50 protein-coding genes (2 of these 50 only partly in view) are annotated in these 57,671 nt (G+C 71.8%); 24 read left to right on the forward strand and 26 right to left on the reverse strand.

Going from position 1 to position 57,671, the window contains the following annotated elements; all coding sequences use genetic code 11:
* The 7 genes from ACIQWR_RS33710 to ACIQWR_RS33740 all read right to left on the reverse strand — a co-directional run.
* On the reverse strand, positions 1-155 hold the 5' end (the start) of the coding sequence (locus ACIQWR_RS33710; RefSeq protein ID WP_404017543.1) for an NTP transferase domain-containing protein. The gene continues 730 nt to the left of window position 1, outside the view; the window shows 155 of its 885 coding nt (coding positions 1-155); the start codon lies at positions 153-155; its stop codon lies off the left edge, out of view.
* Between the two features lie 180 nt (positions 156-335).
* Positions 336-875, reverse strand: a complete 540-nt coding sequence (locus ACIQWR_RS33715) for a bacterial proteasome activator family protein (RefSeq protein WP_385783085.1) — start codon at positions 873-875, stop codon at positions 336-338.
* A gap of 83 nt (positions 876-958) precedes the next feature.
* Positions 959-3,805 carry an FtsX-like permease family protein gene (locus tag ACIQWR_RS33720; RefSeq protein ID WP_404017546.1) on the reverse strand — a complete coding sequence of 949 codons (2,847 nt, stop codon included), beginning with the start codon at positions 3,803-3,805 and terminating at the stop codon, positions 959-961.
* Positions 3,802-4,596, reverse strand: coding sequence for an ABC transporter ATP-binding protein (locus tag ACIQWR_RS33725; protein WP_404017548.1), 795 nt, complete (start codon positions 4,594-4,596; stop codon positions 3,802-3,804). The genes ACIQWR_RS33720 and ACIQWR_RS33725 overlap by 4 nt, the downstream gene beginning before the upstream one ends.
* Positions 4,589-5,272 carry a PadR family transcriptional regulator gene (locus ACIQWR_RS33730; protein WP_404017550.1) on the reverse strand — a complete coding sequence of 228 codons (684 nt, stop codon included), beginning with the start codon at positions 5,270-5,272 and terminating at the stop codon, positions 4,589-4,591. The genes ACIQWR_RS33725 and ACIQWR_RS33730 overlap by 8 nt, the downstream gene beginning before the upstream one ends.
* Positions 5,273-5,360: 88 nt before the next feature.
* Complete coding sequence (locus ACIQWR_RS33735; protein WP_404017553.1) at positions 5,361-5,912, reverse strand: hypothetical protein; 552 nt, start codon at positions 5,910-5,912, stop codon at positions 5,361-5,363.
* Positions 5,913-6,034: 122 nt separating this feature from the next.
* On the reverse strand, positions 6,035-7,693 hold the full coding sequence (locus ACIQWR_RS33740) for a protein kinase (protein ID WP_404017555.1): 1,659 nt from the start codon (positions 7,691-7,693) through the stop codon (positions 6,035-6,037).
* A gap of 226 nt (positions 7,694-7,919) precedes the next feature.
* On the opposite strand from ACIQWR_RS33740, the gene ACIQWR_RS33745 reads away from it, so the two are divergent.
* Complete coding sequence (locus tag ACIQWR_RS33745; RefSeq protein ID WP_404017558.1) at positions 7,920-9,464, forward strand: protein kinase; 1,545 nt, start codon at positions 7,920-7,922, stop codon at positions 9,462-9,464.
* Positions 9,465-9,585: 121 nt separating this feature from the next.
* On the opposite strand, the gene ACIQWR_RS33750 is transcribed toward ACIQWR_RS33745, so the two are convergent.
* Both ACIQWR_RS33750 and ACIQWR_RS33755 read right to left on the reverse strand, forming a co-directional pair.
* Positions 9,586-10,002: a pyridoxamine 5'-phosphate oxidase family protein gene (locus ACIQWR_RS33750; RefSeq protein ID WP_404017561.1), complete on the reverse strand. Its 417-nt coding sequence runs from the start codon at positions 10,000-10,002 to the stop codon at positions 9,586-9,588.
* 184 nt (positions 10,003-10,186) lie between these two features.
* Positions 10,187-10,846 carry a response regulator gene (locus ACIQWR_RS33755; RefSeq protein WP_404017564.1) on the reverse strand — a complete coding sequence of 220 codons (660 nt, stop codon included), beginning with the start codon at positions 10,844-10,846 and terminating at the stop codon, positions 10,187-10,189.
* Positions 10,847-11,169: 323 nt separating this feature from the next.
* Between ACIQWR_RS33755 and pdhA the strand changes: the two genes are divergently transcribed.
* The 14 genes from pdhA to ACIQWR_RS33825 all read left to right on the forward strand — a co-directional run bounded on the left by pdhA (position 11,170) and on the right by ACIQWR_RS33825 (position 28,658).
* Positions 11,170-12,378, forward strand: coding sequence for a pyruvate dehydrogenase (acetyl-transferring) E1 component subunit alpha (pdhA, locus tag ACIQWR_RS33760; RefSeq protein WP_399265442.1), 1,209 nt, complete (start codon positions 11,170-11,172; stop codon positions 12,376-12,378).
* A 2-nt stretch (positions 12,379-12,380) separates the two neighbouring features.
* Positions 12,381-13,361 (forward strand): alpha-ketoacid dehydrogenase subunit beta, encoded by a 981-nt coding sequence (locus tag ACIQWR_RS33765; RefSeq protein WP_404017567.1) that lies wholly within the window; start codon positions 12,381-12,383, stop codon positions 13,359-13,361.
* A 31-nt stretch (positions 13,362-13,392) separates the two neighbouring features.
* Positions 13,393-14,820, forward strand: coding sequence for a dihydrolipoamide acetyltransferase family protein (locus tag ACIQWR_RS33770; RefSeq protein WP_404017773.1), 1,428 nt, complete (start codon positions 13,393-13,395; stop codon positions 14,818-14,820).
* 175 nt (positions 14,821-14,995) lie between these two features.
* On the forward strand, positions 14,996-15,313 hold the full coding sequence (locus tag ACIQWR_RS33775) for an SseB family protein (protein ID WP_404017570.1): 318 nt from the start codon (positions 14,996-14,998) through the stop codon (positions 15,311-15,313).
* Complete coding sequence (locus ACIQWR_RS33780) at positions 15,310-15,876, forward strand: hypothetical protein (RefSeq protein WP_404017573.1); 567 nt, start codon at positions 15,310-15,312, stop codon at positions 15,874-15,876. The genes ACIQWR_RS33775 and ACIQWR_RS33780 overlap by 4 nt, the downstream gene beginning before the upstream one ends.
* A complete protein-coding gene (locus tag ACIQWR_RS33785) occupies positions 15,877-20,712 on the forward strand; it encodes a putative T7SS-secreted protein (RefSeq protein ID WP_404017575.1) in 4,836 nt (1,611 codons plus the stop codon).
* Complete coding sequence (locus tag ACIQWR_RS33790) at positions 20,712-21,119, forward strand: hypothetical protein (RefSeq protein ID WP_404017578.1); 408 nt, start codon at positions 20,712-20,714, stop codon at positions 21,117-21,119. The genes ACIQWR_RS33785 and ACIQWR_RS33790 overlap by 1 nt, the downstream gene beginning before the upstream one ends.
* Positions 21,120-21,173: 54 nt before the next feature.
* Complete coding sequence (locus ACIQWR_RS33795) at positions 21,174-22,127, forward strand: GNAT family N-acetyltransferase (protein ID WP_404017581.1); 954 nt, start codon at positions 21,174-21,176, stop codon at positions 22,125-22,127.
* A gap of 98 nt (positions 22,128-22,225) precedes the next feature.
* Positions 22,226-22,990, forward strand: coding sequence for a hypothetical protein (locus ACIQWR_RS33800; protein ID WP_404017584.1), 765 nt, complete (start codon positions 22,226-22,228; stop codon positions 22,988-22,990).
* A gap of 218 nt (positions 22,991-23,208) precedes the next feature.
* Positions 23,209-24,042, forward strand: a complete 834-nt coding sequence (locus ACIQWR_RS33805) for a hypothetical protein (protein WP_404017587.1) — start codon at positions 23,209-23,211, stop codon at positions 24,040-24,042.
* Between the two features lie 193 nt (positions 24,043-24,235).
* Positions 24,236-26,188: a C1 family peptidase gene (locus ACIQWR_RS33810; RefSeq protein ID WP_404017590.1), complete on the forward strand. Its 1,953-nt coding sequence runs from the start codon at positions 24,236-24,238 to the stop codon at positions 26,186-26,188.
* 28 nt (positions 26,189-26,216) lie between these two features.
* Positions 26,217-26,576, forward strand: coding sequence for a protease inhibitor I42 family protein (locus ACIQWR_RS33815; RefSeq protein WP_404017593.1), 360 nt, complete (start codon positions 26,217-26,219; stop codon positions 26,574-26,576).
* 64 nt (positions 26,577-26,640) lie between these two features.
* A complete protein-coding gene (locus ACIQWR_RS33820; protein WP_404017596.1) occupies positions 26,641-27,291 on the forward strand; it encodes a GntR family transcriptional regulator in 651 nt (216 codons plus the stop codon).
* Positions 27,288-28,658: a nitrate/nitrite transporter gene (locus ACIQWR_RS33825; protein WP_404017599.1), complete on the forward strand. Its 1,371-nt coding sequence runs from the start codon at positions 27,288-27,290 to the stop codon at positions 28,656-28,658. Before ACIQWR_RS33820 ends, ACIQWR_RS33825 begins: the two co-directional genes overlap by 4 nt.
* A 261-nt stretch (positions 28,659-28,919) precedes the next feature.
* On the opposite strand, the gene ACIQWR_RS33830 is transcribed toward ACIQWR_RS33825, so the two are convergent.
* Positions 28,920-29,747: a maleylpyruvate isomerase family mycothiol-dependent enzyme gene (locus ACIQWR_RS33830; RefSeq protein WP_404017600.1), complete on the reverse strand. Its 828-nt coding sequence runs from the start codon at positions 29,745-29,747 to the stop codon at positions 28,920-28,922.
* Positions 29,748-29,906: 159 nt separating this feature from the next.
* On the opposite strand from ACIQWR_RS33830, the gene ACIQWR_RS33835 reads away from it, so the two are divergent.
* Complete coding sequence (locus ACIQWR_RS33835; protein ID WP_404017603.1) at positions 29,907-30,719, forward strand: carbon-nitrogen family hydrolase; 813 nt, start codon at positions 29,907-29,909, stop codon at positions 30,717-30,719.
* A gap of 90 nt (positions 30,720-30,809) precedes the next feature.
* Here ACIQWR_RS33835 and ACIQWR_RS33840 read toward each other — a convergent pair whose 3' ends face one another.
* Positions 30,810-31,373, reverse strand: a complete 564-nt coding sequence (locus tag ACIQWR_RS33840; protein WP_404017606.1) for an LURP-one-related/scramblase family protein — start codon at positions 31,371-31,373, stop codon at positions 30,810-30,812.
* A 32-nt stretch (positions 31,374-31,405) separates the two neighbouring features.
* On the opposite strand from ACIQWR_RS33840, the gene ACIQWR_RS33845 reads away from it, so the two are divergent.
* Positions 31,406-32,245 (forward strand): hypothetical protein, encoded by an 840-nt coding sequence (locus ACIQWR_RS33845; protein WP_404017609.1) that lies wholly within the window; start codon positions 31,406-31,408, stop codon positions 32,243-32,245.
* Between the two features lie 15 nt (positions 32,246-32,260).
* Positions 32,261-34,099, forward strand: coding sequence for an NHL domain-containing thioredoxin family protein (locus ACIQWR_RS33850; RefSeq protein ID WP_404017611.1), 1,839 nt, complete (start codon positions 32,261-32,263; stop codon positions 34,097-34,099).
* A 336-nt stretch (positions 34,100-34,435) separates the two neighbouring features.
* Here ACIQWR_RS33850 and ACIQWR_RS33855 read toward each other — a convergent pair whose 3' ends face one another.
* The 10 genes from ACIQWR_RS33855 to ACIQWR_RS33900 all read right to left on the reverse strand — a co-directional run bounded on the left by ACIQWR_RS33855 (position 34,436) and on the right by ACIQWR_RS33900 (position 44,828).
* A complete protein-coding gene (locus ACIQWR_RS33855; RefSeq protein WP_404017614.1) occupies positions 34,436-35,728 on the reverse strand; it encodes a M18 family aminopeptidase in 1,293 nt (430 codons plus the stop codon).
* A 112-nt stretch (positions 35,729-35,840) separates the two neighbouring features.
* Positions 35,841-36,569 carry a hypothetical protein gene (locus tag ACIQWR_RS33860; protein ID WP_404017616.1) on the reverse strand — a complete coding sequence of 243 codons (729 nt, stop codon included), beginning with the start codon at positions 36,567-36,569 and terminating at the stop codon, positions 35,841-35,843.
* A gap of 134 nt (positions 36,570-36,703) precedes the next feature.
* Positions 36,704-38,530, reverse strand: coding sequence for an acyl-CoA dehydrogenase (locus ACIQWR_RS33865; protein ID WP_404017618.1), 1,827 nt, complete (start codon positions 38,528-38,530; stop codon positions 36,704-36,706).
* Between the two features lie 145 nt (positions 38,531-38,675).
* Positions 38,676-39,218, reverse strand: a complete 543-nt coding sequence (locus ACIQWR_RS33870; RefSeq protein ID WP_404017621.1) for a hypothetical protein — start codon at positions 39,216-39,218, stop codon at positions 38,676-38,678.
* Positions 39,215-41,278 (reverse strand): hypothetical protein, encoded by a 2,064-nt coding sequence (locus tag ACIQWR_RS33875; RefSeq protein WP_404017622.1) that lies wholly within the window; start codon positions 41,276-41,278, stop codon positions 39,215-39,217. The genes ACIQWR_RS33870 and ACIQWR_RS33875 overlap by 4 nt, the downstream gene beginning before the upstream one ends.
* Positions 41,278-41,721, reverse strand: coding sequence for a hypothetical protein (locus ACIQWR_RS33880; protein ID WP_404017625.1), 444 nt, complete (start codon positions 41,719-41,721; stop codon positions 41,278-41,280). The genes ACIQWR_RS33875 and ACIQWR_RS33880 overlap by 1 nt, the downstream gene beginning before the upstream one ends.
* Positions 41,722-41,816: 95 nt before the next feature.
* A complete protein-coding gene (locus ACIQWR_RS33885; protein ID WP_404017628.1) occupies positions 41,817-42,260 on the reverse strand; it encodes a hypothetical protein in 444 nt (147 codons plus the stop codon).
* A 61-nt stretch (positions 42,261-42,321) separates the two neighbouring features.
* Entirely contained in the window at positions 42,322-44,091 is a 1,770-nt protein-coding gene (locus tag ACIQWR_RS33890; protein WP_404017631.1) for an alpha/beta hydrolase, read from the reverse strand.
* 6 nt (positions 44,092-44,097) lie between these two features.
* Positions 44,098-44,517, reverse strand: a complete 420-nt coding sequence (locus ACIQWR_RS33895; RefSeq protein WP_404017634.1) for a hypothetical protein — start codon at positions 44,515-44,517, stop codon at positions 44,098-44,100.
* A 77-nt stretch (positions 44,518-44,594) separates the two neighbouring features.
* On the reverse strand, positions 44,595-44,828 hold the full coding sequence (locus ACIQWR_RS33900; RefSeq protein ID WP_404017637.1) for a hypothetical protein: 234 nt from the start codon (positions 44,826-44,828) through the stop codon (positions 44,595-44,597).
* A gap of 112 nt (positions 44,829-44,940) precedes the next feature.
* On the opposite strand from ACIQWR_RS33900, the gene ACIQWR_RS33905 reads away from it, so the two are divergent.
* The 5 genes from ACIQWR_RS33905 to ACIQWR_RS33925 all read left to right on the forward strand — a co-directional run bounded on the left by ACIQWR_RS33905 (position 44,941) and on the right by ACIQWR_RS33925 (position 49,223).
* Entirely contained in the window at positions 44,941-45,849 is a 909-nt protein-coding gene (locus ACIQWR_RS33905; protein ID WP_404017640.1) for a Scr1 family TA system antitoxin-like transcriptional regulator, read from the forward strand.
* Positions 45,850-45,906: 57 nt separating this feature from the next.
* Positions 45,907-46,368 carry an SseB family protein gene (locus ACIQWR_RS33910; RefSeq protein WP_404017642.1) on the forward strand — a complete coding sequence of 154 codons (462 nt, stop codon included), beginning with the start codon at positions 45,907-45,909 and terminating at the stop codon, positions 46,366-46,368.
* Between the two features lie 21 nt (positions 46,369-46,389).
* Positions 46,390-47,358 (forward strand): ArsR/SmtB family transcription factor, encoded by a 969-nt coding sequence (locus ACIQWR_RS33915; protein WP_404017645.1) that lies wholly within the window; start codon positions 46,390-46,392, stop codon positions 47,356-47,358.
* A 152-nt stretch (positions 47,359-47,510) separates the two neighbouring features.
* The gene (locus ACIQWR_RS33920) at positions 47,511-48,095 is read left to right on the forward strand and encodes a hypothetical protein (RefSeq protein ID WP_404017647.1); all 585 of its coding nucleotides are present in this window, start codon (positions 47,511-47,513) and stop codon (positions 48,093-48,095) included.
* A gap of 132 nt (positions 48,096-48,227) precedes the next feature.
* The gene (locus tag ACIQWR_RS33925; protein WP_404017649.1) at positions 48,228-49,223 is read left to right on the forward strand and encodes a pirin family protein; all 996 of its coding nucleotides are present in this window, start codon (positions 48,228-48,230) and stop codon (positions 49,221-49,223) included.
* 18 nt (positions 49,224-49,241) lie between these two features.
* On the opposite strand, the gene ACIQWR_RS33930 is transcribed toward ACIQWR_RS33925, so the two are convergent.
* Together ACIQWR_RS33930 and ACIQWR_RS33935 are read right to left on the reverse strand one after the other, a co-directional pair.
* Positions 49,242-50,324, reverse strand: coding sequence for an AI-2E family transporter (locus ACIQWR_RS33930; RefSeq protein ID WP_404017651.1), 1,083 nt, complete (start codon positions 50,322-50,324; stop codon positions 49,242-49,244).
* A 5-nt stretch (positions 50,325-50,329) separates the two neighbouring features.
* Positions 50,330-52,501: a SpoIIE family protein phosphatase gene (locus ACIQWR_RS33935; RefSeq protein WP_404017653.1), complete on the reverse strand. Its 2,172-nt coding sequence runs from the start codon at positions 52,499-52,501 to the stop codon at positions 50,330-50,332.
* Positions 52,502-52,626: 125 nt separating this feature from the next.
* Here ACIQWR_RS33935 and aspS point away from each other — a divergent pair, with 125 nt between their 5' ends.
* Positions 52,627-54,438 (forward strand): aspartate--tRNA ligase, encoded by a 1,812-nt coding sequence (gene aspS, locus ACIQWR_RS33940; protein WP_404017656.1) that lies wholly within the window; start codon positions 52,627-52,629, stop codon positions 54,436-54,438.
* A gap of 88 nt (positions 54,439-54,526) precedes the next feature.
* Here the strand turns inward: aspS and ACIQWR_RS33945 are convergent, their stop codons facing one another.
* From ACIQWR_RS33945 to ACIQWR_RS33955, 3 genes are all read right to left on the reverse strand, one after another.
* On the reverse strand, positions 54,527-56,077 hold the full coding sequence (locus ACIQWR_RS33945) for a VWA domain-containing protein (protein ID WP_404017659.1): 1,551 nt from the start codon (positions 56,075-56,077) through the stop codon (positions 54,527-54,529).
* 240 nt (positions 56,078-56,317) lie between these two features.
* Positions 56,318-57,601, reverse strand: coding sequence for an ATP-binding protein (locus ACIQWR_RS33950; RefSeq protein ID WP_404017661.1), 1,284 nt, complete (start codon positions 57,599-57,601; stop codon positions 56,318-56,320).
* On the reverse strand, positions 57,598-57,671 hold the end of the coding sequence (locus tag ACIQWR_RS33955) for a hypothetical protein (RefSeq protein WP_404017663.1). It continues 637 nt past the right edge of the window; 74 of the gene's 711 nt are visible here — the last part of the coding sequence; its start codon lies beyond the right edge, outside the window; the stop codon is at positions 57,598-57,600. Before ACIQWR_RS33955 ends, ACIQWR_RS33950 begins: the two co-directional genes overlap by 4 nt.

Consider the following 57,671-nt stretch of genomic DNA (forward strand, 5'->3'; position numbering starts at 1 on the left):
CGGCGGGCGCCGACGACCACGGTGTCCGCGGCGTCGGCGCAGGCGTCGAGCACCCGGTCGAGCAGGGCCCGCCCACCGACGCTCAAGGCGGGTTTGTCGGCGCCACCGAGCCGTCGCGCGGCGCCGCCGGCCAACACGATCGCGTTGTACGTCATGTCCCGAGTATGCGGGGCCCGTGTTTCATCTGGTTGACCCCGCTTAACCAGCATTTATCCAGAACCTCCCCGCGGGGCGGAGGTGGCGCTGAGGACGGGAGCAAACGGCGGCGCCCCGCCGCCCGTTGAAGGGTGGCGGGGCGCCGGGGTGCGGGGCTCCCGGCGGTGCGGGAGCCGGTGCTACAGGTACGGGCCGGAGCGGACGGCCCCGTGGCCGCCGTCCTCGTCGTCCTCGTGTCCGGAGCCGGGCGGCAGCGCGCGGCGCATCTGTTCCAGCTGCGCACGGGCCGCCATCTGCTGGGCGAACAGGGCGGTCTGGATGCCGTGGAAGAGGCCTTCCAGCCAGCCGACCAACTGGGCCTGCGCGATCCGCAGTTCCGCCTCGGAGGGGATGGCCTCCTCGGTGAACGGCAAGGAGAGCCGCTCCAGTTCCTCGACCAGCTCGGGGGCCAGGCCGTCTTCCAGCTCCTTGACCGAAGCCGCGTGGATGTCCTTGAGGCGGACGCGGCTGGCCTCGTCGAGAGGAGCGGCGCGGACCTCTTCCAGGAGCTGCTTGATCATGCTGCCGATCCGCATGACCTTGGCGGGTTGTTCGACCATCTCCGTCACCGGCACCTCGCGAGACTCGTCATCGGCGCCGCCGACCGCCATCCCGTCCTGTCCCAGGATCAGGACGTGCGGGGGGCTGTCCTGCGACCGTTCACCACTCGGCATCTCCATGCCGACCATTCTCTCGCACACCTTCGTACTCACACGGTGTGCCCCCGGACAGGCGTGATCCAACCTGTCCGGGGGCTCCGGGATCAGCCCGTGGCCCGGCGGGCCAGTGCGCCGCTGGACCGGGTGACCAGTGCGGCGAGCAGGGCGGCCCCGATCGGGACCACGACCAGCAGCTCGGCGAAGGTCTGCCACGGCAGCACGATGGGCACCCACGGCGCTGCGCCACCGGCGGGCTCGTGGCCGTTCGCCACGACGGACTCGTACAGGCGCGTCAGGTCGCGCCGCTCGACGAGCCGGAGCCCGGCCGCGGGCAGGATGCCCGACGCGCAGCCCAGGATCACGCCCATCAGGGCGACCACCCCGCACTGGAAGCCGCTGAGCGTGCGCCGTACCCGCGGGGGTGCGCCGACCGCGGCGAGCGTCTTCAGGTCGGCCTCGGAGTCCGCCTGGGCGAGGCCGGTGGCGATGCCCGCCGCACCGATGGTGATCAGACCAGCGAACAGGGTCAGGGCCATCAGGGTGATGTCGGAGGGAGCCTGGTAGCCGGCTTCGACGGATACCGCGGCGTCCGTGCCCATCCGGTCGAGGTCCCCGTCGAGCTTCTGCTTCTGGGTGGAGGTGAGGGAGCCGTCGAGGGTGAAGTAGGAGCCGAGGGGGGCGGTGGTGATCCCGGCGGCCTTCACGGCGGTCGGCGGCAGGATCAGCTGGATCCCGTACGCGTTGGCGGAGTCCGGTGCCTGGTGGACGGGGAACACCTTGTTCTCGCCCGGCAGTTCCTTGTGGGTCGAGCGTGCGGTGTCGGCCTTCTCCTTGTCGGTGATCAGCCGGATGGTGACCTTGTCGTTCTTGACGTTGCGCTTGTCGAAGGAGACGGCCTTGCCCGAGGTCAGGGCCGCCACCGTGCCGGGGTCGGTGACCGCCAGCGTGGTCAGCAGCTTCTGGTCGGCGACGACGGTCTGGTCCGAGGTGAAGTACTCGCCCCGCGCGCAGCGCCAGTCCTTGCGCAGCTTCTTCTGCTCTTCGAGGCCGAAGGAGGCGGGGCCGTTCTCCGCTTCGTCGAGGGGGCAGCGCTGTTCCTTGGGCACGATGAGCTCGGCGGTGCCGCAGCCCTTGGCGCTCTCGCCGTAGCGCTCGCAGCTGGGATTGCCGACGACGAGCCGGTCCACATCGGCCCGTACGGCCACCGGGTACCGCTGGGACAGGGCGTCGCGCACGGCGGGCACGTCGCGGTAGCCGCCCGCCTCGTTCATGATGATGGTGCCGGAGCCGCTGGGCAGCTTGGCCGTGTACTCGTGCGCGGCCTGGACGTCCTTGCTGTGCTGGTACGTCGCCACGGCGACCGTGCCGGCCACGGCGGCCAGGACGGCGGCCACGGCGGGGGCCGTGCGCCCGCGGTTGCGCACCGCGTCGCGCAGGGCGAGCCGCGGGGAGAGCGGCAGCCAGCGTCCGACCCGGCCGAACAGGCCGACCAGCATCGGGGTCATGGCGACGAGGCCCAGCTCGGCGATGGCGCTGCCGCCCGCGACGACGATGAAGCCCATGCCGGACACCGTGCCGTAGAGCGCGATGGCCGCGCCCCCGGCGAGGGCGAGCAGGCCCAGGAGCGGCAGGATCCGGTTGGACCTGCGGACCCCGCGCCGGCCGGTGAGCGAGGCGAGGACGGTCTGCCGGGACGCGGTGATGGCCGGGACGATCGCGGCCAACAGGCCGGTCAGCACGGCCAGCAGGGCGATCCCGACGAGTTCCAGCGGTACCACGTTGAAGCCGGCGAAGCGGGCGCCGAGCCTCTCCTCCAGGTACGGCCGCAGGGCGAGGGTGAGCACCACCCCGAGGCCCGTGCCGATGACGGCGGCGATGGCGCCGAGCACGAGGCCGCCCGAGAGCACGATCGACCGGATGTGCCGCCGGTCGCCGCCGTTGGCGCCGACCAGGCCGAGCTGGCGCCGCGAGCGACGTGCGCCGACCGCGAAGGCGGGACCCGCCAGCAGGCAGATCTCCAGCATGGCGAGACCGACGACGGTCGCCGCGATGGCCATGGCGGTGGCCCGGCCGGTCCGGCCGGTGAAGGTGTTGCGCTCCTCCTGCTGGTACAGCGGCACCGCGGAGTCGGCCGGCGGCTTCAGGATCACGGCGCGGGAGAGGACGAGCGCGCCCTTGGCGTTGATCTCCTTGACCATGTTCCACGTGAAACCTTCGCCGCCGACCTTCACGAGGTAGGTGTCGACGGCCCGGACGGAGCTGAGCCCGGCCTCGGTCAGTGCGCGGTCGAGCGGCGCGAGCAGGCTCCCGGGCGGGGCGAGCAGCTCCGTGCTCCCGAGGCTGTTGGGCAGTTCGTACGAGCCGACGATCATGTACGAGGTCTGCGTGCCCCGGGGAGTGACCGTGGAGCCGACGGAGTACCCGGACTCGGCCAGGAAGGCGTCGGTGGCGACGATCTCGCCGTTCTGCTGGGGCAGCCGCCCGCCGGTGAGCGTGAACATGCCCTTGACCAGCGGGCTCGCGGCGTCGACTTCGCGCATCTGGGTGCTCAGCAGCCCGTGCGTGGTGCGCACCTTCGCGTGGCCCAGGGTGTTCTTGACGCTCTCCACGCCGGCCGGGAGGGCTGCCTTGAGGGCTTCCGACCGATCGTCGTTCTTGGGCGGCACGTAGTTCTTATAGCCGCCGACGGGCGAGTAGCTCTCCGCGTCGGGGCTTTGGTAGAGGGGCGCGCCGAGGCCGGCGCTCAGCTCGGCGTCGGCGCTGCCGATCCTGCGGTCCAGGTTCTGGGCGGTGGTGAGTTCGGCGCTGCGCAGGGTGAGGTCGGCGGCGCTCACCCCGATGATGGGCAGCGCCAGCATGGCGAGGACCAGGACGCTGCGGCCCCGGGCGCGCCAGGCGTCGCGGCGGGCGATCCGCAGGGCCGCGATCCAGGAGTGGTACCAGGCCTTCACTGGGCGGTCCCCAGCCCCGACAGCAGGGAGTCGGCCCCCGTGCTCAGGGTCTCGTCGACGACGCTGCCGTCGCGCAGGAAGACCACCCGGTCCGCCCAGGCCGCGAAGCGCGGCTCGTGGGTGACCAGGATGCCGGCGGCGCCCGCGTCGCAGCGGGAGCGCAGCAGCCCGAGCACGGACTCGCCGGTCTCCGAGTCCAGGGCGCCGGTCGGCTCGTCGGCCAGGACCAGGCGGCGGTCGCCGACCAGGGCGCGGGCGATGGCCACGCGCTGCTGCTGGCCGCCGGACATCTCGTCGGGGAAGCGGTCGGCGAGCCGGCCCAGCCCCATCTCCTCCAGGGCGGCCAGGGCGGAGACCCGGGCCTTGCGGGCGGAGGTGCCGTCCAGCTCGCGGGGCAGGGCCACGTTCTCGGCGGCGGTGAGCGCCGGTATGAGGTTGTAGTCCTGGAAGACGTAGCCGATGCTGCGCCGGCGCAGGGCGGCCAGCTGCTTGCGGTTCGCGGTGGTGATGTCGGTGCCTTCGACGATGACCCGGCCGCTGCTGGGGGTGTCGAGCCCGCCCGCGAGGGTCAGCAGGGTGGACTTGCCGGAGCCGGAGGGGCCCATGACGGCGACGAGCTCACCGGGGTAGACGCTGAGGTTGATGCCCCGCAGGGCTTGCACCTCGGTGGCGCCGCTGCCGTGGGTACGGACGAGCTGGTCCAGCTGGAGGACGGGCTGTTGGGCGTCCCGGGCCGGCCGGCCGTGGTGCGGGTGCTGGTGCGGCTGCGCGTACTGGTGCTGGTCAGGCATGCGGAAGTCCCCCTCGGGACGGCTGGGCGGTGGCGGAAGCGGTGCTGCCGGCGGCTCGTGCCGGGGCGGGTCCCGGATCGGTCCCCCGGTCGGCCGTCGATGGTGCGGGCGCCGGGGCTCCCCGTTCGGCCAGGACGGAGAGCCGCACCAGCCGGGATTCGGAGTGGTCGAGCCACCGGGCCTCGGCCTCGGTCTGGAAGATCAGCTGTTCGACGACCAGCAGCCAGGCCACGTCGTCGCGTTCCTGGGACTTCCCGCTCTCGATGGCGGCGAGCGCCTGGGCCTTGAGTCGGGTGTAGTCCTGCATCGCTCGGATCGTGGCGTGGCGTTGGGACTGGATGACGGCGCGGATGTCCACGCCGGGGGCGCCCACGGCCATGGCGAGCTTGATCGACAGCTCGTCGCGGGGCGGGTTGGTGCGGTCGACGGGGCGCTCGTACCAGGAACACAGTTCCTGGTGTCCGGCGTCGGTGATGGCGTACAGGGTGTGGCCCGCGGCGTCCTCGCCGCCGGGGGCGACCAGGCCGTCACGTTCCAGCCGGGCGAGGGTCGTGTAGACCTGCCCGACGTTGAGGGGCCAGGTGGAACCGGTACGGGATTCGAACTCGGTGCGCAGCTGTGAGCCGTACCGAGGTCCCCGTTCCAGGAGGGCGAGGAGGCCATGGCGGATAGACATACTCAGTATGTATACCGAGTATGCAGACCAGGGCAACCGCCAAAAGGCCTACTCCGTGAGGGGGACCCGGTCCTTTCGGGCCCTCGCGTCAGAGCTGGCGCAGCCGCACTCCCATGTAGCCCAGACCCAGTCCCATCAGGGCGAATCCCGTACCCAGCGGCAGTATGTGCGCGGCCAGATCGGCGGCCCGTCCGCCCGGCCCGCCGCCCATCGCCTGGGCCTGCGGCCCGGGCGGCGGGCTCGGCTCGGCGCGCGGCGGGGCGACCTGCTCGGCGGGGCGCGGCCGCACCGGCAGGAGCGGCCGGGAGGCCAGGACGGTCTCCGGGTTCGCGGGCTCGGCGGCCGGTCGGCCGGGGTGCTCGCGTCCGGCGCCCGCCACGCTGCCCGCCAGTTCGTCGTCCTCGGGGCCGTCGTAGCCGGGCAGGACGTAGCGGACGGGGACGGGGACGGCGTACCCGGGCGGGGGAGCGGCGCGCACGGGCAGCGGGACGACGCGCACGGTGGGCGCGGGCGGTGCGGCCAGGGCCGCGGAGGCGGGCGCGAGGCAGGTGAGGGCCAGTACGGCGAAGGCCGTGAGGGCCAGGGGCGATGCGGCCGGACCCGACGCGGTCCCGGCGGGCCGGCGGAAGTACTGCGTCACGGGGAGCCCCTCCCGTCCCGAGCGACCGAGGTGTCACGCTCAGATTTACACGGTGGGGCAAAAGCGGCATCCCGGGCGCCCCATCAGGGGTGCCCGGGATGCCGTCGTGTCCTGCGGTGGGACTACTGCGGGTCTCCGGTGGAGACGACGAGGGTGAACTCGGCGCCGGCCTTCGGCACGTCGGACATGGCCGCGGGCAGCTGCTCCAGCACCGTGTCCTGGCCGTAGACGGCCTCGTCGCGCGTCTGGATGGTGAACTTCCAGCCCGCGGCCTGGATGCACTCCTTCACCGACCGGACGTCCTTGTACCGGAAGTCCGGGGCGTCGACCTTGGTCGCGTCCTTGTAGGACTTCGTGGCTTCCTTGCACTTCGCCACGTCGATGGTGCGGGTGGTGTCCGGACCCTTGTGGCCGGTCTTCGCCGAGGGCGACGAGCTCGCGGAGGAGGCCGCCTTCGGCTCGTCACCGCTCTTGTCGCCGCCGCTCAACGAGATCGCCGTGATCAGGCCGCCGATCGCGAGCAGGGCCACCACGATCGATCCGACGATCACCGGGGTGTTCCGGCCGCCGCCGGCGCCCCCGCCGCCCGTGGCCGCGCTGGTGGCCGCGGGCGAGATGGTGAAGGGCGGCGGGGTCTGCGGCGCGTGCGGGGCGTACTGCGCGTGCTGCTGGGGCGGCGGCGTGTGCTGCTGCTGGGGTGGGTACGCGTAGGCGGGCGGCGGCGTCTGCTGGTGCTGCGGCGCCGGGGTGGCGGGCCCGTACGGCGACGACTGGTACGGCTGCTGCAGAGCGTGCGGCGGCGGGGACTGGAACCCGGAGTCCACCGGCGGGAAGACCGCCGAGGACACCCCGGCGCCGCTGCTCACGGGAGCGCCCGTGACGATCACGGGAGCCCCGGTCTGCCCCGCCGACAGCACGCGCAGGACCTCGCCGCGCATGGCATCGGCCGTGGGGAAGCGCTCGTTCGGGTTCTTCTTCAGCGCGCGGGCGACCAGTGCGTCCATCGCGGGCGTCACGGAGCGGTTGATGGAGGACGGCGCGACCGGCTCCTCCTGCACGTGCGCGTACGCGATCGCCAGCGGCGAGTCCGCCTCGAAGGGCAGGCGGCCCGTCAGCAGCTGGAAGAGCATGATGCCGACCGAGTAGAGGTCGGAGCGCGCGTCGACGGCCCGGCCGAGCGCCTGCTCGGGGGAGAGGTACTGCGGGGTGCCCACGACCATGCCGGTCTGGGTCATGGAGGTGACGCCCGACTGCATGGCGCGCGCGATGCCGAAGTCCATGACCTTGACCACGCCGCGCTTGGTCATCATCACGTTGCCCGGCTTGATGTCCCGGTGGACCAGGCCCATCTCGTGGCTGGTCTCCAGGGCCGCCAGCACGTCGCCGGTGACCTTCAGCGCCTTGTCGGCCGGCATCGCCCCGTACTGCGTGATGTCCGACTGGAGCGCGCTGCCGAGGGGCTGGCCCTCCACGTACTCCATGACGATGTACGGCATGAGCATGCCGCCGAGATCACCCTCGCCGGTATCGAACACCGAGACGATGTTGGTGTGCGACAGTTTCGCTACAGCCTGGGCCTCGCGGCGGAAGCGCTCGCGGAAGGACTGCTCCCGACCGAGCTCGCTGTGCAGCGTCTTGATCGCGACCTGCCGGTCGAGCGCGGAGTCGTACGCGAGGTACACGGACGCCATGCCGCCCTCGCCGAGCAAGTCCCGCAGCTGGTACCGGCCGCCGGCCAAGGACCCGCCCGCGTACCGGCCCTCAGTGCCGTCCTGGCTCATGACTGTCGCTTCCCCTCAAGCAGTGTGCGCACGCGTCCGACGGAGCGCATATCGCGCCCAGTCTGCCGGAGGGCAAGCCCACGTCAAGCCAGCTGCCCGATCCGTGACCACACGGGGACAGGCCGTCGAGCCGGTCGGCGAGTCGCGCCGAGGCTGTAGCGTTCATCGGAGCACTCCGAACAAGACCCACCGCTTGTGCGGCCCAGAGAGACGACGGCGAGGACTGATGGCACCCGAACCCGAGGGAAACGGCGCCGGGATGGCTGATGGTCCTGAGCACTGGGGCGCCGGCGGGATCGTGGGTGACGGCCGGTACCGGCTGACCCACCGCCTGGGCCGCGGCGGCATGGCGGAGGTGTTCGCCGCCGAGGACGTGCGCCTGGGGCGGACCGTCGCCGTGAAGCTGCTGCGCGCGGACCTCGCCGAGGACCCGGTCTCCAAAGCCCGCTTCACCCGCGAGGCACAGTCGGTCGCGGGCCTGAACCACCACGCCGTCGTGGCCGTCTACGACTCGGGCGAGGACCGGGTCGGCCCCAACGTCGTCCCGTACATCGTGATGGAGCTGGTCGAGGGACGCACCATCCGCGACCTGCTGATCAGCGCCGAAGCCCCGGGCCCCGACCAGGCGCTGATCATCGTGTCCGGCGTGCTGGAGGCCCTGGCCTACTCGCACCAGCACGGCATCGTGCACCGCGACATCAAGCCCGCCAACGTCATCATCACCAACACCGGCGCGGTGAAGGTGATGGACTTCGGCATCGCGCGCGCCCTGCACGGCGCGCAGTCGACGATGACCCAGACCGGCATGGTCATGGGCACCCCGCAGTACCTCTCCCCCGAGCAGGCGCTCGGCAAGGCCGTCGACCACCGCTCCGACCTGTACGCCACCGGCTGCCTGCTGTACGAACTGCTCGCGCTGCGACCCCCGTTCACGGGCGAGACGCCGCTGTCGGTGGTCTACCAGCACGTGCAGGACGCACCGGTGCCGCCCTCGCAGCTGCCCGAGGGCCACGCGATCCCGCAGGAGCTCGACGGACTGGTCATGCGGTCGCTGGCCAAGGACCCGGACGACCGGTTCCAGAGCGCCGAGGAGATGCGCGGTCTGGTCGGGTACGCCCTCCAGATGCTCCAGGACCAGGGCGCGAACACGGGCACCTGGAACACCGGTCCGGTCTCCATGATGCTGCCGCACGGGCGCGGCGGGGCCGCGACCACGGCCATGCCGATGGGGAACACCGGCGGCCGCCAGCAGTACCCCTCCAACGCCACGACCTCGCAGTTCCAGCAGCCGATGGTGCCGCCGCTGAACCCGGACGACGGCTCGGCCTTCCCCGGCGGCGGCGGTGGCTACCACGACGGCGGCCAGGGCCACGGGAACGGCCAGGGCGGCTCCGGCGGTGGCCGCTGGAAGATGGTCCTCTTCGCGGCGCTCGCGGTGATCGCGATCGCGGCCGGGGTGGTCTTCGCCCTGGACAAGACCGGCAGCAAGGGCAACCCCAGCACCGAGCAGAGCAGCTCGCAGACCACGCCCAGCAGTGAGCAGAGCTCGCAGAGCAGCCCCGAGACCTCGCCGTCGGACACGCCCGAGTCCCAGCGCCCGCGCGAGAGCTACTCCTCTACCCCGAGCCGGTCGCGGACGCCGAGCTACAGCCCGTCGCCGACGCCGTCCACCTCGGAGTCGTCGATCGAGCCCTCGCACACGCCGTCGTCCCCGGCGCCGTCGAAGTCGCAGTCGAGCAAGCCGTCGAGCCCCTCCCCGGACGCCCCCTAGTGGGGTAGGGGCAGGAGCACGTGGACGGGCCCGGCGGAATTCCTTCCGCCGGGCCCGCCGTCGTTCGTACTGCTCGGAGTTCGTACTGCCCGGAGTTGGTGTCGCTCGGAGTTCGTGCTGCTCAGAGGGCGTGCTGGTACTGCCGGTCGTGATTACCGGCCAGCGCGTGGACCGTCACGAACTGCGGCTCGATTCGCATGTAGACGGGGTCGAAGACCGCGCCGTCGATGAAATGCGGACCTGGACCGAAGAGTTCCAGTTCTGCCGTGGTCGGCTCGACGATCTCTGCCGTTCCGGTGAACTGCACCGACCACAACCGGGGGTCCCCGGTATTGAAGTTGTCGGCGCCGTAGGCGACCACGCTGCCGTTGCAGGCCTGGTGATAACCGAAGCCCGCGTGCATTCTCAGCACCACCTTGCCGTCGACCACGATGTGGCGGGCCAGGGCGAGGAAGGGCAGCGCGCGCATGCTGGTGGCGACCCGGCCGTACGGCACCTGGCGCAGCAGTTCGATGGCGTGGAGTTCCTCAGGGGACATGCCGTCCACTGTCCGGTACCGACACCCTGCCGGGAAAGAGGAGCCCGCCCCGATGATCGGGGACGTTGGTCCCGAATTAAACAGCGTGCCCCGTGGAATCACACGGCGAGCGTGCGGCCACGGGGCGTCGCGGTGCCGGGGTCGGCGGTGCCGGGGTCGGCGGGGGCGGCTCGGGGGAGCTGCCCTAGCGCTTCTCGGCCTGGAGGCGGGCCACGTAGGCGGCGGCCTGGGAACGGCGCTCCATGCCCAGCTTGGACAGCAGGCTGGAGACGTAGTTCTTGATCGTCTTCTCGGCCAGGTGCAGGCGCTCACCGATCACGCGGTTCGTCAGGCCCTCGCCGATCAGGTCGAGGATCTTGCGCTCCTGATCGGTCAGGTTCGAGAGGCGGTCGTCACCCTTCCCGTTCTTGCCGTCGCGCAGCCGCTCCAGCACCCGCGCCGTGGCGACGGGGTCCAGCAGCGACTTGCCGGCCGCCACGTCACGGACGGCGTGCAGCAGCTCGTTGCCGCGGATGGCCTTGAGGACGTACCCGGAGGCGCCCGCCATGATCGCGTCGAAGAGCGCTTCGTCGTCGGCGAACGAGGTCAACATCAAACACTTGATGTCCTCGTTCTGGGAGCGCACCTCGCGGCAGACCTCGACGCCGCTGCCGTCCGGCAGGCGGACGTCGAGCACGGCGACGTCGGGGCGGGTGGCCGGGATGCGGACCAGGGCGTCAGCGGCCGTACCGGCCTCGCCGACGATCTCGATGTCCTCTTCGACCGACAACAGCTCATAGACACCTCGGCGTACCACTTCGTGGTCGTCCAGGAGGAATACCTTGATTTTTCCGTCTTCGCGCACAGAATCAGTTTCACACACTCACCCCTTCCCTGCCGCAAGAGGCCGGGATAACGTGCCGTTGTTCCGGCCCCCTGCAAGGCTGTGACCAGTGGTTGTTCCCGGATCCTCGGATTTACTTGGAAATCCAAGCAAAATCGCAGGTCAAACGGGGTTTCGCAGATATGCGACGCACTGGGTAACGTGCATTGTGCAGGGCACTCGCCGGGGCACCTGTCACGCCGGAATCCCTACCGCGTCGCACCCACCCCGTGCGCGCGCACGGATTTTGGCGAGCCGCACTGGTCCCCGGAGAACCCGGGTGCCGGACCGACGGAGGAGCACACGTGACCGTGGAGAGCACTGCCGCGCGCAAGCCGCGACGCAGCAGCGGCACCAAGCGAGCGGCCGGCGCCGCGAGCGCCGGCAAGAAGGCCGCCGCTGCCGCCGCCACCGAAAGTGCCGAGCCCCAGCTCGTACAGCTGCTGACGCCCGAGGGGACCCGGGTTTCGGCCGCGGACCATCCTGAGAACGCGGAATTCCTGGCCTTCGTCGAGGACATCACGGGAGACGACCTGCGCGGTCTCTACCGCGACATGGTCCTGACCCGCCGTTTCGACGGCGAGGCCACCGCGCTCCAGCGCCAGGGCGAGCTGGGCCTGTGGGCCTCGCTGCTGGGCCAGGAAGCCGCTCAGATCGGCAGCGCCCGCGCGCTGAACGACGAGGACTACGTCTTTCCCACTTACCGCGAGCACGGCGTCGCCTGGTGCCGCGGGGTCGACCCGACCAACCTGCTGGGCATGTTCCGCGGTGTGAACCACGGTGGATGGGACCCGACCCTCAACAACTTCCACCTGTACACGATCGTGATCGGCTCGCAGACACTGCACGCGACCGGTTACGCCATGGGTGTGGCCAAGGACGGCGCGGACTCCGCGGTCGTCGCGTACTTCGGCGACGGCGCCTCCAGCCAGGGCGACGTGGCCGAGGCGTTCACCTTCGCGGCCGTCTACAACGCTCCCGTGGTGTTCTTCTGCCAGAACAACCAGTGGGCGATCTCCGAGCCCACCGAGCGCCAGATGCGCGTCCCGCTCTACCAGCGCGCCCAGGGCTTCGGCTTCCCGGGCGTACGGGTGGACGGCAACGACGTCCTGGCCTGCCTGGCCGTGACCCGCTGGGCCCTGGACCGCGCGCGCCGCGGCGAGGGTCCGACGCTGGTCGAGGCCTTCACGTACCGCATGGGCGCCCACACCACCTCGGACGACCCGACGAAGTACCGGCGGGACGAGGAGCGCGCGGCCTGGGAGGTCAAGGACCCGATCCTGCGCCTCAAGACGTACCTGCTCGCGAGCGGAGACGCCGACGAGGCGTTCTTCGAGGAGCTGGAGACCGAGAGCGAGGCCCTCGGCAAGCACGTCCGCGAGGTCGTGCGGGCCATGCCCGACCCGGACACCATGGCGATCTTCGAGAACGTCTATGCCGACGGGCACGCGCTCGTCGACGAGGAGCGCGCACAGTTCGCCGCCTACCTCGCGTCCTTCGAGGGTGGGGAGTGACCATGCCGGTACAGAAACTGACCATCGCCAAGGCGCTCAACGACTCGCTGCGCAAGGCGCTGGAGAACGACCCCAAGGTCCTCATCATGGGCGAGGACGTCGGCAAGCTGGGCGGTGTCTTCCGGATCACCGAGGGCCTGCAGAAGGACTTCGGCGAGGAGCGGGTCATCGACACCCCGCTCGCCGAGTCGGGCATCGTCGGCACCGCGATCGGGCTCGCGCTGCGCGGCTATCGGCCCGTGGTGGAGATCCAGTTCGACGGTTTCGTCTTCCCCGCCTACGACCAGATCGTCACCCAGCTCGCGAAGATGCACGCGCGCTCGCTGGGCAAGATCAAGATGCCCGTCGTCATCCGCATCCCGTACGCGGGCGGCATCGGCGCGGTCGAGCACCACTCCGAGTCCCCGGAGACGCTGTTCGCGCACGTCCCGGGCCTCAAGGTGGTCTCGCCGTCGAACGCGGCGGACGCCTACTGGATGCTCCAGCAGGCCATCCAGAGCGACGACCCGGTGATCTTCTTCGAGCCGAAGCGCCGTTACTGGGACAAGGGTGAGGTCGACGTCGAGGCGATCCCCGGCGAGCTGCACAAGGCGCGGGTCGCGCGGGAGGGGTCGGACGTGACCCTGGCCGCCTACGGACCCATGGTCAAGGTGTGCCTGGAGGCCGCCGCGGCCGCCGCCGAGGAGGGCAAGTCGGTCGAGGTCCTCGACCTGCGGTCCATGTCCCCGGTGGACTTCGACGGCATCCAGGCCTCGGCGGAGAAGACCCGCCGGCTGATCGTCGTGCACGAGGCCCCGGTGTTCCTGGGCGTCGGCTCGGAGATCGCCGCGCGGATCACGGAGCGGTGCTTCTACCACCTGGAGGCGCCGGTGCTGCGCGTCGGTGGTTTCCACGCGCCGTACCCGCCGGCCCGCCTGGAGGACGAGTACCTGCCCGGCCTGGACCGGGTGCTCGACGCCGTCGACCGCTCGCTGGCGTACTGAGGAGATTTTCGTGACGATCAGCGAATTCAAGATGCCCGACGTGGGCGAGGGCCTCACCGAGGCCGAGATCCTCAAGTGGTTCGTGCAGCCCGGGGACACGGTCACGGACGGCCAGGTGGTCTGCGAGGTCGAGACCGCGAAGGCGGCCGTCGAGCTGCCGATCCCCTTCGACGGCGTGGTCCACGAGCTGCGCTTCGCCGAGGGCACCACGGTCGACGTCGGCCAGGTGATCATCTCGGTGCGGACCGGAGCCGACGACGCGGCCCCGGCCGCCGCTCCGGTCGCCGCCGCGGCCGAGGCCGCTCCCGAGGCGGAGGCCGAGGCCGCGCCGGCCGCGCGCCAGCCCGTCCTCGTCGGCTACGGCGTCTCCACCGCCTCCACCAAGCGCCGCCCGCGCAAGGCCGCGCCGGAGGCCGTGGCAGCGGCCGCGCCCGTCGTGCCCGCCCCCGCCGTACCCGCTCCGGCGGCTCCGGTGGTCGCGGTCTCGAACGGATCGGGCAGCAACGGCTACGGCGGCCACGGGCAGCGGGGCGCCGAGCGTCCGCTGGCCAAGCCGCCCGTCCGCAAGCTCGCCAAGGACCTCGGCATCGACCTGGCGGCGATCGTGCCCACCGGTGACGGTGGCGTCGTGACCCGCGAGGACGTGCACGCGGCGGCCTCCGCCGCGCTGGCTCCGCAGCCGGTCGCGCCCGTCGCGGCTCTCGTCGCCCCCGCGGCCCAGGCCGCACCGGCCGCCGCGGCCGTGTCGGCGCCGGACGCGCGGGAGACCCGCATCCCGGTCAAGGGCGTCCGCAAGGTCACGGCCCAGGCCATGGTCAGCTCCGCCTTCACCGCCCCGCACGTCACCGAGTTCGTCACGCTCGACGTGACGCGCACGATGAAGCTCGTCCAGGAGCTGAAGGACGACCCGGACCTGGCGGGGCTGCGGATCAACCCGCTGCTGCTCATCGCCAAGGCCGTGCTCATCGCCGTCCGTCGCAACCCGGACGTCAACGCGTCCTGGGACGAGGCGGCCCAGGAGATCGTGCTCAAGCACTACGTGAACCTGGGCATCGCGGCGGCCACCCCGCGCGGTCTGATCGTGCCGAACGTCAAGGACGCGCACGTCAAGACCCTGGCGGAGCTGTCGCAGGGCCTGTCCGACCTGGTGGCGACGGCCCGCGAGGGCAAGACCTCCCCCGCGGACATGCAGGGCGGCACCCTCACCATCACCAACGTCGGCGTCTTCGGCGTCGACACCGGTACGCCCATCCTGAACCCCGGCGAGTCCGCGATCCTCGCGGTCGGTGCGATCAAGCTCCAGCCGTGGGTCCACAAGGGCAAGGTGAAGGCGCGTCAGGTCACCACCCTGGCACTGTCCTTCGACCACCGGCTGATCGACGGCGAGCTGGGCTCCCGCTTCCTCGCGGACATCGCGGCGGTCCTGGAGCACCCGAAGCGCCTGGTCACCTGGTCCTGAGAAGTCGTTCGCCGCATCAGCGAGGGCCGGTCACCCCCAGGGGTGGCCGGCCCTCGCTGCTGAGTAACGTGTGCGAATCGGGGGCCGACCCAGCACCTCCGGGAACGGGGCACAGGACATGGGACTGACCGAGGAGATTTCCGACCTGAGGGGCGGATCCGGACATCCACAGCGTTTGCTCGGCGAATTCCGACGCGCGCTCCTGCTGGCTCCGCTCGCCGACGGCGCCCTGATGTCGGGCGAGCAGGGCGGGGTCCGTTGGATCTACGCCTTCACGGACGAGGCCGCCCTGGCGCGCTTCGCGCTCGCGCGCGGCGCCGGGGACCAGGAGTGGGAGTACCTCGCGGTGCTCGGCGCCCGGCTGGCCGACACGATCGTTCCCGGAGCCGAGGGCCCGACCGGCATCGCCGTCAACGTGGCGGACGGGGAGGGCGCGATGCTCTTCCCGCCGGTCGTGGGCATCGTCCCCGATGCCGTGGCGGTGACGGCGTGAGCGGTGACCAGGACCTGGCGGTCGCGCCGGAGGCCGTGAAGAGCGTCCAGGACGGGCTGCGGGCGGCGGTGGGCGAGCTGCGGGAGGCCGGTGCCGACGCGGGCGGGGCCTCGATGGGGGCCGGGTTCAGCTCGCTGTCGATGACCGGGATGGAAGCCGGTCACGCCGGCCTGGCCACGGACTTCGAGGACTTCTGCGAACGCTGGGAGTGGGGCGTGCGCTCCCTCGTCCAGGACGCGAGCACCCTGGCGCAGGCGCTGGGGATCTCCGCGGGGACGCTGTGGGAGGAGGACCACTACATCCAGGGCGCGTTCAAGGTCGCGGCCAACTCGGCGTACGGGAACCCGCACGCGAGCGAGGACGAGATCGAGGAGAAGGGCTGGGGCGACATCTTCCGGGCGGACGTGTACAAGCCCGACTACAGCCCCGAGTCGTTCGCGAAGAGCGGCCAGGACATCAAGGACACCTGGTCGCAGACCGGCGACAAGCTGATGACCACCGGAAAGATCGGTTCGTTGAAAGACATGGTCGACCAGGCCACCGGCAGCGGGGACGGCAAGTAGATGGGGCTCGGCGACTTCATTCCGGACCCCGTCGAGGACTGGGTCGAGGACCGCGTCGAAGACGTCGGCGACGCCATCGAATGGACCGGCGACAAGGTCGCCGGGCTGGCCGACAAGGTGGGGCTGGAGGACGCGGGGGACTGGATCCGGGACAAGAGCCGCTCCGCCGCCAACCAACTGGGCGCGGACGTAGCCGAGCTGGAGCTCGGTCAGACCGACGACCCGCACAAGCTGGTCTACGGCAGCGTCTCCAAGATCCGGGCCCAGGCCGCGCACCTCCAGGACTTCAAAGCGGCCTTCGACAAGGTCGGCAGCGGGCTCAAGGGGATGGACGCGGACGGTCTGAAGGGCAAGACGGCGGACGCCTTCCGCGAATCGGTCGCGAAGGAACCGCCGCGCTGGTTCAAGGCGGCCGAGTCCTTCGGCAAGGCCGCCGTCGCCGTGGGGGGCTTCGCCGAGACGGTGGAGTGGGCACAGGGGCAGGCCAAGGAGGCGTTGGCGGACTACGACGCGGCCAAGAAGGCCTCGACGGACGCCCGCAACGCCTACAACAAGCAGGTCGACACCTACAACGACGCCATCGATGCCAAGAAGGACACCCTGCCGCCCAAACCGGGAGGCTTCACCGACCCGGGCACCGCACTCGCCCACGCGGCCCAGGAGAAGCTCGACAGGGCCCGCACGCAGCGCAACGAGGTGGCGGAGACGGCCCGCACGGCGGTCCGCGCGGCGCGGGACGCGGCCCCGGAGAAGCCCTCGTACGGCGAACAGTTCGGCGACGGGATGCAGTACCTCGACATCGCCAAGACGCACCTCACCGGCGGGGTCGTCAAGGGCACGGCCGGCCTGGTCAACTTCGTCCGCTCGGTCAACCCGACGGACCCCTACAACCTGACCCATCCCGCCGAGTACGTGACCAGCCTGAACTCGACGGTCGCCGGGCTGGTCACCGCCGTCAACGACCCCATGGGCGCGGGCAAGCAGATGCTCGACCAGTTCATGAAGGACCCGTCCGAGGGCATCGGCAAGCTGCTTCCGGAACTGATCGGCACCAAGGGCCTCGGGCTGGCGAAGAAGGCCGGTACGGTCGCCAAGCTCGCCGACGACATCCCCACCGGGCCCGGTCGCAAGGCCCTCACCGGAGACGGTCCGGACCTCCACAAGACCCCGGACGGCGAGCGGACCACCGGCGGCACGGACCCGGTGGACCTCGCCACCGGCCGGATGTACCTGCCGCAGACCGACGTGGTGCTGCCGGGCGCCCTGCCCCTGGTGTTCGGGCGCCGGGCGGAGTCCGGCTACACGGCGGGACGCTGGTTCGGGCCCTCGTGGAGCAGCACGGTCGACCAGCACCTGGAGATCGACGCCGAGGGCGTCGTCCTGGTCACCGAGGACGGCCTCCTGATCGGGTACCCGCATCCGGCCCCCGGTGTTCCGGTGCTGCCCGCCACGGGCCCGTCCCGGCCCCTGGAGCGCACCCCCGAAGGCGACTACACCCTGACCGACCCGGTGACCGGCCACGTCCGCCGCTTCACCGCGCCCGCCCCGGAGGCCGGCGTCGACGGCCGGGCCCCGATCGCGGAGCTCTCGGACCGCAACGGCAACACCATCACCTTCGAGTACGACGCCGAGGGCACCCCGGTGGGCATCGCCCACAGCGGCGGCTACCACCTGGACCTGGAGACGGCCGACGGGCGGATCGCCGCCCTGCACCTGAGCGGTGGCCCGCGGATCCTCGCGTACGACTACACCGACGGTCGGCTCACCGGCGTGACCAACTCCTCGGGCCTGCCGTTGCGGTTCGACTACGACGAGCGCGGCCGGATCACGTCCTGGACCGACACCAACCACAGCCGCTACGACTACGTCTACGACGACCAGGACCGCTGCGTCGCCGAGGGCGGCAGCGGCGGACACCTCGCCCTCACCCTCGACTACGCCGCCGTCGACCCGACCACCGGTCACCGGATCACCAGCGTCACCACCGCGGCCGGGGACACCCGCCGCTACCTGATCGACGCGCACCGCCGGGTGGTCGCCGAGATCGACCCGCTCGGCGCCGTCACCCACTACGCCTACGACCGGCAGGGGCGGCCGACCAGCCGCACCGACGCCCTCGGCGCCACCTCCCACCAGGAGTACGACGGGGCCGGCCGGATCATCCGCTCCGTCCGCCCCGACGGCCGGAGCGCGGGCACCGAGTACGACCGGCTGGGTCTGCCCGTCCGGGTGGCGAACGCCGACGGCACGGTGATCCGGCAGAGCTACGACGAGCGCGGCAACCGCATCTCGCTCACCACCTCGGCGGGTGCGGTGACGACCTTCGCCCACGACGAGCGCGGCCACCTCACGGCGGTCACCAACCCGCTGGGCGCGGTCACCCGCACCACCTGCGACGCGGCGGGCCTCCCGGTCACCAGCACCGATCCGCTGGGCGCCGTCACCCGCTTCGACCGGGACGCCTTCGGCCGCCCGGTCCGGGTCACCGACCCGCTCGGCGGGGTCACGCTCATGGAGTGGACCACCGAGGGCAAGCCCGCCCGCCGGGTGGACCCGGACGGCGCGCAGCGCCATTGGGTCTACGACGGCGAGGGCAACTGCACGGTCTTCACCGATCCGTCGGGCGGGGTGACCCGGTTCGAATACACCCACTTCGATCTCCTCGCCGCCCGCACCGGACCCGACGGGGTGCGGCACGCGTACACCTACGACGCGGGACTGCGGCTGACCGGTGTGCGCAACCCCCAGGGAGTGAACTGGGAGTACACCTACGACGCGGCGGGCCGGCTGACCTCGGAGACGGACTTCGACGGCCGGACCCTGAGCTACGCCTATGACCCGACGGGACGGCTCGCCTCCCGCACGAACGCGGCGGGCGAGGAGATCGCCTACGAGCGGGACGTGCTCGGCCGGATCGTCCGCAAGACCTCCCCGACGGGCACGGCCACCTTCGAGTACGACGTCTTCGACCTGCCCGCGGCGGTGACCTCGACCGACGGCACCCGGCTGGTGCGCATCCGCGACCGGCACGGGCGCCTGGCCGAGGAACGCGTGGACGGGCGGGCGGTCCGCTATGCCTACGACGAGCTGAGCCGACCCGTGGCCCGGACCCTGCCCAGCGGGGCGCGGACCCACTGGACCTACGACGCGGCCGGTCACTGCACGGGACTGAACGCTTCCGGACGGGACGTGGCCTTCGAGCGGGACGCCGCGGGCCGTGAACTGACCCGGCGCATCGGGCGGAACGCGACCCTGCACCACACCTTCGACGCCGCGGGCAGGCTCACCACCCGGCACATCACCGGCTCGGACCAGCGGACCCTGCAACGCCGCGGCTATGCCTACCGGGCCGACGGCAACCTGCTGGAGATCGACGACGAGACGACCGGTCCGCGCCGCTTCACCCTGGACAGCGCGTCCCGGATCACCGGTGTGGACGCCGCCTCCTGGTCGGAGCGCTACGCCTACGACGAGGCGGGCAACCAGACGTCCGCCGACTGGCCGCAGACCCACCCGGGCGCCGACGCCGTGGGCGAGCGCGAGTACACCGGAACCCGGATCACCCGGGCGGGCCGGGTCCGTTACGAGCACGACGCCCAGGGCCGTGTGGTCCTGCGGCAGCGCACCCGACTCTCCCGCAAGCCCGACACCTGGCACTACGTCTGGGACGCGGACGACCGACTGACCGAGGTCACCACCGCGGACGGGACCCGCTGGCGCTACCGGTACGACGGGCTCGGCCGCCGCATCGCCAAGCAGCGGCTCGATCCGGCCGGTGTTTCACGTGGAACCGAACGAGTTCCACGTGGAACCGAAGATGTTTCACGTGAAACAGGTGCCCTGGCTGGAGGAGTTGGCGGTGTTCCACGTGAAACACCCGTCGCGGATCCCGTGGTCGCGGAGGAAACCCTCTTCACGTGGGACGGCACCACGCTGGCCGAGCAGACCACCCTCGTGCGGGACAGCCCGCACGAGGTCACGCTCAGCTGGACGCACGCCGGTCTGCATCCACTCACCCAAGTCGAGTCCATCCGGCCCGTAGCCGCGCCGGGGGACCCGCGCGAGCTGCCGCAGCCGGAGATCGACAGCCGGTTCTTCGCCATCGTCACCGACCTGGTCGGCACCCCGACGGAGCTGATCGACGAGCAGGGGGCCGTCGCCTGGCGCACCCGCTCCACCGTGTGGGGCGCGACGAGCTGGAACCGAGATGCGAGCGCCTACACGCCCTTGCGCTTCCCCGGCCAGTACTACGACCCGGAGACGGGCCTCCACCACAACCACTTCCGGACCTACGACCCGGAGACGGCCCGCTACCTGACCTCCGACCCGCTGGGTCTGACGCCGTCCCCGAACCCGGTCGCCTACGTCACCAACCCCCTGGTGTGGGCCGACCCGCTGGGCCTGAGTGGCTGCCCGGCGGCGGGCAAGGAGCAGTTGGCACTGCCCAAGGCCGAGCGCGAACCCCCGAACATGTACGGGACGCCGATCACCTCCCGGCTGGCACGGCCGGGCGAGGAGTTCAACATGGTGCTGTCCAAGGGGCAGCCGGCCACCAGCCCCGGTGGATTCGGTACGTTCGAAGGCGTCCCCAACCAGCAGTTCGTGCGCGACCAACTGGCCATCCGCACCGACTGGAAGGACGACGTCTCGATGCTCCAGCGGTACCGCTTCCCGGACACCGGTGACCCCATCCGGATCCAGGAGAGCATCATCGGCCCGCAGACGGACCCGACGCTGGGCCATCTGCCGGGCGGGGTCAGCCAGCTGGAAATCCTGAACTACGAAGACCGCGCCCGACTGATCCCGGTCGGCCCTCCCGTGGAGATCCCCAAGTAATGACGCAGGAACCCGAGATGACGGTCGACTGGACCGCCGGCGAGAGCACCGTCCGTTGGAACGACGGCGGCGCCGCGGTCGAGAAGCGACACGGCGCGCCGCCGCAGTCGGTCATGACGTGGACGCACGACGGCGAGACCCTGGTGCTGGTGGTGGAAGCCCTGGACACCCGGCCCTTCACGCCGAAGGACAACGCGGTCGTCTACCGGGCCGACGGCACGGAACTGCTCCGACTGAGCCCCCCGGCCGACCTGTTGTCCGACCCGAACGCGGTGCTCGGGTTCTACAGCGCCTACCGGGACTCCGCGGGGCTGCCCCTGCTGGTCATCGCCACCCGCTCGGGCGACTTCCAGGGCCGCCTGGACCTGGCGGCGGGTGCGGTCCGCGACGCCCGTACCTGGCGCTGACGGCGGAGGAAGAACTCCCTTTCCCCACCGGGCACGGAATGTGATCATCGGCGGATGCCTCTTCGATTCCGCCCCGCCACCGCAGACCCCGCCGACCTCGAACGGGCCGTCGCCTACCCGGCCGACGGCCCCACCGATCCCGTTCCCGCCCTGGACGCCGACCGGGTCCGGGACGAACTCGCCGCGCAGCAGTTCCGGCCCGAGTGGACCTGGTTCGCCGAGGACGAGGAGGGCCGGATCCTGGCCCGCGCCCTGTGGTGGGGCCGCGCCGACAGCGAGCACCCGCTGGCGCTGGACTGCCTCCAGGTGCGGCCCGAGGTGTCCGACCCGGCCGAGCTGGCCGTGCGGCTGCTGGCGGCCGGTCACGAGGCCTTCGGGGCGCGGCCGCTGTACAACCTTTCGCTGCCGCACGACTGGCGGGCCACCCCCGCGCTGGCCCGCGCGGTCGCCTGGCGCGAGGAGGCCGCCCACCGGGCGGGGCTGACCGGAACCGTCGAGCGGCTGCGCTACGAGTGGACGCCCGAGGCGGGGACCGCGGAACCCACGGGCCGGCTGGTCTTCCGGGAGGGCACGGACGAGGAGTTCCTCGACTTCTTCGCCCGGCTGTCGCGCGGCAGCCTGGACCTGCACACCCAGGCCGAGCTGCGCGCGATGGACGCCGAGGCCCTGGCCCGGGACGACCTGGCCTACTACCTCGACTGCCCGGGCGAGCGGTCCTGGTGGCGCCTGGCGCACCTGCCCGACGGCACCCCGGCGGGGATGGCGATCCCCTCCCGCACCCCCTACCACCGCAACGTCGGCTACCTCGGCGTCGTACCCGAGCTGCGCGGCAAGGGGCTGATCGACGAGGTCCTCGGCGAGATCACCCGCTTCCACGCGGCCGAGGGAGCCGACCGGATCACCGCCACCACGGACACCGTGAACCGGCCGATGGCGGCCGCCTTCGACCGCGCCGGCTACCGGGTGACGGAGATCCGCCTGGTGCTGGAGGAGCCGTCCGGGCCCTGAGCTCCGGGACCTGCGGCGGGCGGCGCGGGCAGTGGCCGCAAGGCCGCGGCCGAGCGGGCGTCGACGCGGTAGCGTGCCGCCGGGGAAGGGGGACCGGGGTGTCGATCGCCGAGTTGCAGGTGTACTCCGTCGAAGAGGCGGACGTGTCCGGTGGCGTGTGCGTCGTGCGCTGCGTGGGCGGGGTCGCGCGGGCCGGACAGGTCTACGCGGCCGGGGAATCGAGGCTGGGGCTGCGCCGGATCGAGCGGAACGGGAGCCCCGTGGCCTTCTTCGCCGCGGGCCACGTGGCGACGGTGCACCTGACCGGCGCCGTGGTCGCCCTGCTGACCCGGGGCCAGGTGCTGACCGCGGTGCCGCCCGACGGGCACGCCCTGGGCGAGTTGGAGCTCTGGCTGGCCACCGATCCGCCGCTGGAGGACGAGCCAAGGCCGCTGGAGCTGCGCGCGCTGGCCGTGGGCCGGGCGCGGGACGGCCGGCTGCCGGACGGGGTGCGGCTGCGCTGGGGCCGCGTGGCGGTGGCCGCGACCCGGCGCAAGGCCGCCCGGGCGGGGGAGGACGCGCTGGTGGCCGCCGCCGAGGAGGCGGCCGTACGGGGCTACCTCCTCCAGCAGTTCGGCCCCGGGCCCGGCGGGGACCCGGCGGCGCTCTGCCGGGACCTGCTGGCACTGATCGACCTGACCCCCGGGGCGGCGGCCGACGAGGCCCGTTCCTGGCGCGACCTGCCCAAGGCCCGCATCCTGCACCTGCGCCGGATCAAGAACCTGCTGTCGTGGCTGGCGCTGGCCCGGCCGCACCTCGCGCCGGACGACCCGCTGGGCACGGCCGTGGACGCGTGGACGCGGGTCCGGCCGCGGCTTCCGTAGCCGGATCCCCGCGGGCTGCGCGCCCGCGCCGGTTCACGAGGGTGCAGCACGCCCCGGGGGTGACGTCATCGCCGCTGGTCACAGGGGTGGGTGCGCCAGTTGCTCGGCGTGTCCCAGCGTGCGCCGCAGGGCGTCGAGTTGCGGGATCTGACGGGGTGTCCGTGAGTGGGTGGCGGCGGTACGTCCCATGCCGTCATCGCGCCTGACAGGAGAGAACGTTGCGCCGCTTCACCCGCTACACCGTCCCCGCAGTCCTCTGCGTGTCCCTGCTGGCCGCGTCCCCCGGCCTCGCCGGTGCGGCCTCCCAGGACGCGCACCAGTCCGTCGTCTCCGCTTCGGCCCGGGCCATCCCGGGGACGGAGGCCCTGCTGGCGCAGGTCACGTCGCTCGGCGCGCTCGGCGGGGTCCTCACGCCGGTCACCGATCTGCTCTCCGCCGTGCTCAAGGCCCCCGACGGCAAGCTCCCCGAGGTGGACGCGGCCAAGCTGAAGAAGGCGATCGACGACGCCGTCGCCAAGCTGCCGAAGCCCCCGGCGGACGTGCCGAAGCCGCCGGTCGACCTCCCGAAGCCGCCGGTGGACGTGCCGAAGCTGCCCGTCGATCCCCCGAAGCTCCCCGTCGACGCCCCGAAGCTCCCGGTCGACGCGCCCAAGCTGCCGGTCGACGCGCCCAAGCTGCCGGTCGACGCGCCGAAGCTCCCGGTCGATGCGCCCAAGCTGCCCGTGGACGCGCCGAAGCTCCCGGTGGACGCGCCCAAGCTGCCGGTGGTCGCGGCGGCCGCCGCAGGGGCGAAAGCGGCCCCGCTGGACCTGGTCACCGTCGCCGTGGACAACCTCAAGAAGGCCGTCGACGGGCTGCTCAAGGCCTCCGGCCCCTGCGGCTGTTCGACCGACGCCGCGGCCAAGTCCACCGACGTCGTGGCGTCCCTGACCGCCCTGGTCGCGGCGCTCCTGACGGGCGGCGGACTGCCCCCGCTCCCGGTCCCGGTCCCCGCGCTGCCCGTCCCGGCCCCCGCCCTCCCGGTCCCGGCCCCGGCGCTGCCCGTCGAGTAGCCGCACCGCGCCCGCGCCCCCGCCCCGCTACCCGGTGGTGGGGGCGGGGCACGGGCGGCCCGCCCCCCTCAGGGGCTCCGCGCGCCGGTGCTCCCCCCGTGCCCCGGTGCCACCGCACGGACCCCCTTGACGGCGGTGCGCTCCGGATGGACGCTCCGGGACCTCGCATCCGTACGCATCTGGGGGGACCGGTATGCCGGAGCAGTCCGACCAGCACGACCAGCACGACCCGCACGACCCGCACGACGGGCCCGACCCGCACCGCACCGCCCGCGTCCAGCTCGCCGGGGAGCTGCGGGCCCAGCTCGCCGGAGCCGGGGCCTCGTGGACGGTGAGCGAGCACCTCGCCGACCACCAAGCCGTGCCCCGGCCCTCGCTGGGTCTGGAGCCGGGGGCCAACCTCACGCCCGCCGCCGAGGCGGGCCCCGTGGACCTGCGGGCGCTCATCGGCCGCGAGAGCGCGAACCGCGACCTCACCCGGCGCCGCGCGGCGCACGGCCTGCTGCCGGAGACGGAGCCGCCGGTCGTCGGGGCCCGACCCGCCGCCGTCGACTGGCGGGGCCGCTGGGGCTGGCCCTGGATCACCAAGGTCAAGGACCAGAACCCGTGCGGCTCCTGCTGGGCCTTCGGCGCGACCGGCCTGGTCGAGTCGATGGCGCGGATCGAGCACGCGGTGTGGGCCGAGCGCTCCGAGGGGGACGTGCACGACGGCCTGAAGTTCAGCTGCGGCCAGGGCAGCAACCCCGAGACCGCGCTGGACTGGATCAAGGTCAACGGGGGCATCTGCGACCCGGACTGCTATCCGTACACGACCCCGCCGGCCTCCGTGCCCGCCGACCGCCGCGATGCCTGGCGGGCGGACTACACGCCCAGCTGGGACCGGTCCGGCCGGACCGTGCGGATCGCCGACTACGTCCGGCTCGGCGACGTCGAGCAGCAGAAGGTCTGGCTGGACACGGTCGGCCCGCTGACGGCCTGCTTCGACGTCTACGACGACTTCTTCGGGCTCGGCTCCGGCGTCTACCGGCGCACCAGCGACCACTACGCGGGCGGCCACTGCGTGCTGATCGTCGGCTACGACGACGCGGCCGGGTGCTGGCTCTTCAAGAACTCCTGGGGCACGGGCTACCACGTGGGGGGCTACGGGCGGATCGCCTACGGCGAGGTGAAGATCGACTACTGGGCCAAGTGCGGGCTGCGCGGTACCAACGCCGACCCGTGGACCAAGCGCCGGCTGCACACCGGGAACGTCTTCGAGAGCGGCAACGGCCGCGCGCACCGCAACTTCGAGATGCTCGCGACGACCGGCGGCGGGCGGCTCCAGCACTGGTGGCGGGAGGGCGACGCGCCCTTCCCGTGGGCCCGCGCCGCGGCCTTCGGCAGCGATGCCTCCGGGCTGCCCGCCTTCACGAGCACCACCTACAACCGGAACCTGGAATCAGTGCACGTCACCACGGGCGGGCGGCTGCACCACTGGTTCTACGACCAGTCCGGCGGCACCTGGCGCGACGCGGGCATCTTCGGCCCCTCCGACGCGGCGGCCGGCAGCACGCCGGGGTTCATCCAGAGCGACTACGGCAAGCCGGGCAACTTCGAGGTGGTCCTGCGGACCGCCGACGGACGCCTCAACCACTGGTGGCGGATCAACGGCTCGCCCTGGACCTGGAACGACGGCGGCCGCTTCGCCTCGGGCATCGCCCACTACGGTCCCGCCCTGGTCCAGACCCGCGCCCGCCACCTCGACCTGGTGGCCACCCGTACCGACGGCCGCATGCAGCTGTGGTGGCGCGACGACCCGAACGGCTTCGCCTGGCGCGCGGGCGAGCTCTTCGGCACCGGGATCACCTCCGCGCCCTGCCTGATCGAGGGCCAGTACGGAGCCGCCGACGAGGACACGGCCGGGAACTACGAGCTGTGCGTGGCGGCGGGCGGCCGGATCGAGCACTGGTGGCGGGGGAACGCGGCGGGCGCGGGCTGGAACCGCAGCGCGGTCTTCGGGCACGACGCGCTCGCGGTCACCGGGATGCTCCAGGGCAGCTTCGGGTTCAATCTGGAGGTCATCGTCCTGCGCACCGATCGTCAGCTCCAGCACTACTGGCGCGACGGCGCGGGATGGCACGAGGGGCCGGTGATCGGGCCCGCCTGAGGTGCGGCGACGTGAGGAGGGCCCCCCGGTGGAGGTACGGACGGTGGCGCTCCGCGTCGGTGAGGCGTACGTCCTGCGCCTCACCGGGCGCGGGGCGCGCGGGTACGTGTGGACCTGGCAGGTGACGGGCGACGCGGACGCGGTGGAGGTGTCCGAGGGGCCGCCCGGCGGCCGGGCGGAGCCGGGCGGCCCGCCGGACCGGGAAGCGGCGCCGGTGCTGCCCGGCGCGCCGGTGGAGCGGACGTACGTCGTGCGCGGCCGGTGTCCCGGCGGGCGGGCCCGGATCCGCTTCGCCCAGGTCCGGCCGCCCTACCCCGACGAGGCGCCGTACGACGAGTTCGTGCTGGAGGTCGAGGTCGGGCCCGCCGCCCCGCCCGCGGCGGACTGAGCCGCCGGCGTCCACATCCCGGACGGGTGCCGGGTTGCACCTGTCTTGTATCTATGCTGTGCGCATGCCATCCGCCACACTCGCGCCCACGGCCGCCGAACGCGTCTACCAGCACGTCAAGAACGGCGTGCTCGACCGCCACTACGAAGGCGGGACCCTGCTCACCGAGGGCGAGCTCGCCGACGCGGTGGGGGTCTCGCGCACGCCCGTGCGCGAGGCGCTGCTGCGCCTGGAGACGGAAGGGCTGATCAAGCTCTACCCGAAGAAGGGCGCGCTGGTCCTGGCCGTCTCCGCGCAGGAGATCGCCGACGTCGTCGAGACCCGGCTGCTCGTCGAGGAGTTCACCGTCCGGCGGGCCGTACCGGCCGCGCCCGCCCTGCTGGAGCGGCTCGCGGAGCTGATCGACGAGCAGCGCCGGCACGCCGCGAGCGGCGACCTGAGCGCGCTGATCGTCGCCGACCGCTGCTTCCACGCCGAGATCGTCCGCAGCGCCGGGAACCAGATCCTGTCCCGGCTCTACGACCAACTGCGCGACCGGCAGCTGCGGATGGGCGCCCGGCTGCTGCACGCGCACCCCGAGCGGATCGCGAAGACCCTCGCCGAGCACGCCGAGATCCTGGACGCGCTGCGCGCCGGGGACGGCGAGAGCGCGGCCGCGGCGGTGCGCGGGCACGTCGGACGGGTCGCGGCCCTGGTCCGGGGTGACGCGCGATGAGCGCCTCCGTCCCCGTCCCCGTCCCGGCTCCCGCCCCCGCCGCCGACCTGCCGCCCGTGCCCCACCTGCCGAAGGACCCGCCGGGCGGGCGGCGGGCCGTCTTCGTCTGGTCCATCGGCGTCGCCGTCTACTTCGTCGCCGTCATCTTCCGCACCAGCCTGGGCGTCGCGGGCCTGGACGCCGCCGACCGCTTCCACGTGAGCGCATCGGCCCTGTCCACCTTCTCGCTGCTCCAACTGCTCGTGTACGCGGGCATGCAGATACCCGTCGGCCTGATGGTGGACCGGCTCGGCACGAAGAAGGTGCTCACGCTCGGCGCGGTGCTCTTCACGGCCGGCCAGATCGGCTTCGCGCTCTCCCCGAGCTACGGGACGGCGCTGGCCGCGCGCGCCCTGCTGGGCTGCGGCGACGCCATGACCTTCATCTCGGTGCTGCGGCTGGGCACCCGCTGGTTCCCCGCCCGGCAGGGGCCGTTGATGGCGCAGCTCGCCGGGCTGGTGGGCATGGCGGGCAACCTCGTCTCCACGCTGGTGCTGGCGCCCGTACTGCACGGGGTGGGCTGGGTGCCGGCCTTCGCGGGCAGTGCGGTGGCGGGGCTCGTGGTGCTGGTGCCGCTGCTGCTGTTCCTGCGCGACCACCCCGAGGGGCACGCGCCGGCGCCGGTGGCGCGGGGCGAAGGGGGCTACGTACGCCGTCAGATCGCCGAATCCTGGCGCGAGCCCGGGACCCGGCTCGGGCTGTGGGTGCACTTCACGACGCAGTTCCCGGCGATGGTGTTCCTGCTGCTGTGGGGGATGCCGTTCCTGGTCGAGGCGCAGGGGCTGTCGCGCGGCGGGGCGGGCGGGCTGCTGACGCTGATCGTCGTCGCGAACATGGGCTTCGGGCTGTTCTACGGGCAGTTGGTGGGGCGCCGGCAGGGTGCGCGGATCCCGCTGGCGCTCGGCACGGTGGGGGTGACGGCGCTGATGTGGGGTGCGGTGCTGGTGTATCCGGGGGAGCGGGCGCCGATGTGGCTGCTGGTCACGCTGTGCGTGGTGCTGGGGACGTGCGGGCCCGCGTCGATGATCGGCTTCGACTTCGCGCGCCCGGCGAATCCGGCGGCGCGGCAGGGGACGGCCTCCGGGATCACCAACATGGGCGGGTTCATCGCTTCGATGACGACGCTGCTGGCGGTGGGGGTGCTGTTGGACGCCACCGGGGACGACTACCGGATCGCGTTCTCCTCGGTCTTCGTGCTGGAGGCGCTGGGGGTGTCGCAGATCCTGCGGTTGCGGGGGCGGGCGCTTCTGCGGGAGCGGGAGCGGGGGGCCGCTGCCCTGACCCCGGCACCGGGCGCAGCCCCGGTCCCTGCACGGGCGGAGGTCTGAGCCCTCCACCCACCCGGGTGGGCCCGCCGGTCCGCCGCCGCCCGTGGTGGGCGGGCCCGGTGGTGCCCTCAAGCGCCGGGCCGGCTGAGTTGCCTCCGGCGGCGCCTCAATCGCCGGCGGGGCTGGTTTTGGCCCGGCCTGGTTCGTTGGCAGTGCCTCGATTGCAGGTGAGGCTGGATGTGACCGGCTGAGTTGCCTCCGGCGGCGCCTCAAGCGCCGGCGGGGCTGAATCGGGCCGGCGTCTCGGGCCCGGTCGGGGGGCTACGGCGTGACCGCGAAGTGGGAGAGGATCGCTTCTGCCAGGTCCGGGTCGCCTTCGACCTTCACGCGGTCCGCCAGGGTGTGCCAGCGGCCGCGGCCCGCGGCGAGGCGGACGTAGGTCTGCCAGTCCATCGTCAGCGTCACCGCGGGTCCCAGCGACGGCGCGTTGTCCATCGTGCCGCGGCCCTCGGCGTCGATCCGGACCGTCCGCATGAACTCCAGGGTCCCGTGCACGTCCAGCACCACCGCCGAGCCCGCCGGGGCGCCCGCGTGCTTCGCGACGACCTTCGGGAGCCCCGCCAGCAGCAGGTCCCGGGCCACCAGGGCGCCGGGGGAGTCCCAGTTCCCCGGGACGCCGAGCGCGGCCCGCAGGTCCTGCTCGTGGATCCACACGTCGAAGGCCCGCAGCCGCAGCGCCAGCTCCAGGGTCACCTGCTCGCCCAGCGGTCCGCGCACCATCGTGGTGGCCGGGTCCCGCTTCTCGTTGCGCAGCTGCCGCATCCGCCGGATGACGGTGTACTCCAGCTCCGACGTCATCTCGGGGGCGGTGTGGTGGCGCCGGACGTCCACCTGGACCTCCATGTACCGGGTGAACTCGTCCACCACGTGGAGCAGGTCCCGGGGGAGGGTGTGGATGGGGCGGGGGTCGCCGAGCTGCTCGCACTCGATGCCGATGATGTGTGACACGACGTCACGGACGGACCAGTTGGGGCACGGGGTCGCCCGGTTCCATTCGGCCTCCGCCAAGGGGAGGACCAGTTCGGATATCGCCTCGATGGAGTGGGTCCACGCATCGGCATAGGGCTGAAGGCTGGGATGGACGGTCAACGGGACCCCTCGCGTGCTGTTCAGTGGCGCGTTGTGGACGGTCGGACTGGCGGGCGGCGGCCTTGTCAAAGTTACGCTGCCGTTGAGCACCCCGGCAGTGCTTTCGTGTGACGATCGTAGGCCCCGAGTTGACGGCTTCCATGCCAGAACGGTGGTAGTGTGCGCGCCTCCCTGATCCAAATCGCGGTGAACGAGGGCGAGTCGGTGGTTTCCCGACGTGCCCGGGTGGCGGACCTCGTCCGCGAACAGAGCGGCTCCGATCTGGTGGTGCTGCCGGAACTGTGGGGCGTGGGCGCCTTCTCCTACGAGCAGTTCGAGACGGAGGCGGAGCCGCTGGACGGGCCCACCTTCGAGGTGATGTCCAAGGCGGCGCGCGACGCCGGGGTCTGGCTGCACGCGGGGTCGGTCGTGGAACGCTCCGGTGACGGCTCCCTCTACAACACCACCCTCGTGCTGTCCCCCGAGGGCGAGCTGGCGGCCACGTACCGCAAGATCCACCGCTTCGGCTTCGACCAGGGCGAGGCCGTGCTGATGGCGGCGGGCGGCTCGCTGACGACGGTCACCCTGCCGCAGACCGTGCTCGGCATCGCCACCTGCTACGACCTGCGCTTCCCGGAGCTCTTCCGCGGGCTGGTCGACGCGGGCGCCCAGACCCTGGTGGTGGCCGCGGGCTGGCCCGCCCGCCGCCGCGCGCACTGGACCCTGCTGAACCGGGCGCGCGCCGTCGAGGACCAGGCGTACGTCCTCGCCTGCTGCACCGCCGGGACGCACGCCGGGGTCGAGCAGGCGGGACACAGCCTGGTGGTGGACCCGTGGGGCGAGGTGATCGCCGAGGCGGGCCCGGGCGAGGAGGTGCTGACCGTGGACCTGGACCCGGCCAAGGTGGCGGAGACCCGGGAGCAGTTCCCGGCCCTGAAGGACCGGATGCTCGGCATCCGCCCCCCGGCCCGCGGCACCTGGGCCACGCCCTGACCGCCTGACCGCCTGACCGCCGACCGCGCACGCACCGGCCGCCGCGCCCCGCTCGCACGGGGCCCGCGGCCGGTGTTCAGCGGTCGGTGCTCAGCGGCCGCCGCCGCGCCGTTCGTCCTCCCGCGCCTCCTCCCGTTCCTCCCTCTCCTCCCTTTCCTCGTCTCGCTCCTCGCGCTCCTTCTCGGCCATCCTGATCACGCACACCGCCACCGCGAGCAGCAGCGCCGCGTCCGCCTCCTCCCGGATCACGTCCACGGCGTACGTCTCGCGGACCCGGTACCACTGGCGGGAGATCAGCGACAGCAGCTCGCCCTCGTACTCGACCTTGAACTCGCGGTCCAGGATCCGCCCGCTGACGTCGAGGACCGTCCCCTCGGACAGGGTCACGCGGTAGTGGTTGCGCAGCAGCGAGAGCCGCTTCTTGCGGATGACGGCGAGCTGCTCGCCGTCCCGCTCCAGGGTCATCGCGTCGCGGAAGCTGAACATCTTCTCGCGCAGCGTGATCAGGATCCGGCCGTCCGGGTCCTTCAGCTCCAGGGTGTCGCGGACGCGCAGCGCCTTCCCGTCGACCAGGTAGGCGTGGCGGCCGGCCTCGTCCTCGACCCAGTAGTCGTCGCCGATGGCCAGCACTTTGTCCCGAACGAGGTATTTCATGCCGTCATCGTTGCCCGCGATAGGTTGCCGCCATGCCTCTCCTCTACGTGACCGACCTGGCCTACCCGGCGCGCGGCCGCCGCTACGGCGACGAGGACGTCCTCCTCACCTCGCGGCTGCGCGAGGAGTTCCCCCTGGCCCTGTGCCACCCGCTCGACGCGCAGGCCCTGCTGCCCGCCTTCGACGCGGTGATCGTCCGCAACAGCGGGCCCGTCCTGCACCACCAGGAGGCCTACGACGCCTTCCGCGCCCACGCCCTGGCCACCGGGGCCCGGGTCTACAACCCGCTCACCGGCCGCGCCGACATGGCCGGCAAGCAGTACCTGCTGGACCTCACCAGGTCGGGCCATCCGGTGATACCCACCGTCGACGACCCCGCCGACCTGCACCTCCTGCCGCAGGTGGCCGAGTACGCCGTCAAGCCCCGCCAGGGCGCCGACTCGATCGGCCTGGCCTTCACCGCCGACCCGGCCGCGCACCTCGCGGACCTCGCGGGCCTCGCGGGCCGGGGGGCCGCCCCCGGCTCGCTCCTGATCCAGCCCCGGATCGACTTCGTCCACGAGGTGTCCTTCTACTTCGTCGACGACGCCTTCCAGTACGCCCTGTACGCGCCCGACCCGGCCCGCCGCTGGGACCTGGAGCCCTACGACCCGAGCCCCGCGGACCTCGACTTCGCCCGCACCTTCATCGGCTGGAACACCCTGAGCCACGGGATCCAGCGGGTCGACGCCTGCCGCGCCCCGTCGGGCGAACTCCTGCTGGTCGAGCTGGAGGACCTCAACCCCTACCTGTCCCTGGAGCTGCTCCCGGAGCCCGTCCGTGACGCCTTCGTGAACGCCCTGGTGGGCTCCCTGCGGTCCTTCCTGGGCTGATGGCACCCTTGACGCATGAATCCTGCCGCGTCCGCACCCCGTCGCGCCCGAGTCCGTGCCCCCGAGCTGATCGGCAAGGGCGGCTGGCTCAATACCGGTGACACCTCCTACACCCTCGCCGACCTGCGAGGACGGATCGTCATCCTCGACTTCTGGACCTTCTGCTGCATCAACTGCCTGCACGTCCTCGACGAGCTGCGGGAGCTGGAGGAGAAGCACCGGGACACCGTCGTGATCATCGGCGTGCACTCGCCGAAGTTCGTGCACGAGGCCGAGCACCAGGCCGTCGTCGACGCCGTCGAGCGCTACGAGGTCCACCACCCCGTCCTCGACGACCCCGAGCTGGCCACCTGGAAGCAGTACGCCGTACGCGCCTGGCCCACGCTCGTGGTGATCGACCCGGAGGGGTACATCGTCGCGCAGCACGCCGGCGAGGGGCACGCGCACGCCATCGCGCGGCTCGTCGAGGAGCTGGAGGCGGAGCACGCGGCGAAGGGCACCCTGCGGCGCGGGGACGGGCCGTACGTGGCGCCGGCGCCGGTCGCGACCGACCTGCGCTTCCCCGGCAAGGCGCTCGTGCTGCCCTCCGGGAACGTCCTGGTGTCCGACTCGACCCGGCACCAGCTCGTGGAGCTGGCCGCCGACGGCGAGAGCGTGGTGCGGCGGATCGGCAGCGGGGAGCGCGGCTTCGGGCCCGACGCCTTCAGCGAGCCGCAGGGCCTGGCGCTGCTGCCCGACGGCCGGGTCGTGGTCGCGGACACCGTCAACCACGCGCTGCGCGTCCTCGACCCGGCCACCGGCGCGGTGGAGACCGTCGCCGGTACGGGCCGCCAGTGGTGGCAGGGCTCGCCGACGGCCGGGCCCGCGCGCGAGGTGGACCTGTCCTCGCCGTGGGACGTGGCCTGGTGGCGGGGCCGGGTGTGGATCGCCATGGCCGGCGTGCACCAGCTGTGGACCTGGGACCCGCGGAGCGACACCGTCGCGGTGGCGGCCGGCACCACCAACGAGGGGCTGGTCGACGGGCCCGCCGCCGAGGCCTGGTTCGCGCAGCCCTCCGGGCTCGCGGCGGCCGGGGACCGGCTGTGGATCGCCGACTCCGAGACCAGTGCGCTGCGCTGGGTCGAGCCGGTGGCGGGCGAGAGCGAGGGGGACACGGACGCGTACGCGATCCGGACCGCCGTCGGCAGCGGCCTGTTCGACTTCGGTCACCGGGACGGCGCGGCGGACCAGGCGCTGCTCCAGCACCCGCTCGGGGTGACCGTCCTGCCGGACGGCTCGGTCGCCGTCTGCGACACCTACAACCACGCCCTGCGCCGCTACGACCCCGCCACGGGCGAGGTCAGCACCCTGGCGACCGATCTGCGCGAGCCCAGTGACGCGGTGCTGGTCGGCGAGGACATCCTGGTCGTGGAGTCCGCACGGCACCGGCTGACCCGGCTGCGGCTGCCGGAGGAGGCCGTCCGCGTCGAGTCGGTCGCCCACCGCACGCAGCGCGCGGCCACCGAGGTCGGGCCGGGCACGCTGCGGCTGGAGGTGGTCTTCCGGGCCCCGACCGGGCAGAAGCTGGACGACCGGTACGGTCCCTCCACCCGGCTCCAGGTCTCCTCGACCCCGCCGGAGCTGCTGGCCGGCGGCGCGGGGCAGGGGACGGACCTCTTCCGGGACCTGGTCTTCGCGGAGGGGGTCACCGAGGGCGTGCTGCACGTCTCGGCGATGGCGGCCTCCTGCGACGACGACCCGTCGAACGAGTACCCCGCCTGCCACATGCACCAGCAGGACTGGGGGGTTCCGGTCCGCGTCGTCGAAGGGGGCGCGGCCCGCCTGCCGTTGGTCCTGGCCGGCCTGGACGCCTGACCCCGGCGGGGCCGCCTCCTCCGAGGTGGGGCCGGCCACCTTCAGCCCCGCCGGCGTTTGAGGCGCCCCCGGAGGGCGGAGCCAGCCGCAGGCGCCCACCGGCCGGAGCCCTCCCTTCCCTCCGGGGACGCCTCAATCGCCGGCGGGGCTGAGTCGGCCCCTCCGGGGGCGCCCCAAACGGGCCCCCGGGCGGGGCCGGATCGGCTCCGGCGGGAGCGGAGGTGGGGCCGGCCGGTGGGCGCCTGCGGCTGGCCTCGCCCTCCGGGGGCGCCTCAAACGCCGGCGAGGCTGAACTTGCCCCGGCGGAGCCGAATTTCCCCCACCGGGGGAGGGGGGTCAGCCCTCCAGGAAGGAGACCAGGGCGTTTGCCAGGAGGTACGGGTCGTCCGCGCCGCACAGTTCCCGGGCGCTGTGCATGGAGAGGATCGCGACACCGATGTCGACGGTCTGGATGCCGTGCCGCGCGGCCGTGATCGGGCCGATCGTGGTGCCGCAGGGCATCGAGTTGTTGGAGACGAAGCTCTGCCACGGCACGCCCGCCCGCTCGCACGCCGCCGCGAACACCGCGCGCCCGCTGCCGTCCGTCGCGTACCGCTGGTTGACGTTGACCTTGAGGATCGGGCCGCCGTTGGCGCGCGGGTGGTGCGTCGGGTCGTGCCGCTCGCCGTAGTTGGGGTGCACCGCGTGACCGGTGTCCGAGGAGAGGCAGATGGTGCCCGCGAAGGAGCGCGCACGGTCCTCGTAGCTACCGCCGCGCGCGAAGACTGAACGTTCCAGCACGTTGCCCAGCAGGGGTCCGTCCGCGCCGGTGTCCGACTGCGAGCCGTTCTCCTCGTGGTCGAAGGCGGCCAGCACCGGGATGTGGTCCAGGTGTTCGGCGGTGGACACGGCGGCCAGCGCGGCGATGCCCGCGTGCACCGACAGCAGGTTGTCCATCCGCGGCCCGGCGAGCAGTTCTCGGTCACGGCCCAGGTAGGCCGGCGGCTCGATCGAGTGGACCATCAGGTCCCAACCCGCCACCGCGCCCTGGGCCAGGCCCTCTTCCTCCTCCAGGAAGGCGATCAGGTCACCCTCGTGCGCCTCGCCCAGACCCCAGATCGGCTGCATGTGCCGCTGCTTGTCCAGCTTGAGGCCGTCGGAGTTGACGGACCGGTCCAGGTGCACGGCCAACTGCGGCACGCGCAGCAGTGCGCGGTCGATGTTGACCAGCCGCTCGGTGCCGTCGCGCAGGGTGAGTCGACCCGCGAGGCCCAGGTCGCGGTCCAGCCAGGTGTTGAGCAGGGTGCCGCCGTAGACCTCGACGGCGATCTGCCGCCAGCCCTGTGACCCGGTGTCAGGAAGCGGCTTGACCCGGAGGTTGGGGGAGTCGGTGTGCGCGCCGATGATCCGGTACGGGGTGTGCGGGGTCGCGCTCTCGGGGACGTACCAGGCGATGAGCGCGCCGCCGCGCAGTACGAACTTGCCCCCCGCGCTCGAATCCCAGGCGTCCGTTTCCGACAACTGCCTGAAGCCGGCCTTTTCCAGCCGCTCGCCCGCGTTGGCGACGGCGTGGTACGGCGAGGGGCTCGCCGCCAGGTAGGTCATCAGATCGTCGGTGTGGCCGCGGTCGAAGCGGGCGGGAGAGCTCATGTGGTTCACCTTAACGACGGTCGTGTTCGTCATGGCCGGGCTGTGGCGGATAGCCCACGGACAGCCGGAGGACGAGGGCGCGGTGGTGGTGTGAACTGCGATCCCGGTCGGCTCAGCCCGGCGGACGCTCGAAGCGGCGCTGCAGCTGCCTGCGCTCGCCCCGGCGGATGCGCGGGAGCATCTCAGGGGTCTGCGCGGAGCGCTGTGCGCGCCTCTTGCGTCCGGCGCAGAAGATACATGCCTCGCCGGGCGGAGCGTCGGGATCCATCGGCGCGCCGGGATGTTCGGCACATCCCGACGCGTTGCGCGGGCGGGACAGCTCGCGGGCCACGATGAAGGCCCGGTGCAGGTTGTCGGCGACCCGGACGAACTCGTCGTCCGGTGAGCCGATCGTCAGGTGGAAGCGGTATTCGTCGAGCGTACGGAGGTACAGCCGGAGCTTCTCCAGCGTGTACGGGCCCTCCGGCACGGGGTAGCCGAGGCGGCGCTGTTCCCCCGCCGGAGCCGGGGTGGGGGCCCCGCCGCGGCCGCGCAGGCCCATCCGGCGCCGGTCGTTGCAGAGCAGGCAGCGGCCCCAGCCGTCGGGCGCCTCCGGGTCCAGGGCGCCGTTGGGGTGCTCGGGGCAGCCGGTGTAGCTCTTGGAGGGGGCCAGGGCCGAGGCCGTCTGGAAGGCGGTGTACAGCGCGTCCGCGATGCCGTCGTACTCGGTCGGGTGCGCGCCCTCGTAGAGGTCCTGGACGCCGTCGCCGAGCGCGCCCAGTTTCGCGTGCAGCTCCTTGAGGGCGTACGGCCGCCCGGTCGGGACGGAGTACCCCCTGCTGTGCTGCTCGTGTGCGCTCATACCTACGAGCGTCCCACGAACCGCCGACAACCCGTGCACGCGGTCGGCCGGACCCCAGCTGAGCTGGGAGTCCGGCCGGCGCGCGTACACCGCGTACGTCGTGGGTCCTGCGGGGCGGTGTCGGTGAGGTGTCCTTAGAAGGCGGCCTCGTCGAGGTCCATCAGGGTGTTGTCGACGGCCTCGGCCAGCTGGCGCTGGACCGCGACGCCCGGCAGGACCTGACCGGCGAAGAACTTCGCCGCGGCGATCTTGCCCGTATAGAAGGCGACGTCCTTGGCGGTGGCCGTCGGGAGCTTCTCGGCGGCCACGGCCGCGCCCTTGAGCAGCAGGTAGCCGACGATCACGTCGCCCGAGGCCATCAGCAGGCGGGTGGTGTTCTGGCCGACCTTGTAGATGTTCTTGACGTCCTCGCCGGTGGCGGTGAGGTCGGTGACCATCTGGCCGACGATGGCCTCCAGGTCCACGGCGGCCTTGGCCAGCGCGTCGCGGGCGCCGGAGAGCTCTTCGCCGCCGACGGCCTCGGCGAGGAACTTCTTGATCGTCTCGGTGAGGACGTTCAGCGAGGCGCCCTGGTCGCGGACGATCTTGCGGAAGAAGAAGTCCTGGCCCTGGATCGCCGTGGTGCCCTCGTAGAGGGTGTCGATCTTGGCGTCCCGGATGTACTGCTCGATCGGGTATTCCTGCAGGTAGCCGGAGCCGCCGAAGGTCTGCAGGGACTGGGCGAGCTGCTCGTAGGACTTCTCCGAGCCGTAGCCCTTCACGACCGGCAGGAGCAGGTCGTTCAGGCCGATGAGGGAGGAGGCGTCCTCGCCCGCGGCCTGCTTGACCTGGATCTCGTCCTGGACGGAGGCGGTGTAGAGCACCAGGGCGCGCATGCCCTCGGCGTACGCCTTCTGCGTCATGAGCGAGCGGCGCACGTCGGGGTGGTGCGTGATGGTGACCTTGGGCGCGCTCTTGTCCATGAAGTTCGCCAGGTCCGGACCCTGCACGCGCTCCTTGGCGTACTCCAGGGCGTTCAGGTAGCCGGTGGAGAGGGTGGCGATGGCCTTCGTGCCGACCATCATCCGCGCGAACTCGATGATCATGAACATCTGGCGGATGCCGTCGTGCTTGTCGCCGATCAGCCAGCCCTTGGCGGGGTGCTGGTCGCCGAAGGTCATCTCGCAGGTGTTGGAGGCCTTGAGGCCCATCTTGTGCTCGACGTTCGTGGCGTAGACGCCGTTGCGCTCGCCCAGCTCGCCGGTCTCCCAGTCGAAGTGGAACTTCGGGACCAGGAAGAGCGACAGGCCCTTGGTGCCCGGGCCGTGGCCCTCGGGGCGCGCGAGGACGTAGTGGAGGATGTTCTCCTCCATGTCGTGCTCACCGGAGGTGATGAAGCGCTTGACGCCCTCGATGTGCCAGGAGCCGTCGGCCTGCTCGACCGCCTTGGTGCGGCCCGCGCCGACGTCCGAACCCGCGTCGGGCTCGGTGAGGACCATGGTGGAGCCCCAGCGCTTGTCGACCGCGATCTCCGCGACCTTCTTCTGCGCCTCGTTGCCCTCTTCGAAGAGGATGCCGGCGAAGGCGGGGCCGGAGGAGTACATCCAGACGGCCGGGTTCGCGCCCAGGATGGTCTCGGCGAACGCCCAGATGAGGGAACGCGGCGAGGTGGTGCCGCCGATCTCCTCGGGCAGGCCCAGGCGCCAGTACTCGGAGTCCATGAAGGCCTTGTAGCTCTTCTTGAAGGACGCCGGGACGGGCGCGGTGTTGGTGGTGGGGTCGAAGACCGGCGGGTTGCGGTCGGCGTCCTCGAAGGAGGCGGCCAGCTCGTTCTCCGAGAGCTTGGTCATCTCGCTGAGGATGGTCTTGGCGGTGTCGGTGTCCATCTCCCCGAACGGGCCGGTGCCGTACAGCTTGTCGCGACCGAGCACCTCGAACAGGTTGAACTCGATGTCGCGCAGATTCGACTTGTAGTGCCCCATGGCTACGGCTCCGTTTTAAGGCTCGGGGGAGACAGGATCCTCGTACTTACCAATCGGTAATGTCATGATGCTACCCGCGGGTAATAAGAACAACCCTTGCTCGACGACTGTGACCAGCATCAAGCCAGAAACGCTGGAGAGCCGCTCAAGAGGGTCCGGGAGTGCAGCCGGCCGCCTTCCGGGCCGCGGGCTCGTACGCCGTGATCAAGGCGGTGAGGGCGCTGCGCCGCTTCGCCACGTCGGAGGGCCCGCCGTGGGCCGCCACCTCGGTGATGAAGAGCCGTGGCTGGCCCTGGAAGGTGCACTTCACGGTCGCCAGGGCCAGCGAGTCCGCCACCCAGCCCTCCCCGCCCGGGAGGGCGATCTTCTCGGGGTGCCCGGACCGGTCGAGCTTCTCCTGGATGACCTTGGGCAGGTCCGCCACCTCGGTGCTCACGTCCGTCTTCAGCGAGAGCGCCGGCTTCGCGTCCACCGAGAGCGTGCAGCGCGCACTGCCCTGCCCGAGGTCCTCCGGCTGGAGCCGCAGGGTGTCACCGGCCGGCAGCAGCGGCTTCAGGGCCGCGGCGCCCACGCCGACACCGCACGCGGCGTCCGGGACGGCGTAGCCCGTGCCCTGCGAGCACCCCGCGAGCGCGCCGAGGGCCGCGAGCAGGGCGGTGGCGGCGAGGGCGCTCCACCGGGGCCTCATCCGTTGCCCGCCAGGCCCGAGGCCCGCTGGTTGCCGTCGAAGGCGGCGCCGTTGATCTCGTGCGTCAGGGTGTAGCGGTTCTGGCCCGGGTGTGGGTTGGACGCGGCCCACTCGTCGGCCAGCGCCTGGAGCTGGCGCTCGCGGACCGTGAAGGTGTCGCCGTTCTGCCGCGAGATCTCGGCGCCGATCCGGGCCTGCTCGTCGAGCTGCCACTGGTAGGCGAGCGCGTCGACGCCGCGCTGCGCGACGTCGCCGACGACCGGGATGAAGTTCACCGCCGAGCCGAAGCCGTGGTAGATCCACTTCGCGTCCCAGCTGGGGTCGTGCTTGTCGGTCTGGATCGCCTGGTACCGGGCCTCCTCCAGGAAGCCGACCGTGGCCCCGGAGCGCAGCAGCGTCTCCTTCTGGTCCGTGGGGACGCCCGTGTGGATGTCGTTGACCATCTCGCGGTTCATGGCCTCGTTGAGCATCCCGTAGGCGCTCTGGTCGCGGGAGACCTGCTTGCTGACCTCCAGCAGCTCCTTGCGGTCCAGCAGGCGGGGGTCGCCCGCGTCGTCGGCGAGCGTGCTGGCGGTGTGGTTGACGACGTCGCTGTGCCGGGACAGCACCTTGGCCATGTCGTCGCGCATCTCGGGCGGGAAGTCGTTCCCCGTCTGCGAGAGGTACGTCAGCGAGCGGTCCAGCACCTTGCGGTGCTCGGGGCCCAGGTCGACCTGCTGGGCGTTCGGGTCGAGCGGGTTCTGCCCGGTCGCCGCCGCGACCAGGGCGTTGCCGGTCGCCTCGCGGGAGGAGTTGCCGTCGTGGCTGTTGGTCGGGGTGTCGTCGAAGACGGTCCGGTCCTTGAGGACGTACTGCGCGTTGTCGGTGGGCTGCGTCGTGTTGAAGAACTCGGTCGCCGCGTTCGGGCTGTTGGCCAGGCCCGTCATGAAGCCGGTCATCGGGTCGCGGCCGAAGTCGTCGCCGGTGAAGTTCATCTTCGGCATCGACGGGGGGCCGCCGTTCCAGTAGCGGTCCGGCATCTTCATCTTCTTCTCGGTGGCCACCAGCGCGTTCCCGTAGTCGTTCAGGAAGCGGTTGTCCCAGTCGCCGTTCCTCATCAGGTTGCTCATGAGCTGGAAGCCGTAGACCCGCGTGCCGCGCGTCTGGACCATCTGGTCGCCCTGCCGGACCATCTCGTCCTCCCAGGCGCGCATCGCCGGGCTGTCGGACTGGGTGGCCCCGGCCAGCGTGAAGCTGAGGTTCTTCTGGAAGTCGCCGAGCTGGTCGAAGCGGGCCCGCTGGAGGGCGCCGCCGTCGGAGGGGTCCGAGAGGTCCGCCCAGAAGTCCAGCAGGCCGCGCGGGCCGAGCGTGGTCGCGAACTCCTCCTGGAAGAGCCGGTCGTCCTTGTGGGCCGCGAGGTCCTTGTTGAGCTGGTCGAACTCCTCGGGCGTCAGGTCGTCGCCCTTGTTCTTGAGGAGGTTCGCGATCCGCTCCGCGTCCTTGATGGCCGCCGCGGCCACGTCCCGGTTGTAGTAGCTGGCGCCGGAGAAGCCGTACGGGTTCTGGCTCACCAGCATCGACAGCGCCTGCGCCGCCGTGGTGTCGCTCTCCGTGGCCCGCTGGAGGATCCCCTGGACGGTGTCGCGCAGCGCGATGGCGTCGGCCTCGGTGTGCTCGGGCACGGTGTGCCCCTTGGCGGCGCGGTCCGGGTGGATGTTCATGGTGACCGTGAAGCCGCCGTTGCCGGTACCGACCACGGTCAGGTTCCGGGACAGGGCCTGCTCGATGGTCGTGTTCAACTCGGTCTTGTAGCCGACCAGTTCGCCGTGGGTGTCGCTCAGGATGTTGCGGACGCTGTCCGCCTCGGTCGCCGCGTCGGCGAACTCCTTGGCGGTCTTGCCGATGAACTCCCGGGTCACGGTGGCGTTCACCCCGGCCCAGTTCGCCTTGGCCGCCTTCCCGCCCATGTCGGTGCGCGCGTCCTCGGACAGCTGCTGGAGCTTGGTCACCATCGCGGACCAGTCGCTCACGGCGGTGGCGAGCTTGCCGAAGTCCGCGAAGCGGAGTGCGTCGAGGTCCATCAGTGGTGCGCCCTTTCCTCGAAGCCCTTGTCCAGCTGCTCGTACTTGAGCTGCGTGGCGATCCAGTGCTCGCCCTCGGCGTGCGCGTTCTGCGTGTAGTCGAGGTGGTTGGAGATGTGCGCGCACGCTTCCAGCAGGCTGTTGACCTGGGAGTTCCACTTGTCGGCGACGGTGGACAGGGCGCCGCCGAGCGCGAAGTCCTTCTTCATCGCGCCGGCCGCCTCGTAGGTACTGGCCTTGGCGTGGTCCCCGTCGGTGTCCAACCGCTGGTGCAGTTTGAAGGCCGCGTCGCCGACGGCCGCGAGGTCCTGCTGCGTGACGACGAGGTCCCCTTGGGGCGACGGCCCGCCGCCGTCCTCGGCGGGCACGTGGTTGAGGCGCACCCCCGCCTGCTTGTCGGCCACCGAGGCGCGTACTTGCGCCCACTCCTGGTCGAACGACATCGGATTCCCCCGTAGAACGTGACGTCATCGGATCGATCCCGGCCAGGCTAGTACGCGCCACCCCACGGCCCCCAGGGCCTTTCGTTCCAGTACTGCTACGCCCCGGGGGCGCTGCGGAAGCAGGTGGAGACGACGGTGACGGCGAGGACCGAGGTCTTGCCCCTGTCTCGCTCGTCGATCAGCCGCAGGCGCGCCGAGAGCTTTCCGTCGGCGGAATTCGCGGTGAGTGTCGGCGTCTTCGCCGGGCTGCTGTCCGGCCCGTCCTCGACGATGGTCCAGCCGTTCGCCGGGAACGCCTTCCGCGCCCGGTCCATTGCCCGCTGCAGTTCCTCCACCGGGAGGTCGTAGATGCTCCAGGGGTGGTGGGCCTGGTGGACGTTCTCGTCGGAGTCGTACCGGGAGCATTCCAACAGGGTGGCCCTGGCGCGGGTCGTCTTCCCGTGTACGGCCAGCAGATCCAGGATCTTGCTGGAGGCCCGCTCAGTGTCCGCCTGCACGGCCTTGGCGTCCAGGGTCTGTACCTTCGGCTCGTTTCCCATGCCTGCGCAACCTGTGAGGAGTATGCATGCCAGCAGGGCATGCCCGGTGAACGCAATACCCCTATTCAAGGGACACCCTTTCGTATTTGCCCGTAATGACGTACGCCTGATTTTCCAGGCTTATAGGGTCGGTCCAGAAATCGCCGTGATTCGATGCGTTGCTCGCCATGAGGTTGCCGCCGAAGTCCTCGTCCGTCGGAATGGTTCTGTTGTCGCCCAGCCCGAAATTCCTTCCGCCCTCCCGTACGAGGTTGTCGTCACCGCCGCCGCCCATGGCCCACGTGTGGCCCGGCTTCAGGCCGAGGTCGGTGGCACGGTCCACCTGCATGCCGGGGCTTCCGACGGCGATGATGTCGTCAGCCATCGGGCCGTCCCTCCAGGTGCCGGACTGCGTCGCGACGCCGACCACCGTGCTGCCGTAGCTGTGCCCCATGACGGTTGTGTGGGACGTGGAGCCGGTTGCTTCCTGGTGTGCGGCTCGCTGGCCCTGCATGAATTGCTGAAGCGTCGGTCCGGCGTCCTGTGCATAGCGTCCGTCGGTTGCATGCGGAATGTCGTTCGGGGCGTTGTAGTCGAACCAGGTGATCGTGGATATCTTTTTGCCTGGAGCCATGGAATTGCTGGAGTCCCAGAGCTTCTCGCTGCGCGTCAGGTCCTTGTCGATGTCCGACAGCTTGGACTTCGTGCCCGGCACGTAGACCGATGTGTGGTCGGCCGTGTCCGGGTCGCCGTTGGCGAGGATGACGCGGCCGTCGTCCAGTTCGGCGTTGAATTTCAGCAGGTACGCCTCAGGGAGGGAGCTGTCGGCCGGCCGGTCGAAGCGCCGCTCGATGGCCTCCATGCCCTTGAGCCGGCCCTCCAGCCGCGCCCGCTGTTCGCCGTAACCCTTGTCGGCCCACTGCTGCCATGCCGGGTTGATCGTGTAGTCGCCCGAGCGGTTGACCGTGAACCGCGGTGAGGGCTCGGCGGGTACGGCCTTCAGGTCGGTCTCGTAGCGCGCCTTCGTCTCGGCGAGCACCATCCGGTTCGCGTCGTCGCGGACGGTGGCGGGGATGCCGTCGAGTCCGCCGATCGCGGCCGGGTACAAGGTGGCGTACTCGTCGCGCTGCTCCTGGGTCAGGCCCTTCCACCACCGGGCGTTCTGCTCCGGGTCGTCGCCCTTGGGGATCTTGTCGGCGCTCGCGTACTTCCCGGCCGCCGTCTGGAGGTCGCGGGTGTCCTGCGCGGCGTCGAGGAGGTCCGAGGCGTCGACCGTCAGGCCCGGCTTCGCCTTGAGCTTGCCGAGCACCGAGGCGTACCGGCCGTCGACCTCGGCCGCCTCGCGCAGGGCCGCCACGATCTTCTCGGCGATCTCCTCGGCCTTGCCCTTGTTGGGGTCCGTACCGCCTTCGGCCAGGCCGGGTCGGAGGGGGATGGGAGCGCCCGGCGTGGCCCGGCCCGTGCCCGATGCGGGTACCTGGACGAAGGACGGGGTGGCGGGGTACTCGACCGAGCCGTCGGGGTGGACGGTGAACTTGAGGCCCGCCGCGTCCTCCAGCGCCTGCTTGAGCTTGCGCTGGGGAGCGGCGAGTTCGGCCGCGAGCCCGTTCAGGGCCGTACGGATCAGACCGCACTCGGTGTGCAGGTACTGGTAGTTGCGGCTGAGGCCCTCCAGGTTCACGATGGCGCCGCTGGCCGCCATCCCGGTCTGGGTGCCGCGGATCTTGGCGAGGATCTGGTTGTCGACCCGGTCCTTGTCGGCGTTGGCGCGGGAGCTGACCTTGCCCCAGCCGTCCGCGGCGTCCTCGTACTCCGAGAGGTTCACGTCTCGCAGTTGCTGCCAGCTGGGCACGCGGCATCAACCCCGGTTCGCAGGCTGCGCGATGACGGCGCGGGAGAACTTCTGCTTCGTGGCGCTCTCCCGCTCGCCGAAGTCCCGGCCGGTGTTCTTGAGGGCGCCGTCCAGCCGTCCGCACTCGTCGCGGACGGCGCCGAGGCGGGCCGTCCACGTGCCGAGGATGCCGGTGAGCGCGGTGGTCGAGGCGAAGCCCTGCGTGGCGCCGGTGACGCCCTGGCTCGCGGTCTCCAGGTCCGTGACGGCCGTCGCGGTGGAGGTGCGCAGCTCGCCCGCGGTGTTTCCGGCGCTGGTCCAGGGGCCCTCGTCGGCCTTCAGGTCGGGGCCGCCCGTGCCGCTGCCCGAAGGGGCTCCGGCGGACGCGAGGCGCATCCCCGTACCGTCCTCGCCGAGCACTGCCCGCCACGTCGAACTGAGCGTCATGTGTCCCCCCGCTGCACCGCTGAAGCCTCCGTTCGAAGCTAACAACCGCACCAGGGGTCACACGTGAGTACGGGTACTCAATTCCGCGGGACGAACGGCCCCACCGCCGCCGTGCGCAGTACGTCGGCCAGTCGGTCCGCGGTGGCGACGTTGCAGTTGCCGAGGCTGATCAGGGGCGGGGTGAGGTAGACGCTGGCGAAGGTCGGCAGATCGAGCCCGAGGGAGGGCAGCGTGATCCCGTGCGCGCTGAGGACCTCCCGCAGCCGGATCATGCTGTCGCGGGCGGTGTCGTCGCTGTCGTGGTCGCTCATGGTGACTCCCTATGTCTACGGGCTGTGACGAATCGCTCACAGCGTGGCGGGGGTGCGCGTAGCGTGGGAAGGGTTCCGCGTTCGACAGCGCGAGGTGTGGAAAGGGTGAGCGGTGCCCGCTGGGAAAGAGATCGACGGGGCGGCCGGGGTGCCGGAGTTCTACGGCAAGGAGCTGCGTTGGCAGCGGGAGCGGGCGGGCCTCACCCTGGAGCAGACCGTGCGGGGCGTCTTCTACTCCGTGAGCTACCTCAGCGAGATCGAGCGGGGCAGGCGGCGCATGCCCCTGGACCTGGCGCAGCACGTGGACAAGGTGCTGGGTACGGACGGGTTCTTCGCCCGTGGGTGTGAGGACGTGAGGAACGCCGGTCGGCGCGTGGAAGGGCACTACTTCGACGAAGTCCTGGAGATGGAGTCCCGCGCGCTGGACATCGTTCAGTGGGAACCCATGCTCATTCCAGGGCCTCTGCAACTGGAGCCGTACATCGAGGCTTTGGTTCGTTTGGGCACCCCCAGGGTGACGCAAGAGGTACTGAAGGAGCGCATCAGCACGCGCCGGGCACGCTCCTGGGTCATGGAGGACAAAGAGGGGCCCGTCTCCTGGCTCGTCCTGCATGAGTCGGTGCTCCGGCAACCGCTCCTCGGGTACGCGGACATGGCCGAGCAGCTGGCTCACGTCGCGGCCGTCGCCCGCCGCGGTGGCTTCGTGCCGCAGATCCTTGCGTCCGGTGCGGGTGCGCGAGGTGCCGACCCGTTCATGTGTGGGACGACGGTGCTCTTGGAGTTCAGCGGAGCTCCTCCGGTCCTGTACACGGAATCCATGTACAGCGGCAACATGGTCGAAGAGGCGGCGACGGTGGAGCAGTACCGCAACGCCTACGACCGCCTGCGTGCTGCCGCGTTGCCGCCGGAGTTGTCCCTCTGGCTGATCGAGTCGGCGGCCGAGGACTACCGGAACGGGAAGCGGCCGCGTTCGTTCGCGTCCCGGCTCACGGCCAAGGGTGGGCCCGGCCTGCGGCCGTGACCCGGCCGTGGCCGGTACCCGCCGGTACGCCCCTGGCCGGTCGGTAGTGTGGCCCCCATGTACGGCTACGACCAGAACGTGAGCGCGGGGCAGCAGCAGTACGGGCAGCCCCAGCAGGGGTACGCGCAGCCGCCGCAGCAGCCGCTGTACCCCGAGCCCTCGCCGCCGACCCTCGCGGACGCGGTGCGGGCCTTCACGACCGGGTCGCTGTCCGCCGAGGACTTCCAGCAGATCTTCGCGAGCTCGAAGGTCTACTGCCCGCGCGGGGACACCCCCGGGTTCCTGGCGCTGCACAACACGCAGCAGCCGGTCATCCCGATGTTCACCACGCTCAAGGAGCTGCGCCGCTACGCCGGCAAGGAGTCCAAGCACTTCATCATCACCGGCGCCGAGGTGATCGACCTGCTGCCCACCGGGTACGGCTTCGTCCTCGACATGGAGGGCGACCACCGGATGGTCTTCGACGCGAAGGCCGTGGAGCAGATGGTCGACTACGCCATGCGCCGCATGTACGGATAGGGCGAACGCTCAGGGGGGCGCGTGCTCAGGGTCCACTTCACCGCCGAGGATCTGCTGGGCGTCCGTTTCGCCCCCGAGCCGCTGCCGCTCGTCGAGCTGGCGCTGGCCGTGGTGGCCGCGCAGCGCACCGACGCGCCCGAGGTCTTCGGCCGCTGGCGCCAGCGGCTGGGGCGGGAGCTGCCCCGGGCCGCGCTGCCGCTGCTGGAAGTGCTGCGCCCGGACGGCGACAACCCGGCCTTCGTGGAACCCCCGGTGCGGGACTCCGAGGAGGCGCTGGACGCCGTACGCCTGGCCGCCCCCCTCATCGACGACGCGGAGCTGAGCCGGATCCTCGCGCGCAGCCGCGGTCGGGCCGCCGTCGCGCCCTGGCTGCGCGGGCTGCGGGACGGGGACCGGGAGTCCTGGGGGCTGCTGGAGGACGCGCTGCGGGCCGCCCACGAGGTGGTCATCGCCCCGCACTGGACCGCGATCGGCCAGTCCTTCCGGGCGGACGTCGCCTGGCGCAGCCACCTGATGGCCACGCACGGGATCAAGGCCGCCCTGGCCAGTACGCACCCGGCCGCGGCCTGGGCGGGCACGGTCTTCGAGGTCGGCCGGCCGCCCGACTTCGAGATCCGGCTGGAGGGGCGCGGGCTGACCCTGATGCCCTCGCCCTTCTGGACGGGCCGGCCGCTGCTCGCTGGGCACCCCGACGGCTCGAACCTGCTGATCTACCCGGCGATGACCCCGATGCCGCTGGTGCCGCCGGGGCGGGCGGAGGGGTCGTTGGACGCGCTGCTGGGGCGCACGCGGGCGGCCGTACTGTCCCTGCTGATCCAGCAGCGGACCACCAGCGAGCTGGCCCGGGACCTGCACATCAGCCTCCCCTCCGTCTCGGAGCACACGCGCACCCTGCGCGCGGCGGGCCTGATCACCACCCGCCGCGACGGCAAGGCGGTCCTGCACACGGCCACGGGCCTGGGCGTGGACCTGCTGCGCAGCGGCGGCTGAGCGACCCTTCGGCGCGCACGTTTCGGCGGGGCCCGAAACCATCGCGCGCCCTGGTGGTGGGGCCGCACCGTATGGGTGACCGGGGGCGCCTACGGGGGTCGTCCCCGGTCGCATGGACCTTCGCGATCCACCGGACACCAAGGAGTGTCGACGTGAACGATCACAGCATGGGTCACCGCCGCGGACTGTGGCGGATCCTCTTCGCCGCACTGACGGCGGTCTGCGCAGTGACCTTCGGGATGACTGCGGCCAGCGCCTCCAGCAACATTCCGTTCGCCGGCCAGGCCGCACGGGCCGGTCTGAACGCCGGCCAGGCCAAGGCGCTGCAGGCGCGGGTCGATGGCTACCTCGCCCGCTCCGGCGGCAAGCAGACCGCCGCCAACGAGATCAGCTACCAGGGCAACGGGACGCTGACCCTGGCCCTGCCGGGCGAGGAGACGGCGCGCAGCCTGAACCCGGCGAACGCGCTGGCGTTCGCCGGCTGCAACTACTACCGCTTCTGTGCCTACTCCGGCTCCTACTTCACCGGTGACATGCGCTGGGCCGAGCAGTGCAACGTCAACGTCGGCATCCCGTTCACGAGCACGAACGGCTCGTGGGTGAACAACCAGACCCCCGGCACCCGGGCGAAGCTCAAGGGCTCGAACGGCGCGATCCTCAGCTGGACGGCCGGCGCCTACAGCGAGCAGCAGTGGGGGGTCAACTGGGGCCCGGTCTACTACATCGACGCCTGCTGATCGACCCTTGCTGATCCCGTCCGACCAGCGCTGCGGCCCCCCGGGAATGGTTCCCGGGGGGCCGCTGTTCTGTCAGGCATGGCGGAAAGTTCGAGTTTCAACTAAACTCGACGTCAGAAGGAGGTCCCGACCATGCCTGCAGTGACTGTGGAGAACCCGTTGACGCTCCCCCGCGTCGCCGAGCCCGACCAGGAGACGACCGCCCGCAAGGTGCTGGCCGTCACGACCGCTCCCGGTGGTTTCGAGGGCGAGGGATTCCCGGTGCGCCGTGCGTTCGCCGGGATCAACTACCAGTACCTCGACCCGTTCATCATGATGGACCAGATGGGCGAGGTGGAGTACGCGCCGGGCGAGCCCAAGGGCACCCCCTGGCACCCCCACCGCGGCTTCGAGACCGTCACCTACCTGATCGACGGAACCTTCGTCCACCAGGACAGCAACGGCGGCGGCGGAGTCATCAACGGCGGCGACACCCAGTGGATGACCGCCGGCGCGGGCCTGCTGCACATCGAGGCCCCGCCGGAGTCCCTCGTCGTGTCCGGCGGCCTCTTCCACGGCCTCCAGCTGTGGGTCAACCTGCCGGCCTCCGACAAGATGATGCCCCCGCGCTACCAGGACATCGGCGGCGGCCAGGTCCAGCTGCTCTCCACCCCCGACGGCGGCGCGCTGTTGCGCGTCATCGCCGGTGAGCTGGACGGTCACCAGGGCCCGGGCATCACCCACACCCCCATCACGATGATCCACGCGACGATCACCCCCGGCGCGCAGATCACCCTCCCGTGGCGCGCGGACTTCAACGCCCTCGCGTACGTCATGGCCGGGCGCGGCAGCGTCGGCACCGACCGGCGGCCGGTGCACACCGGGCAGACCGTCGTCTTCGGCGAGGGCGGCTCGCTCACGGTCCGGGCGGACGAGGCCCAGGACGCCAACGCCCCCGACCTGGAGGTCGTACTCCTCGGCGGGCGGCCGATCCGGGAGCCGATGGCGCACTACGGGCCGTTCGTGATGAACAACAAGCACGAGCTCCAGCAGGCGTTCGACGACTTCCAGGCCGGGCGGCTGGGGCGGATCCCCACCACCGCGCGGACGGGCCTGGGCCACCGCGGCGCCGGCACCGCGAACGACTGACGTCCTCGATCCGTGCCCTCAGGCCGGGGCCACCGCCCCGGCCTCCGGCGTGCTCGGCGGTGGCTGCTCGGCCGTGTACCGGGCGCGCAGCTCCGACAGCACCCCGAAGCCCGCCGCCGCCAGCGGCACGGCCAGCAGCATGCCCAGGATCCCGGCCACGCTGGCCCCGGCGGTGATCGCCAGCAGCACCACCGCCGGGTGCATCTGGACCGTACGGCTCTGGATCATCGGCTGGAGCACGTTGCCCTCCAGCACCTGCACGGCGAGCACCACGCCCAGCGTCCACAGCCCCGTGACCCACCCCCGGTCCGCGAAGGCGACCAGGACCGCCACCGCGCCGGAGAAGAACGCGCCGAGGTACGGGACGTACGCGCCGACGAAGACCAGCGAGCCCAGCCCCACCGCCCCCGGGACGCCCAGCACCAGCAGGCCGATGGTGATGCAGAGGGCGTCGATCAGGGCGATGAAGGTGGTCCCGCGCATGAAGCCCTCGACCGCCTGGAAGGCGCGGCGGGCCATCGCCACGGCCGTGTCACCGGCGGAGCGCGGCACGACCGAGCGCAGCGCGTCGGCGGCCCGGTGGGAGTCGCGCAGGAAGAAGAACACCAGCAGCAGCGCGAGGAGCGCGGTGGCGAGCACCTCGCCGACCACGCTGATCCCGGCGAGGACGCCGGAGGCGGCGGTGGCGCCGAAGCGCGTCAGCAGCTCCTTGGCGTTCTTCGCGAGGAAGGGCACGGTCTTCCCGTCGCCCCCGTAGTGCCGGGAGAGCCGCTCCACCGCGTGCCGCAGGGCGGAGAGGATCTGGTCGCCGGTGTCGAGTATCGCGGCGACCACGACGTACGAGGCCCCGCCGACCACCCCGATGATGGCCAGGCAGGTCAGGGCCGCGGCCAGCGAGCGGTTCACCTTCATCCGCACCAGGCGCCGGTACATCGGGCGAAGCAGAGCGGTGCCCAGCAGGGCCAGCAGGACGGGCGTCACCGCGGTCTGGAAGACGTCGCAGAGCCAGAGGAAGACGCCGACCACGCCGGACACGAGGAGGGCGATGACGCACCAGGCGGCGAGGCGCCGCACGGGCGCGGGGAGCAGGGAAGCGATCACCGGGCTCAGCGTAGGGCCGGGTCCCCGTCGTCCGGGAGCGGATCCGGCTTGGACTGCTCGTTCAGCTCGAACCAGATCGACTTGCCCTCGCCGCGCGGGTCCACGCCCCAGCTGTCCGCCAGCATCTCCATCAGCAGCACGCCGCGCCCGCTGGACGCCATCTCGCCGGGGTGCCGCTTGTGCGGCGGCTCGTCGCTGGAGTCGGCCACCTCCACCCGCAGCCGCCGCTCGCCCAACTCGCCGACGGCCTCGGCCATGAGCAGCGCGTCGCCGTCCGTGTGCATCAGGACGTTGGTGACCATCTCGGAGACCATCAGGACCGCCGAGTCCCGCTGGTCCTCGTCCGCCCAGTCGTGCAACAGCTCGCGGATCTGCTGCCGGGCGCCCGCGATGCGCTCCGGCTCGGCCTGGGCCACGGTCAGCAGCGTGCGCCGGACCGGCCGGGCCGGGTGCGTGAGCGGTGTGCCGCAGCCGCAGCCGGGGTCGTCGCGGCACAGCAGCACCACGGCTATGTCGTCCTCGCGCCGGTCGGCGAGCGGGCCGGTGGTGTGGTGCGAGGAGGGCCCGTGGACGGCGGCGACCAGCAGGTCGGCGAGCTTCTCCAGGCTTCCGCCCTCGTGCGCCTCGGAGTGCGTCTCGGACTCCAGGATCGCGCGCAGCCGGGCCCAGCCGGTGTCCAGGTCGTGCCCGCCGGTCTCGATCAGGCCGTCCGTGCACAGCATCATCGTCTCGCCGGGTTCCAGGGTGAACCGGGTCGTCGGGTAGTCGGTGTCGGCGTCGATGCCGAGCGGCAGCCCGCCCGCGGTCGGGCGCATCAGCACCGTCCCGTCGGTCATCCGGACCACCGGGTCCGGGTGGCCGGCCCGGGCCACCTCCAGCAGGCCCGTCCGCGGGTCGCACTCGACGTACAGGCAGGTCGCGAAGCGCGGACTGAGGTTGTCCCCGTCCTCGTAGGAGTCGGTGATCCCGGCGAGGAAGCGGGAGGCCCGGGAGAGCACGGCGTCCGGTCGGTGCCCCTCGGAGGCGTAGGCCCGTACGGCGATCCGCAGCTGGCCCATCAGGCCCGCCGCGCGCACGTCGTGTCCCTGGACGTCCCCGATGACCAGGGCGAACCGTCCCGACGGCAGCGGGATCATGTCGTACCAGTCGCCGCCCACCTGGAGGCCGCCGCCGGTCGGCACGTAGCGCGCGGCCAGGGTCATGCCCGGGATCTCGGGGCCCAGCTGCGGCATCATCGACCGCTGGAGGCCCGTGGTGAGTTCCCGCTCGGATTCGGCCACCACGGCGCGCTGGAGCGCCTGCGCGAGCATCCGCGCCACCGTGGTGAGCACGGAGCGTTCGTCGGGGGTGAAGGTCACCGGGTGCTTGAAGGCGGCCATCCAGGCGCCCATGGTGCGCCCCGCGACGATCAGCGGGAGGAAGGCCCAGGAGGTCCGGCCGAAGCGCTGGGCGAGCGGCCAGGTGGCCGGGAAGCGCCGTTTGTAGTCCTCCGGGCTGGGGAGGTAGATCGCCCGGCCGCTGCGGACGACCTCCGCGGCCGGATAGTCGGTGTCCATGCGCATGTCCGTGAAGGGGGACTCGTCCCCGGCGTCGTGCCCGTGGTGCCCGATGATCGACAGCCGGTCCCCGTCCATCCCGAAGACGGCCAGCCCGTCCGGGTTGAAGCCGGGCATCGACAGCGAGGCGGCCACCCGCAGCACCTCGGTCGTGGAGCGGGCCTCGGCCAGCGCGCGGCCCGCGTCCAGCAGGAACGCCTCGCGGGAGCGCCGCCAGTCGCCGGTGATGGGGGTGTGGACCGCCGTGGTGCCCGGCTGGGGCTCGGCGATCTCCTGGATCGTGCCGATCAGCTCGTAGTCGATCCGGCCGTCCGGGGCCGTGTGCGGCACGGGTTTGGAGCGGCTGCGCACGGTCCGCAGGACGCGCCCGTCCACGTCCATGATCCGCAGCCGGGCCTCGGCGAGGGTGCCCTCGGCGACGGCCAGGTTCACGATGCCGTTGATCTCGTTCCAGTCGACCGGGTGGAACCGGGACCGCACGGACACTTCGGGCAGGGTGACGGGCTCGGCGGGCAGGCCGAGCAGCCGGGCGGCCTCACCGTCGAGGGTGACCGTTCCGGCGGCGTTGTCCCAGCGCCACAGACCGGTGGCGATCGCCGCCAGGACGTCCTCGGTGCGCATCTAGCCATCTTTACAGGTCACCCCGTGGAGGTGCCCGTCCACACGGGCCCACGGGCGCCCCCGGCCGGACGGTAACCTGGGCAGGGTTGATTTCCACCCTGCTATCGCGAAGAACTGGATGAACGATGCATCGGTACAGGTCCCACAGCTGCGGCGAGCTGCGCAACTCTGACGTCGGTTCCGACGTCCGACTGAGCGGCTGGGTGCACAATCGTCGTGACCTGGGCGGCATCCTCTTCATCGACCTGCGGGACCACTACGGTCTGGTCCAGCTCGTCGTCCGCCCGGGCACCGCGGCGAACGAGGTGCTCTCCAGCATCTCCAAGGAGTCGGTCGTCCGCATCGACGGCAAGGTCGTCTCCCGCGGCGAGGACAACCGCAACCCCGAGCTGGGCACCGGTGACATCGAGATCGAGGTCACCGACGTCGAGCTGCTCGGCGGCGCGGCCCCGCTGCCCTTCACGATCAACACCGACGACGGCGTGAACGAGGAGCGGCGCCTGGAGTACCGCTTCCTCGACCTGCGCCGCGAGCGCATGCACCGCAACATCATGCTGCGCTCCGCCGTCATCGCCTCCATCCGCTCCAAGATGGTCAACCTCGGCTTCAACGAGATGGCGACCCCGATCCTCACCGCGACCTCCCCCGAGGGCGCCCGTGACTTCGTGGTGCCGTCCCGCCTGAACCCGGGCAAGTTCTACGCCCTGCCGCAGGCGCCGCAGCAGTTCAAGCAGCTGCTGATGATCTCCGGCTTCGACCGGTACTTCCAGATCGCGCCCTGCTTCCGCGACGAGGACGCCCGCGCCGACCGTTCGCCGGGCGAGTTCTACCAGCTCGACGTCGAGATGTCCTTCGTGGAGCAGGAAGACGTCTTCCAGCCCATCGAGAAGCTGATGACGGAGATCTTCACCGAGTTCGGCAAGGGCCGCCCGGTCACCTCGCCGTTCCCGCGGATCCCCTTCCGCGAGTCGATGGTCAAGTACGGCAACGACAAGCCCGACCTGCGCGCGAAGCTCGAACTGGTCGACATCACCGATGTCTTCGAGGGCTCCGAGTTCAAGGCGTTCGCCGGCAAGCACGTGCGCGCGCTGGCCGTCCCGGACACCGCCGCGCAGCCGCGCAAGTTCTTCGACGGCCTGGGCGAGTACGCGATCTCGCTCGGCGCCAAGGGCTTGGCCTGGGTCCGCGTGGGCGAGGAAGGGGCCCTGACCGGCCCGATCGCCAAGTTCCTCACCGAGGAGAACGTCAAGGTCCTTAACGAGCGCCTCGGCCTCGCGGCCGGCCACGCGGTGTTCTTCGGCGCCGGCGAGTTCGACGAGGTCTCCAAGATCATGTCGGGCGTCCGCGTCGAGGCCGCCAAGCGCGCGGGCCAGTTCGAAGAGGACGTCTTCCGCTTCTGCTGGATCGTCGACTTCCCGATGTACGAGAAGGACGAGGAGACGGGCAGGATCGACTTCTCCCACAACCCGTTCTCCATGCCGCAGGGCGGCCTGAAGGACCTGGAGGAGAAGGACCCGCTCGACATCCTGGCCTGGCAGTACGACATCGTCTGCAACGGCATCGAGCTGTCCTCCGGCGCCATCCGCAACCACGAGCCCGACCTGATGCTCAAGGCCTTCGAGATCGCCGGCTACGAGGCCGAGACCGTCGAGCGCGAGTTCGCGGGCATGCTGCGGGCGTTCCGCCTCGGCGCCCCGCCGCACGGTGGCATCGCCCCGGGCGTCGACCGCATCGTGATGCTGCTGGCCGACGAGCCGAACATCCGCGAGACGATCGCCTTCCCGCTGAACGGCAACGCCCAGGACCTGATGATGGGCGCGCCGACGGTGCTGGAGGAGTCCCGCCTGCGCGAGCTGAACATCGCGCTGCGCAAGCCGGTGGAGACGAAGGCGGCCGCCCCGGTGGCCGAGGCGGTCGCGCCTTCCGCCGCGGAGTAGTCGACGTACGCGAACGCCCCCGCCGGATCGGATCCGGCGGGGGCGTTCGTGTACGTGCGTGCGTCATTGCGTACGTGCGTCTCGGTGCTCAGAGGTGGTTCAGGAGGCCCTTGAGGAGGGCGGCCGAGGTCAGCTCCTGCGGAGCGGGTCCGGCGTGGAAGAAGCCGGCGTTCTCGGCGTCCAGCTTGCGCAGGAAGTCGAAGGCCTTGGCGTCGTCGTCACCGAAGGCCACGAACTGCCAGTGGATGTCGTGCGCGGCGGCCTCGGCGAGCGCCTGGCGGGCCGGGACGCGGTTGTCGGGGGCGCCGTCCGTCTGGAAGACGACCAGGGCGCGGCCCTCGCCGCCGTTCTTCTGGTAGTGCTCGACGACCTCCTCGACGGCCCGGTGGTAGCTGGTCCGCCCCATGCGCCCGAGCGCGGCGTGCTGGGCGTCGACCCAGCCGACGTGCTCGTCGAGGGTGAGGTCGGCGGCGCCGTCGATCTCCGTGGAGAAGAAGACCGTGTGCACGGTGGCGTTCGGGTCGAGGTGCGCGGAGAGCGCGAGGACGTGGTCGGCCAGGTACTGGGCGCTGCCGTCCTTGTAGAACGGGCGCATCGAACCGGACCGGTCCAGGACCAGGTAGACCGTGGCGCGGGCGTCGGTCCGCCCCTTGGTGCGGAGCACCTGGGCGGCCGCCTTGTACGCGCCCCCGAGCGCGGGAGCCCGACGCCGCACCGCAGCGGCCCCGACCAGTCGTTCCGTGTCGGGCCGGGGTTCGGCAGCGCCGGGCTCGGCTTCGGCCTCGGCTTCGGCTTCGGCCAGGACGGGCTCCGGCTCGACCTCGGCCGCGACGGGCTCGACCACGACGGGCTCGGGCTCGACCACGAGCTCCGGCTCGATCACGGGCTCGGGTTCCACCGCGGCAGCGGCCACCGGCTCGGGCTCGGCTTCGACGACCGGCTCGGGCTCGGCTTCGACGACCGGCTCGGGTGCCGCCTCGGCCGCGACGGGCTCGGCTTCGGCCACGACGGGCTCGGGCTCGGCTTCGACCACGGCCTCGACCGCTACGGTCGGCTCGGGCTCCACCGCGGCAGCGGGCTCGGCTGCGACGACCGGTTCGGCTTCCACCTCGGCCGCGACGGGCTCGGCTTCGACCACGGGCTCGGCCTCGACGACCGGTTCGGCTTCCACCGCGGCCGCGACGGGCTCGGCTTCGGCCACGACGGGCTCGGGCTCGGCTTCGACCACGGGCTCGGCCTCGACGACCGGCTCCACCGCGGCAGCGGGCTCGTGCTCGGGCTCGGCGGCAGCCACCGGCTCCGACGCGGCGGCGGCCACGGGCTCCGGCTCCCCAGCGGGAGCGGAACCGGCGGAAGGCCGGCGGGCTTCGGGGACCGTGGGGTCCGGGGTGGGGGTGGGGGTCGGGGACGGGGCGGTCATGACCGTGCCGCCGCCGTCGCGCGGGGTGGACTGCGGGGGAACCGTAGGGCTGTCGAAGGACGCCGCCACCAGCTCCGCCGCCGCGTCCAGGGGGGTGCGTTCGGCCCCCTGGGACGGCACGGCGGCCTGCGGGGCGACGGCGGTGGTGTCCGCCGAGGCCTCCGGGACCGATTCCGGGGAACGACCGAACACCTTGCGGAACAAGCTCCGAATACCCATGGGCGAGGCCTTTCACATGAGTGCGTGCGTCATTTGTCCGTGCTGTGGGGAAGATCCCTGCCCAGAGTGGACACGTAAGGTTATCGGCCCCTTGGCTGGAACCTCGGCAGGGGCACCCTTCGCGTCGTTCGCCGCTCCCGCGCGCCGCTGACCAGGGTGAACTCCCCTTGAAGGGACCCTGGTTCACCCTCTGTTCATCACCCGGTCACAGGGCCGGCCCGCCGGCCACCGGCCCGCGGGTCAACTCCCCGGCGTCAGCTTCCCGATGGGCAGCCGCAGCGTCGTCACCGCGCCCCCGTCCGCCGCGTTGGCGAAGTCCAGCGCGATCTCCAGCACGGCGGCCTGCCCCAGCACGATGGTCAGGCCCAGGCCGTGACCGCGCCCGCGCCCCGGGTCGCCGGTGCGGAAGCGCTGCGGGCCGTGCTCGATGAGGTCGGCCGGATACCCCGGCCCGTGGTCGCGGACGGCCACCACCGGACCCTCCACGGTGATCTGCACCGGCGGCCGGCCGTGCTTCTCGGCGTTGGCCAACAAGTTGGCCATGATCCGGTCCAGCCGCCGCCGATCGGTGAGCACGACCGCGTCGCGCACCACGACGACCGAGGCCGCCGACCGGCTCCCGGCGACGATCCGCTGGACGGCCCGGCCGAGTTCGACGTGGGCGAGCTCGGCCCGTTCGACGCCCGAGTCCAGTCGGGAGATCTCCAGCAGGTCCTCGGTCAGCAGATGGAGCGCCCGCAGCCGGTCGTCGATCATTTCCTTGGGGCGCCCCTCGGGCAGCAGCGCGGCCGCCGCGAGCGAGCCGGTCAGCGGCGTGCGCAACTCGTGCGCCACGTCCGCGGTGAACCGCTTCTCCGCCTCCAACCGCCCCTGGAGCGAGGCGGCCATCGAGTCCAGCGCGACGGCCACGTCCCGGACTTCGTCCTGTTCCTCGCCCTCGTCCCGGCCCGGGCCCTTCGCCAGGCCCACCCGGGCGTCCAGGTCCCCGGCGCTGATCCGGCGGGCGACGGCGGCCGTGGTGGCGAGCCGCTTGCTGATCCGGTTGGCGAGGAACAGGCCGGCCAGAGCCACCAGCCCGGCGGCGAGCGCGCTGGAGGCGAGGATCGCGGCGTCGATGTCCCGCAGCCGGTCGCGGGTGTCCCCGTACGGCTGCCAGACGGCGAGCGCGCTGTGGTCGGCGGGCCCGGCGGCCCACATGACGGGCTTGCCGTCGAGGGCGCCGACCATGCTGCCGGTCTCGCCGCGCGCGACGAGCGCGCGCAGCGGACCGGGGAGGGCGGGCGGGTCCAGGGCGGAGTTCGCCGCGCCGATCGTCGTGCCGTACTGGTAGGCGGCGAGGGCGTTCTCCAGGTCGCGGTCCACGTCCTTGCGGACCTCGCCGCTGATCTGCCGCGCCACGACGTTGTGCACCAGGACCCCGAGGACGGCGGCCACCGCGCAGCACACGGCGGTGGTGGTCAGCGCGATCTTCCAGCGCAGACTGCCCGTCAGCCGGCGCAGGGGCCGCCACCGGCGGCCGGTCACGGTCCGCTCGCCGGGCAGGGGACGGCCGGGTTCCCCGAGGTGGGGCAGTCGTCGAGGGTCAGCTGGGACA

The sequence above is a fragment of the Streptomyces sp. NPDC098789 genome (genome assembly GCF_044759975.1).
GTDB lineage: Bacteria > Actinomycetota > Actinomycetes > Streptomycetales > Streptomycetaceae > Streptomyces.

Bases quoted from the DNA above. Each gene is read 5' to 3' on its own strand.
- ACIQWR_RS33895 (WP_404017634.1), bottom strand. From the start codon at position 44,517: ATGACGCTCAGTTCGACGTGGCGGGCAGTGCTCGGCGAGGACGGTACG.
- ACIQWR_RS33790 (WP_404017578.1), top strand. From the start codon at position 20,712: ATGACGCAGGAACCCGAGATGACGGTCGACTGGACCGCCGGCGAGAGC.
- ACIQWR_RS33820 (WP_404017596.1), top strand. From the start codon at position 26,641: ATGCCATCCGCCACACTCGCGCCCACGGCCGCCGAACGCGTCTACCAG.
- ACIQWR_RS33855 (WP_404017614.1), bottom strand. From the start codon at position 35,728: ATGAGCTCTCCCGCCCGCTTCGACCGCGGCCACACCGACGATCTGATG.
- ACIQWR_RS33870 (WP_404017621.1), bottom strand. From the start codon at position 39,218: ATGAGGCCCCGGTGGAGCGCCCTCGCCGCCACCGCCCTGCTCGCGGCC.
- ACIQWR_RS33770 (WP_404017773.1), top strand. From the start codon at position 13,393: ATGCCCGACGTGGGCGAGGGCCTCACCGAGGCCGAGATCCTCAAGTGG.
- ACIQWR_RS33875 (WP_404017622.1), bottom strand. From the start codon at position 41,278: ATGGACCTCGACGCACTCCGCTTCGCGGACTTCGGCAAGCTCGCCACC.
- ACIQWR_RS33785 (WP_404017575.1), top strand. From the start codon at position 15,877: ATGGGGCTCGGCGACTTCATTCCGGACCCCGTCGAGGACTGGGTCGAG.
- ACIQWR_RS33945 (WP_404017659.1), bottom strand. From the start codon at position 56,077: ATGGGTATTCGGAGCTTGTTCCGCAAGGTGTTCGGTCGTTCCCCGGAA.
- ACIQWR_RS33900 (WP_404017637.1), bottom strand. From the start codon at position 44,828: ATGAGCGACCACGACAGCGACGACACCGCCCGCGACAGCATGATCCGG.
- ACIQWR_RS33825 (WP_404017599.1), top strand. From the start codon at position 27,288: ATGAGCGCCTCCGTCCCCGTCCCCGTCCCGGCTCCCGCCCCCGCCGCC.
- ACIQWR_RS33725 (WP_404017548.1), bottom strand. From the start codon at position 4,596: ATGCCTGACCAGCACCAGTACGCGCAGCCGCACCAGCACCCGCACCAC.
- ACIQWR_RS33740 (WP_404017555.1), bottom strand. From the start codon at position 7,693: ATGAGCCAGGACGGCACTGAGGGCCGGTACGCGGGCGGGTCCTTGGCC.
- ACIQWR_RS33860 (WP_404017616.1), bottom strand. From the start codon at position 36,569: ATGAGCGCACACGAGCAGCACAGCAGGGGGTACTCCGTCCCGACCGGG.
- ACIQWR_RS33850 (WP_404017611.1), top strand. From the start codon at position 32,261: ATGAATCCTGCCGCGTCCGCACCCCGTCGCGCCCGAGTCCGTGCCCCC.
- ACIQWR_RS33795 (WP_404017581.1), top strand. From the start codon at position 21,174: ATGCCTCTTCGATTCCGCCCCGCCACCGCAGACCCCGCCGACCTCGAA.
- ACIQWR_RS33810 (WP_404017590.1), top strand. From the start codon at position 24,236: ATGCCGGAGCAGTCCGACCAGCACGACCAGCACGACCCGCACGACCCG.
- aspS (WP_404017656.1), top strand. From the start codon at position 52,627: ATGCATCGGTACAGGTCCCACAGCTGCGGCGAGCTGCGCAACTCTGAC.
- ACIQWR_RS33865 (WP_404017618.1), bottom strand. From the start codon at position 38,530: ATGGGGCACTACAAGTCGAATCTGCGCGACATCGAGTTCAACCTGTTC.
- ACIQWR_RS33910 (WP_404017642.1), top strand. From the start codon at position 45,907: ATGTACGGCTACGACCAGAACGTGAGCGCGGGGCAGCAGCAGTACGGG.
- ACIQWR_RS33880 (WP_404017625.1), bottom strand. From the start codon at position 41,721: ATGTCGTTCGACCAGGAGTGGGCGCAAGTACGCGCCTCGGTGGCCGAC.
- ACIQWR_RS33730 (WP_404017550.1), bottom strand. From the start codon at position 5,272: ATGTCTATCCGCCATGGCCTCCTCGCCCTCCTGGAACGGGGACCTCGG.
- ACIQWR_RS33750 (WP_404017561.1), bottom strand. From the start codon at position 10,002: ATGTCCCCTGAGGAACTCCACGCCATCGAACTGCTGCGCCAGGTGCCG.
- ACIQWR_RS33935 (WP_404017653.1), bottom strand. From the start codon at position 52,501: ATGCGCACCGAGGACGTCCTGGCGGCGATCGCCACCGGTCTGTGGCGC.
- ACIQWR_RS33745 (WP_404017558.1), top strand. From the start codon at position 7,920: ATGGCACCCGAACCCGAGGGAAACGGCGCCGGGATGGCTGATGGTCCT.
- ACIQWR_RS33765 (WP_404017567.1), top strand. From the start codon at position 12,381: ATGCCGGTACAGAAACTGACCATCGCCAAGGCGCTCAACGACTCGCTG.
- ACIQWR_RS33840 (WP_404017606.1), bottom strand. From the start codon at position 31,373: ATGAAATACCTCGTTCGGGACAAAGTGCTGGCCATCGGCGACGACTAC.
- ACIQWR_RS33715 (WP_385783085.1), bottom strand. From the start codon at position 875: ATGGAGATGCCGAGTGGTGAACGGTCGCAGGACAGCCCCCCGCACGTC.
- ACIQWR_RS33885 (WP_404017628.1), bottom strand. From the start codon at position 42,260: ATGGGAAACGAGCCGAAGGTACAGACCCTGGACGCCAAGGCCGTGCAG.
- ACIQWR_RS33845 (WP_404017609.1), top strand. From the start codon at position 31,406: ATGCCTCTCCTCTACGTGACCGACCTGGCCTACCCGGCGCGCGGCCGC.
- ACIQWR_RS33925 (WP_404017649.1), top strand. From the start codon at position 48,228: ATGCCTGCAGTGACTGTGGAGAACCCGTTGACGCTCCCCCGCGTCGCC.